Origin of the sequence: Streptomyces sp. NPDC101152 (assembly GCF_044768275.1) — a bacterium.
Taxonomy (GTDB): Bacteria; Actinomycetota; Actinomycetes; order Streptomycetales; family Streptomycetaceae; genus Streptomyces.
The window spans coordinates 57,672-114,302 of record NZ_JBIWPO010000015.1; the positions used below are offsets into that span (position 1 = coordinate 57,672).

Consider the following 56,631-nt stretch of genomic DNA (forward strand, 5'->3'; position numbering starts at 1 on the left):
CCGCCACCGTCGTTCCTGCCTCCCCAATCCATCGCGCGCCGACCGACTTCCGTGCGCGCCGTCCGACGCCGAAACCAATTGTGCCCACAGTCCGCCGCTATGCACGACACACGGTGGCGGACGATGGTTGTGCGCGTACCCCCGCGTCAGCGCCCCAGACGCCCGCGGACCATGCCGACCAGTGAGTTCAGTTCCTCGATGCGCATCTTGCGTGCGGCGACGAAGAAGATGCCGAGCAGAAGTGCTCCGCCGACCAGCAGTGACGCGAAGGAACCGACGACGCCCTGGCCGAGCGTGTGGCCGATCGCGTAGCAGGCGGCGCCACTGAGGACCGCCGCGGGCACCGAGGCGATGCAGAGCCTGGCGTACGTCCGCAGGACACGCACCCCGTCGAGGTCGCCGCCCAGCCGCTTGCGCAGCCGGTTCCAGGCGACACCGACACCGATCGCGTAGGCGAGACCGTAGGCGGCGGCCATACCCGCCACGGCCCATCGGCTCGGTAGCACGAGGTAACACAGCGCGGAGGCGCCCGCGTTGACCGCGGCCACGATGACCGTGTTGTAGAAGGGGGTCCGGGTGTCCTCGTACGCGTAGAAGGCGCGCAGGACGACGTACTGCACGGAGTAGGGGATCAGGCCGAGGGCGAAGGCCATGAGCATGAAGCCCATGTTGGTGGCTTCGCTGATGCCCGAGGAACCGAAGATCAGGGTGCACATCGGGATGCCGAGGGCCAGGAAGCCGAAGGAGATGGGGACGATCGCGACGGCGGTCGTCCGCAACCCCTGGGAGATGTCGTCGCGGACGGCGCCCGTGTCGTTCTCGGCGGCGGAGCGGGAGATCCGCGGGAGCAGGGCCGCCATCAGGGAGACCGTGATGATGGCCTGCGGCAGGCCCCAGATGAGCTGGGCGTTGGCGTAGGCGGCGAAGCCGGTGCCGTCGACCGGGGACTCCTTGCCGGCCGCGGTCGACAGCTGGGAGACGACGATCGCGCCCGCCTGGTTGGCGAGGACGAAGAGCACGGTCCACTTGGCGAGCGTGGCGGCCTTGCCGAGGCCGTGGCCCCTCCAGTCGAAGCGCAGCCGCAGCCGGAACCCGGTCTCGCGCAGGTAGGGGATCATCGCGAGGGCTTGGACCACCAGGCCGAGCAGCACGCCGAAGCCGAGCAGTCGCTGGCCCTCCGGCGGGATGTTCGTGACCTTCATGCCGGAGTGCGCTGCGGTGCCGTACACCCAGATGAACAGGCCGAGAGTGACGATGATGACGATGTTGTTGAGGACCGGGGTCCACATCATCGCGCCGAACTTGCCCCGCGCGTTGAGGATCTGGCCCATCACCACGTGGATGCCCATGAAGAAGATCGAGGGCAGGAAGTAGCGCACGAAGGTGATGCCGACCTGGTTGGCCGCCGGGTCGCTCGCGACCGGGTCGGACAGCAGGCGGATCAGAAGGGGCGCGGCCGCGATCGTGGCCGCGGTGAGCAGGGCCAGCGCCACCATCACGAGGGTCAGCAGCCGGTTGGCGAACGCCTCGCCGCCATCCTCGTCCTCCTTCATCGCCCGCACCAGCTGCGGCACGAAAACAGAGTTGAGGCCACCGCCTACGGTCAGGATGTAGATCATCGTCGGCAGCTGGTAGGCCACCTGGAAGGTGTCACCGAGCAGCCCGACGCCGAGCGCCGAGACGATCAACGCCGAGCGGACGAAGCCGGTGAGGCGGGACACCATGGTGCCGGCGGCCATGACGGCACTGGACTGCAGCAGTCCGGACGCGCGGCCGCCCTTCTTGGCGGCCGGAGACTGAGCAGTCTCCGGGGTGGGGGCCGGTGTGGCCACCAGGTTCATCGTCTGGTCGTCCATCGGAACCGCGGCCGCGGGGGCCTGCGCTCCCGGAGCCGTTGCCGGAGCCGGGACGGTGAACTGCTCGGACGCGGGGTGGGTGCCGCTCTGCTGCTGGTCCCGGAAGAGGTGGGCGAAGACGTCCGGCTCGCCGCGTTCCTCGCCGGCCCGCGTCACCAGGTCGTCGACGCCGACGTACTGGGTCGTGCGCGGGTCGTCGCCGTGGGGCAGCAGGTGCTGGGCGGGGCCGTCCGGCTCCGGCGCGGGCGTCTGTGCCCATACGTGCGGGTCGGGTGCGTACGGGGACTGGGGCGGCTGTGCGTACAGCGGCTGCTGCGGCTGGTACGTGCCGGGAGGCGGCGGGGGGTGCACTGCGCGGTCGTAGAGCGCCTCGGCGACCGGGTCCTGGGCCGCGAGGTCCTGCGCGCGGTAGGGGTCCCGGTCGTAGGCGTCCTGGAGGTACATGTCGGCCGGCGGCTGCGGCGGCACCTGGCCGGGCTCTGGCGGCGGGCCCTCGGGGTAGCCCGAGCTGCCCGCGGCCTGTCCGCGGTCATCCTCGTACGGCGCGTTCATGGTTACCCCACCTCATCGTCCCGGGCCCACCGGCCACGACATCCTCAACGGTCCACTCTCTCACCCGTGCCGGACGGGTCGGTGCTTTCCGCTGCGGTGTCCGGTGTCGGGTCACTCGGCTGCTCCGGCTCGTCTGCCCGGGCATCGGTGCCGGACTCCTCCTTGAGACGGTCGGCGGGGCCCTCCGGGTTCTCCGGCCGGTCGGGGCCCTGGTCCGTGCCGTTTTCGGGACCGGTGTCCTCGGCCTCACGGGCGGCCGCACGCTTGCGCTGGGTGTACATGCGGAAGCCGGCGAGGACGAGCAGGAGGAAGCCGCCGCCGATGACCAGCATCACGGTGGCGGTGAACTGTGTGACCTTGACGTCGAAGGAGACCGGGCCGCCGTACGCCTGACCGTCCTCCGTGTACAGCTGGGCCACCACCGTGGCCTGGCCGTTGGCCTTGGCTGACGTCGTGAACTTGACCGTCTGGCTGTGCCCGCCGTTGACCGTGATGGGCTGTTCGTCGTAGGCCTTGCCGCCGATCTGGAGGCGGGTGGGGCTCGTCGAGGTGAGGCGCAGCACCAGGTGGCCGACGCCCTGCACCAGGTTGTTCTGCACGGTGACGGGAATCGTGGCGCTGTGTCCGGACAGCTTGGTGTCGGACTTGTCGATCAGCTTGACCTGGCCGGTCAGGACGGAGAGATGGGATTCCACGCTGCTGCGGAAGTCCTGCGCGGCATCCGGGCGGACTCGCCAGGACGTGGACATCTCGCGGTTCATGGCTCGCCCGAAGGGCGTGACCACCCGGGACTCGTTGGTGAGGATCACTCGGAAGTTGTCGAGCCGGTCCTCGGTCCTCGCGATCTGCTCGAAGGCGGAACGTGGCAGCTCCTGCTTGCGCAGGGAGGACGGGTACGCGGAGGTCGACGGCACCTTCGTGGTGGCCTCGGGATCCGGCTTGGCCTTCGCGGCCGCCGTGAGCTTCTGGGACTGCGACCAGTTGCCGCCCTCGAGTGCCGTCACCGCGTCGGCCATCGCCTGCGCCTGGCGGGTCGTCGGCACGCGCTGCGGGGCGACGACGACGCTGCGTTGCCTGTCCGTCTGGCCGTTCAGTTCCAGGCTCTGGGCGAGAAACTCCTGAACGGCCAGCGTGGACGCGGAGGCCCTGGTCAGATCACCTTCGAAGGCCGTCGACAGACGGGCGTCGGCCACCACCGCCGTGGTGCCGCCCCCGATCGGCCGGGCCGCTGAGGGGGTGTACGTCAGGTTGCCGGTCTCCTGGAGGCTGTCGCTGCGGGCGATCACCTGATCGGCCCCCGCGGAGGTGGCGACCTTCACGATCGACGGGTCGACGGCACCGTCCACAGGCCAGGCGAAATCAGTGGTGGGCGTCACATGGAGCACCGTCTTCACCGTGGTCGCGGCGACGTCGGTGGCTTCGTTGAGATGGCTCAGGGAGCCGGTGACGCTCGTGCCGTTGTGGGCGAGGGAGGCCAGGTCGGGGTCGGCGAAGGGAAGAGCGACGACCTCGTTGTCCGCCACCGCCCGCTGCAACTCGGCGAGCCACTGCTTGGCGACCGCCTGGTGCGTGCCCACGGTGGTGGTGCCGTTTGCTGCCTGGATCCGGTAGCTGCCGGTCATCGCGTCGACAGAGGCCAGCAGGTCGGGGTCGATCACCCAGGTCACATCGAGGTCCTTGCCCAAGGAGAGCATCTCGTCCAGGCGGCCGCCCGGGGAGATCTCCTTGGCGAGGTCGTCGTTGAGGAAGACCGGGGTCTGCTGTTCGTTCGATCCCGTCTGCGCGGTCATGTGGACGTTGGAGATCAGCGGCCACAGGAACGTCGTCTTCGTCTTCGTGTTCGCGGCTTCGGGCTGCCACGGCAGGAAGGTCCGCTCGACGCCGAGCACCTGGTCCCACGGCTGTGCGGAGGACTGTCCGGACAGTGACACGGCGAACTGGTAGACGCCGTTGCCACCGAGAGACAGCTTGTCGACGGGCACCGAGATACTGAAGGGCTCGGGGACGCCCGGGGTGAGCTCGGCGAACTGCTCGACGTACTTGCCGCCGATCTCCGGGCCGATCGCTCCCTGGACGCTGTCGCTGTTCTGGGCGGTGTTGTCGATCGCGGAACGCGTACTCAGTTCGGGGCCCACCCGGACTCCCACGTGGGCGTCGGTGACCGCCTGCCGGCCGTTGTTCGTCACCGTGCCGGAGACCGTGACGGTGTCGCCGTCGGTGGGGACCTGGGGCGTCAGGGAGTCCAGGGAGACCGCCACCGAGCCCGGACCGGATGCGGCCTGCGAGGAGGTCCGGGCCCCTGCGTCCGCGGACCCCATGGCGGGCAACTGCAGCAGGCCGACGAGGAGCGGCACACCGGCCAGCAGGGCCCCGGAACGCCGCAGCCAGCGACGGGCAGGTGAGGGACACGTCCCCTGGAAGTCTGCCGCCTCGGCCACGCGCTCGCCCGTCCCTCGTCGTCGTCAGTGGTCGTCGCAATGTGCGTCCACGCATGGTAACGATGCGCGCTGAGGGGAAGTGCCGCGGACTGCTCCACAAGATCGGAACACAGGAGCGGCATGCCCGATTTGTGCCTTTATAAAGGCAGCGGGATTGTGCACGTTCAATGGAGGCGCTCTCGGTCGCCCAAGCCACGTACCCTCTTCTGTTGTGCCGAACGCCAACGAAGACAACGCCAGTGCCCTGAGCGAGGTGCCGCACAGCATGCCGAGTGAGCCGCTGTCGGTGGCCCCTGTAGCCGTCGACCTCGCCCGCCGATTCCAGGAGGCCGGGTTCTCACTCGCCCTGGTCGGCGGCTCGGTCCGGGACGCGCTGCTCGGCCGGCTCGGCAATGACCTCGACTTCACGACCGACGCGCGTCCGGAAGACATCCTCAAGATCGTCCGGCCGTGGGCGGACGCCGTGTGGGAGGTGGGCATCGCCTTCGGCACCGTGGGCGCTCAGAAGGAGGCCCGTGTCGGAGACGCTGTCAAACGCTTTCAGATCGAGGTGACGACCTACCGGTCGGAGGCTTACGACCGCTCCTCACGGAAGCCTGAGGTGTCGTACGGCGACTCGATCGAGGAGGACCTGGTCCGGCGTGACTTCACCGTGAACGCGATGGCGCTCGCGCTTCCGGAACAGAAATTCATTGATCCGCACGACGGGCGGGCGGACCTCGCAGCTCGCGTCCTGCGTACGCCGGGCACCCCGGAGGCCTCCTTCTCCGACGATCCGCTGCGGATGATGCGTGCTGCGCGTTTCGCGGCTCAGCTCGACTTCGAGGTGGCCCCGGAGGTCGTCGCGGCGATGAAGGAGATGGCGGGACGTATCGAGATCGTCTCTGCCGAGCGGGTACGGGACGAACTCAACAAACTGATCCTCTCCGACAATCCGCGCAAGGGCCTGACCCTGCTGGTCGACACCGGCCTCGCCGACCATGTCCTTCCCGAATTGCCGGCTCTGCGGCTGGAGAGCGACGAGCACCACCGGCACAAGGACGTCTACGAGCACACGCTGATCGTCCTGGAGCAGGCGATGGCACTGGAGGAGAACGGCCCCGACCTGATCCTGCGTCTCTCCGCTCTCCTGCACGACATCGGCAAACCGCGCACCCGTCGCTTCGAGAAGGACGGGAGGGTCTCGTTCCATCACCACGAGGTGGTCGGAGCGAAGATGACGAAGAAGCGGATGACGGAGCTCAAGTACTCCAACGAGCTGGTGAAGGACGTCTCGCGTCTGGTCGAACTTCACCTGCGCTTCCATGGCTACGGCACCGGTGAGTGGACGGACTCCGCGGTCCGCCGGTATGTCCGTGACGCCGGGCCACTCCTCGAGCGTCTGCACAAACTCACCCGCTCGGACTGCACGACACGGAACAGGCGCAAGGCAACAGCGCTCTCCCGGGCATACGACGGTCTGGAGGAGCGCATCGCCCAGCTCCAGGAACAGGAGGAACTGGACGCCATTCGCCCGGACCTCGACGGCAACCAGATCCAGGAGATCCTGGGCATCGGCCCTGGTCCTGCCATCGGCCGCGCGTACAAGCACATGCTGGAACTGCGGCTGGAGAACGGGCCGATGGAGCACGACGCGGCGGTGGCCGCGCTGAAGGAGTGGTGGACCGAGCAGTCGTGATCCGTGGAACGGCCGCATGTTTCACGTGAAACATGTCGCGCTGGGCGCGTAGGTGGGGCGGTGTTTCACGTGAAACACCGCCCTCTCGTCATCCTCTTGCTCTTTGACACTCAAACCGACTCCGTGGCCTCCGCGGGAGGACTGTCAGCGCCCAGGCGCGCCATGGCCCCCGCAGTCAAGCCATAGACAACAGCAACCGACAGGACCAACATGGCCGAACGGCCGTCCGGTGGAAGTATCACGGCCGCCACCGCGGCGGCGCCCACGAAAGCGATGTTGAACAGGACGTCGTAGACGGAGAAGATCCGCCCGCGGAAGCCGTCGTCCACAAAGGACTGCACGATCGTGTCAGTCGCGATCTTCGCCCCTTGAGTGGTCAGCCCCAGGACGAACGTCGCAACGAGCATGGGACCGACAGCGAACGGTAGTCCGAGGGGAGGCTCCAGGACGGCGGCCGAGGCAGCGCACACGATGATCCAGCGGCCGGGACCGAGCCTTCCAGCGGCCCAGGGGGTCACGACGGCCGCCGCGAAGAATCCGGCGGCGGACGTCCCCAACGCAAGTCCCAGCAGCCGCAGCCCGTCGTCCGGGTTGGAAGAGAACGTGTAGCGGCACAGCATCAGCAGCATGACCAGCAGGACGCCATAGCAGAACCGCATGATCGTCATAGTGAGAAGCGCCCACCCGGCTTCACGGCGTGCCGGCGCGGCCAGATGTCGCACACCGGCCGCCAGGGAGCGTGCCGTACCTGCGACCGCTGTCGTGAGGCGGGGCTGCCCCGACTCGGCTTCCGGGCCGAGCAGTTCCGGAGCGAGACGGAGGGAGGCGAGCGCCGCGCACAGGTACAGGACGGCGCCGAGCAGCACCACGGCCGCGTCGGAGTCGGCCACCACCAGCCGCACCAGGAAGGCGAGGCCACCACCGGCGGTCGCGGCGAGTGTCCCTGCTGTCGGAGAGAGGGAGTTGGCCATTACGAGACGCTCGTCGTCGACGACACGAGGCAGCGCTGCGGACAGGCCCGCGAGGACGAAGCGGTTGACGGCGGTGACGCAGAGCGCCGAGACGTAGAAGAGCCAGTCGGGAACGTGGCTGAGAATCAGTACGGCCGTCGCCGAGGCCATCAGGGCGCGCAGCAGATTGCCGTGGAGGAGGACCTGGCGGCGGCGCCAGCGGTCCAGGAGGACGCCGGCGAAGGGGCCGACCACGGAGTACGGGAGTAGCAGCACCGCCATCGCGGAGGCGACCGTGGCGGCCGAGGTCTGCTTCTCCGGAGAGAACACCACGTAGGCGGCGAGCGCTATCTGGTAGACGCCGTCGGCGCCCTGGGAAAGCAGTCGAACGGCGAGCAGACGTCGGAAGTTCCGGAAGTGGAGCAGGACGCGCAGGTCACGGACGACGGCCATGGGGCACAGCCTCACATACGGGGTGGGTCCCCGGGTCATGGAACCCGGGGACCCACAGAGCCCTGGCAGGAGCGTTTTCAGCGAGCCGGTCGGCTAGCGCTCGACCTCACCCTTGATGAACTTCTCGACGTTCTCGCGGGCCTCGTCGTCGAAGTACTGGACCGGCGGGGACTTCATGAAGTAGCTGGAGGCCGACAGGATGGGACCACCGATCCCGCGGTCCTTGGCGATCTTCGCCGCACGCAGGGCGTCGATGATGACGCCGGCGGAGTTCGGGGAGTCCCAGACCTCGAGCTTGTACTCCAGGTTCAGGGGGACGTCACCGAACGCGCGGCCCTCGAGGCGGACGTAGGCCCACTTGCGGTCGTCGAGCCAGGCAACGTAGTCCGACGGACCGATGTGGACGTTCTTCTCGCCCAGGTCCCGGTCGGGGATCTGGGAGGTGACGGCCTGGGTCTTGGAGATCTTCTTGGACTCGAGGCGGTCGCGCTCGAGCATGTTCTTGAAGTCCATGTTGCCGCCGACGTTCAGCTGCATCGTGCGGTCCAGGATGACGCCGCGGTCCTCGAACAGCTTCGCCATGACGCGGTGTGTGATAGTCGCGCCGACCTGGGACTTGATGTCGTCACCGACGATGGGGACGCCCGCCTCGGTGAACTTGTCCGCCCACTCCTTGGTGCCGGCGATGAAGACCGGGAGGGCGTTGACGAAGGCGACCCGCGCGTCGATGGCGCACTGGGCGTAGAACTTCGCCGCGTCCTCGGAACCGACGGGCAGGTAGCAGACCAGGACGTCGACCTGCTTGTCCTTGAGGACCTGGACGACGTCGACCGGCTCCTCGGCGGACTCCTCGATGGTGAGACGGTAGTACTTGCCGAGACCGTCGAGGGTGTGGCCGCGCTGGACCGTGACGCCGGTGTGCGGCACATCGGCGATCTTGATGGTGTTGTTCTCCGAGGCGCCGATCGCGTCCGCGAGGTCGAGGCCGACCTTCTTGGCGTCGACGTCGAACGCGGCGACGAACTCGACGTCGCTGACGTGGTAGTCACCGAACTGCACGTGCATCAGGCCGGGGACCTTCGACGCCGGGTCGGCGTCCTTGTAGTACTCGACTCCCTGCACCAGCGACGCGGCGCAGTTGCCCACGCCGACGATGGCTACGCGAACCGAACCCATTCCGGTTGCTCCCTGTGTGTACGAGTGAGGCCCTGACCGGGCGCTCACGTGGCGGTGTCGTCGGGCGTATCCGGCCCGGGGGTGTCCCCGAGCCGGGGCAGGACGCCCGGCGCTCCAGATGTGGTGTCGTGCCGACTGGGCCCCCCGGAGGCTGGGCCCTTGAGGTCCCGTCCGGCTCGCTCGCTCTCGATGAGCTCGTTCAGCCAGCGCACTTCGCGCTCCACGGACTCCATCCCGTGGCGCTGGAGCTCGAGCGTGTAGTCGTCGAGGCGCTCCCGGGTGCGGGCGAAGGAGACACGCATCTTCTCCAGACGCTCCTCCAGCCGGCTGCGGCGGCCTTCCAGCACGCGCATGCGTACGTCGCGCGACGTCTGTCCGAAGAAGGCGAAACGGGCGGCGAAGTGCTCGTCCTCGTACGCGTCGGGGCCTGTCTGCGAAAGCAGCTCCTCGAAGTGCTCCTTGCCCTCCGCCGTCAGCCTGTAGACGATCTTGGCGCGACGCCCTGCGAGTGGTGCGGCGAGGGCGTCCTCAGGAGCGTTCCCCGACTCCTCGATCAACCAGCCGTTGGCGACCAGCGTCTTGAGGCAGGGATACAGCGTCCCGTAGCTGAACGCGCGGAACACCCCCAGTGACGTGTTGAGCCGCTTGCGCAGCTCATAACCGTGCATGGGGGACTCGCGGAGCAGGCCGAGGACGGCGAACTCGAGGATCCCGGACCGCCGGCTCATCCCCTCGCCTCCTCGTCTCTATCTCGCTCCGATGTATCGACTCGATACATCAAGACGATAGAACGGCCTTCCGGATGGGACAAGTGGGGAGACGGTGAACGGGATCACACCACTTATTCATTCGAGGCAAGTTGTCTGATTTGGTGCGAAGTTCGGGGGTCGGCGGGTTTTGACGGTGCGTAGTCTGTGCGCCATGCACACCACCGGGAACCGAGTGACGCAAGGGGGCGTCCTCGTCCGAGGTGCCGTACGGGTGAATGCGGGATCGACCACATCCGTACTTCGGGGGGACCGGAAACCAGCCGCCGTTTCCAGGCGCGCAAGGGTGCGCCTGCCCGAGGAGTAGTCGTTCGATGAGCGAGCACCGTCGCAAACCGCCGCAGCCGCAGGGAGGCGGACGTGCCGCGGCCCGACGCGGCCAGTCCGGCTCGTCCTCCGGCCGCCGCGCGGCACCGCGGGGCGCCACCGGGTCTCCAGCCGATTACGGCCTGGGCCAGGGGTCGACTGACGAGGAGCGGTCGTACAGTGGCCGCGCCGAAGCCCGCCGCGCGGCACAGAGAACTGGAGGAGGCCGCCGCAGAGCGGCCGAGCCGGCCCGCGCAGGTCGACGCGGCGCGCCCCCACCCGGTCGGGGACGGCCGGCCGGCCCCGTCAAGAAGCGGATCATCGACTACCCCCGTGCCGGAAGGTACGGCGTGGCGCGCTGGGTCCCGTCCTGGAAACTCATCACCGGACTCTTCATCGGGTTCTTCGGCACGTTGGTGGCTGCCGCCGGCATCGCCTACGCCATGGTGGGTGTTCCCGACCTCGCGAAGACGGCGACGGCCCAGAACAACGTCTTCTACTGGTCCGACGGCAGCGAGATGGTCGCCACGGGTGGCGAGACCAACCGGCAGATCGTCAACCTCTCGCAGATCCCCAAGGAGATGCAGTACGCCGTCATCTCCCAGGAGAACAAGACCTTCTACACCGACAGCGGCATCGACCCGAAGGGCATCGCCCGCGCCGTGTTCAACATGGCCCGGGGCGGTGAGACCCAGGGCGGCTCGACCATCACCCAGCAGTACGTGAAGAACGCGATGCTGAACGACCAGTCGCAGACGATCTCCCGCAAGCTCAAGGAGATCTTCGTCTCGATCAAGGTCGGCACCACGGTCTCGAAGGACGAGATCATGGCCGGGTACCTGAACTCCGCCTACTACGGCCGTGGGGCATACGGAATCCAGGCGGCCGCACGCGCTTACTTCAACAAGGACGCCGTCGATCTGGACCCGGGTGAGTGCGCCTTCCTGGCCGCGATGCTGAAGGGCGCCACGTACTACGACCCCGCGGGCGCGACGTCCTTCGACCCGGCGGCCACTCCCCAGGCCAACCAGAAACGCGCCTTGGCGCAGATGCAGGACACCCTGAACAAGATGGTCCAGTACGGCCATCTGAGCGCTGCGGACCGGGCCAGGTACACCCAGCTCCCCGCCTGGCAGAACCCGCGCTCCAACAACAAGCTGAGCGGCCAGGTCGGCTACCTCGTGGACCTCGCCAAGGCGTACCTGATCAACAACACCAAGATCTCCGCCGACGACCTCCAGAAGGGCGGCTACTCGATCTACACGACCTTCGACAAGAAGAAGGTCAAGGAGCTCGAGACCGCGGTCACGAACGTCCAGAAGGCCAACATCAAGCCCAAGGAACGCCCCAACACAGACACGCACGTCCAGTTCGGCGGCGCTTCGGTCGACCCGGCGACCGGTGCCATCAAAGCCATCTACGGTGGTGAGGACGCGACCAAGCACTTCACCGACAACGCCGACCAGACCGGTGCCCAGGTCGGTTCGACCTTCAAGCCGTTCGTGCTCGCGGCGGCGATGCAATGGGGTGTGCGCGACAAGAGCCTCGGTGCGGAGCAGGCACAGGACGAGCGGACCCAGGTCTCCCCGAAGAGCCTGTACAGCGGCAAGAACAAGCTGAAGATCAAGGACTACGACGGGACGATCTGGAAGAACGAGAAGGGAGAGGAGTGGCTGCAGACCAACGACGGCAACGAGTCGTACGGCAATCCGCCCGACTACCAGATCGACCTGCGCGAGGCGATGCGTGAATCGGTGAACTCCGCCTATGTGCAGCTCGGCATGGACGTCGGCCTGGACAAGGTCAAGGAGGCGGCCATTGCAGCCGGCCTCAAGACGAACAGCCTGGCCGGCACCAGCTTCCCGTCCTTCTCCATCGGTATCTCCGACCCGAGCGCGATCCGCATGGCCGGCGCGTACGCCACCTTCGCGGCCAGCGGCCAGCAGCGTGATCCGTTCTCGGTCACCAAGGTCACCAGCAAGGACGGCACGGTCTTCACGCACACGGACACGCCCAAGGAGGCCTTCACGCCGGCCGTCGCCAACAACGTCACCGACGTGCTGCGGACCGTGGTCGACAAGGGCACGGGTACCGCCGCGCAGCTGCCCGGCCGGCAGGTCGCCGGCAAGACCGGTACCACCGACGGCAACAAGTCCGCCTGGTTCATCGGCTACACCCCGCAGCTGTCCACGTCGATCACGATGTTCCGCTACAACGACGACGAGACCCAGAAGAACCGCACATTCCTCGAGATGTACGGAACGGGTGGCCAGAAGAAGATCCACGGCGCTTCGTTCCCGGCTGAGATCTGGCACGACTACATGGCAGAGGCCTTGCAGGGCACGCAGTCGAAGGACTTCCCGACACCTGATCCCATCGGCCAGGTCGTCAACGACGTGCCGAGCCCGAGCCCCACACCGACGGCCAGCAACACCCCGAAGTCGAGCCCCACGCCGAGCCCGACGCCCAGCCAGACGCTGACCAGCCCGAGTCCCTCACCGAGCCAGACCTGCCGCTTCAGCTGGCAGTGCACCACCGGCGGAACGAACACGGGTGGCACTGACGGTGGGGTGACCTCCTCGCCGACGGCGACGGACACCTCGGGGACCGGCAACACCAGAGGTAATGGCAATGGAGGCCTCTTCGGGGGCCCGGGAGGCTGACCGCCAAAACGCCCAGCCGGGGTGTTTCACGTGAAACAAGCACAAGTTTCACGTGAAACAGGGGCCGCCGCGCCTGAGAGGGTGGGGCGGCCCTCGGCGTATTCCCAGACATGTACGGCAGGATGTGCGACATGCCCAGCGCAGAATCGACGCAAGCGAACGTGCACGGATCGGATCCGGTACGGCCGACCAAGGAGGACAAGGTCGCCGCGTCCGGCAGCGAGCTGATCGGCGGTCCCCTCGGGCGGCGTGCCTTGCTCGGGACGTCCTGGTGGACGCCCGTCCGGGTCGTCGCGCTCGTCGCGATCGGCATGTTCGCTCTTGGGATGATCCAGAAGGCCCCCTGCTACAACAGTGCCTGGTTCTTCGGGGCCAGCTCCCAGTACACGAAGGCCTGTTACTCGGACATCCCCCACCTCTACCAGGGACGCGGTTTCGCGGACGGGCTCGTGCCGTACTTCGACAAGCTCCCCGGTGATATGCCCTACCTCGAATACCCGGTGCTGACCGGCGTGTTCATGGAGGTGGCGGCCTGGCTCACACCCGGCAGCGGAAGCATCCAGGACCAGGAGCAGTGGTACTGGATGGTCAACGCCGGAATGCTCATGGTCTGCGCGGCGATCATCGCGGTCTGCGTCGCCCGGACCCATGGGCGCCGGCCCTGGGACGGTCTGCTGGTCGCCCTGGCACCCGCCTTCGCGTTGACCGCCACCATCAACTGGGACCTGCTGGCGGTCGCTCTGACGGCCGCGGCGATGCTGATGTGGTCCCGGAGTCGCCCCCTCGCCTTCGGGGTCCTCCTGGGGCTTGCCACGGCCGCGAAGCTCTATCCTGTGTTCCTTCTGGGGCCGCTGTTCCTGCTGTGCTGGCGGGCAGGGAAATGGCGGGACTTCGGCAAGGCGTTGGGAGGCACGGTCGTCGCCTGGCTCGTCGTGAATCTCCCGGTGATGTACTTCGCCTGGGACGGCTTCGTGCAGTTCTACAAGTTCAGCCACGACCGGGGCGTCGACTTCGGGTCGTTCTGGTTGATCATGGCCCAGAACTCAACGGATCCGCTGACCACTGCCACGGTCAACAACCTGGCACTGGCGCTGGTGGTGCTGTGCTGCGTGGGCCTCGCCGTGCTCACGGTGACCGCACCCCGTCGCCCGCGCTTCGCGCAACTCGCGTTCTTGATCGTCGCCGCGTTCATTGTCACCAACAAGGTCTACTCGCCGCAGTACGTCCTGTGGCTGGTCCCACTCGCCGTTCTGGCCCGGCCCAAGTGGCGGGACTTCCTGATCTGGCAGGCCTGCGAGGTCGTGTACTACCTGGGCATCTGGATGTACCTCGCCTACACGACCAGTGGGGACGCCCACAAGGGCCTGCCGCAGGTCGGCTACCAGTGGGCCATCGCTGTACATCTGCTGGGGACGCTGTACCTGTGCGCCGTGGTCGTACGCGACATCCTCATGCCTGAGCGGGACCCGGTGCGCCGGTCTGGGGACGACGATCCGTCAGGCGGTGTCCTGGACGGTGCGGAGGACGTCTTCGTCGTCGGCGCCGCGGCTCGTCCGCCCCGGCCCGCGGCCTACCTCGAAGGGCCTCCGGTGGAGTGGGGCGGCCATGGAACGCCACCCTCCAGGGGCAGTTCGCTCTGAGCGAACGGGATGTGTGAGATCCACACCTGAGGCCGTACACGGAAGCCCGTGTACGGCCTCAGGTCCGTCTGTCCCCGGATCGCTCAGCGGTCGACGATCCGGTCGAACTGCGTGGTGGTGTGGCGCAGATGCGCCACCAGTTCCTCGCCCACCTTCGGCTCGGGCGCGTCGGAGGGCACGAACAGGATGGAGACCTGCATGTGCGGTGGCTCAGCGAACCAGCGCTGCTTGCCGCCCCAGACGAACGGAGAAAGGTTCCGGTTCACGGTGGCGAGACCGGCCCTGGCGACGCCCTTGGCGCGCGGCATGACGCCGTGCAGGGCCTTCGGGGCCTCCAGGCCCACCCCGTGCGACGTACCGCCGGCCACGACGACCAGGAATCCGTCCGAGGCCGCCTTCTGCTGGCGGTAGCCGAAACGGTCCCCCTTGGTGACGCGGGTGACGTCCAGGACCGCTCCGCGGTACTCGGTGGCCTCGTGGTCACCCAGCCACAGCCGGGTGCCGATACGGGCACGGAAGCGGGTCTGGGGGAACTGCTGCTGCAGCCGGTGGAGTTCCTCGGCCTTGAGGTGGCTGACGAACATCGTGTGCAGCGGCAGCCGGGCGGCGCGCAGGTGGTCCATCCAGCCGATGACCTCCTCGACGGCGTCCGAGCCGTCGGTGCGGTCCAGCGGCAGATGGATGGCGAAGCCTTCCAGCCGGACGTTCTCTATGGCGGCGTGCAGCTGCGGCAGTTCCTGGGCGCTGATGCCGTGCCGCTTCATCGAGGACATCACCTCGATGACCACACGGGCGCCCACGAGGCCGTAGACGCCGTCCACCGACGACACCGAGCGGATGACCCGGTCGGGCAGCGGGACGGGCTCCTCGCCCCGCCGATAGGGCGTGAGCACCAGGAGGTCACCGCCGAAGTAGTCCTTGATGCGGGCGGCCTCGTACGTGGTGCCGACGGCGAGGATGTCGGAGCCCAGCCGCGTGGCCTCCTCCGCCAGCCGCTCGTGCCCGAACCCGTAGCCGTTGCCCTTGCAGACCGGGACCAGGCCCGGGAACTGCTCCTGCACGTGCTTGTGGTGCGCCCGCCAGCGCGCGGTGTCGACGTAGAGCGTGAGCGCCATGGCCGGACCTGGAACCTTTCTGGTCGCTGCGGTGTGTCGGAGGTGTGGAAGCTATTGAAGCGAAGGACGCGACGTCAGCGGCGCGACATGTAGATGTCGAGCGCCTTGTGGAGCAGCTTGTTCAGCGGGAAGTCCCACTCGCCGAGGTACTCGGCCGCCTGGCCGCCCGTGCCCACCTTGAACTGGATCAGGCCGAAGAGGTGATCGGTCTCGTCCAGCGAGTCGGAGATGCCGCGCAGGTCGTAGACGGTCGCGCCGAGCGCGTAGGCGTCGCGCAGCATCCGCCACTGCATCGCGTTCGAGGGCCTGACCTCACGGCCGATGTTGTCGGAGGCGCCGTAGGAGTACCAGACGTGCCCGCCGACGATCAGCATGGTCGCCGCCGACAGGTTCACCCCGTTGTGCCGGGCGAAGTACAGCCGCATCCGGTTCGGGTCCTCGGTGTTGAGTGCCGTCCACATACGCTGGAAGTACGACAGCGGGCGGGGCCGGAAGTGGTCGCGGACGGCCGTGATCTCGTACAGCCGCTGCCATTCCTCGAGGTCCTGGTAGCCGCCCTGGACGACGTCGACGCCGGCCTTCTCGGCCTTCTTGATGTTGCGCCGCCACAGCTGGTTGAAGTTCTTGTGGACCTCTTCCAAGGAGCGGTTGGCCAACGGCACCTGGAAGACATAACGGGGCTGAACATCACCGAAGCCGGCCCCGCCGTCCTCACCCTGCTGCCAGCCCATCCGACGCAGCTTGTCGGCGACCTCGAAGGCGCGCGGCTCGATGAAGTCTGCCTCGATGTCGCGCAGCCGCTTCACGTCCGGGTTCTGGATGCCCTGCTTGATGGAGTTCGCTTCCCAGCGCCGGATGATCACCGGCGGTCCCATCTTCACCGAGAAGGCGCCCTGGTGCTTGAGGTGCGCGAGCATCGGTTCCAGCCACTCGGTCAGATTCGGCGCGAACCAGTTGATGACCGGTCCCTCGGGCAGATAGGCCAAGTAGCGCTTGATCTTGGGCAGTTGCCGGTAGAGGACGAGTCCCGCACCGACGAGCTCGCCGGTCCTCTCGTCGAACCAGCCGAGGCTCTCGGAACGCCACTCCGCCTTGACGTCCGCCCAGGCCGGAACCTGCATGTGGCTCGCCGACGGCAGGCTCTGGATGTACGCCAGATGCTGCTCGCGACTGATCGTCCTCAGGGTCAGGCTCATTCGGGGCGCTCCTCGGGCTGGTGTGTCCCCATGGGGTCAGGGGCTCCGGCTCTCGCGCCGAAGCCTACTGCGCCTTGCGAGCGCCCCGGCTGGACGTACGGAACCCGCGCCCCGGCCTATGGGCCGCCGAGGCGTTCCGTCATGCTTTGTATCGAGTTGAAGAGGGAACGGTGTCCCAGGCGTCAGCTGATGACCCCGCCGAAGAGGCCTCCGTGCGCCATGCCGAGGAAGAAGCCGACCGCCGAGGCGCCGAGGCCCAGGATGAGGCCGAAGCGTTCGCGGGTCGTCTCCGAGATCCACTGCCCGTAGGCGCCGGTGAAGATCCCCACCAGGCCGGCCCAGGAGCTGAGCAGGTGCAGGTTGTGGAAGAAGCCGGTCACGAACGCGATCACACCGAGCACCAGGGTCACCGCGAGCAGCGTGTCCTGGAGCGGGTGGGGCTTTCCGTCCGTGGCGAAAAGGCCTCCGGCGGTGTTGGGTCGCAATGCCTGTGCCATGGGGCACCTCCTGCGAAAGGCGGCGCATCGTAGCGCCATACACACCCGATGTGTACAGACTGACGGTCCCACGGGCCGGATTTCAACCGGAAGCCGCTGTGCGGGTAGTCTGTACCGTCTGCATGGGTGTCTGCCCAGGCCCGGTCGGGTAAACCGCGAGGTCACCCCCGATTGTCAGTGGCGGCCGATACCTTTGCCTACGCATCACAACCCTCCTGCCACGGAACGACCGTGGCCGCTGAGTCCGAAGGAGGTGGGTTCCACATGCGTCACTACGAGGTGATGGTCATCCTCGACCCCGATCTGGAGGAGCGCGCTGTCGCCCCCCTGATCGAGAACTTCCTCTCCGTCGTCCGCGAGGGCAACGGCAAGGTCGAGAAGGTCGACACCTGGGGCCGTCGTCGTCTCTCGTACGAGATCAAGAAGAAGCCCGAGGGCATCTACTCGGTCATCGACCTGCAGGCCGAGCCTGCGGTCGTCAAGGAGCTCGACCGCCAGATGAACCTGAACGAGTCGGTCCTCCGGACCAAGGTCCTCCGTCCCGAGACCCACTGAGCTCTCCCGCTCAGCTGATCTCGGGATTCGAGTAGCAGCACAAGCAGCCAGCAGCAAACCCGCCGAGAGGTTCCCCATGGCAGGCGAGACCGTCATCACGGTCGTCGGCAATCTTGTCGATGACCCCGAGCTGCGCTTCACCCCTTCCGGTGCGGCGGTCGCGAAGTTCCGTGTCGCGTCCACTCCCCGCACCTTCGACCGTCAGACGAACGAGTGGAAGGACGGCGAGAGCCTGTTCCTCACCTGCTCGGTCTGGCGGCAGGCGGCGGAGAACGTCGCCGAGTCGCTCCAGCGAGGCATGCGCGTCATCGTGCAGGGCCGGCTGAAGCAGCGGTCCTACGAGGACCGTGAGGGCGTCAAGCGCACGGTCTACGAGCTGGACGTCGAGGAAGTCGGCGCCAGTCTGCGGAACGCCACGGCCAAGGTCACCAAGACCGCCGGCGGTGCCGGACGCGGTGGCCAGGGCGGTTACGGCGGCGGTGGCGGCCAGGGTGGCGGCGGCTGGGGCGGTGGCCCCGGTGGCGGCCAGCAGGGCGGCGGCGCTCCTGCCGACGACCCCTGGGCGACCGGCGCTCCCGCCGGTGGCAATCAGGGTGGCGGTGGCGGCGGCTGGGGTGGAAACTCCGGCGGCGGTGGCGGCGGCTACTCGGACGAGCCCCCCTTCTAGGCCTCGGGCCGGAGGGCGGGTCGTACCCCAACTTCTTGATCACACAGGAGAAACACCATGGCGAAGCCGCCTGTGCGCAAGCCGAAGAAGAAGGTCTGCGCTTTCTGTAAGGACAAGGTCACGTACGTGGACTACAAGGACACGAACATGCTGCGGAAGTTCATTTCCGACCGCGGCAAGATCCGTGCCCGCCGCGTGACCGGCAACTGCACGCAGCACCAGCGTGACGTCGCCACGGCCGTCAAGAACAGCCGTGAGATGGCGCTGCTGCCCTACACGTCCACCGCGCGCTAAGGGAAGGGTGACCGACTCATGAAGATCATCCTCACCCACGAGGTCTCCGGTCTCGGTGCCGCGGGCGACGTCGTTGACGTCAAGGACGGTTACGCTCGCAACTACCTGATCCCGCGGAAGTTCGCTATCCGTTGGACCAAGGGTGGCGAGAAGGACGTCGAGCAGATCCGTCGTGCTCGCAAGATCCACGAGATCCAGACCATCGAGCAGGCCAACCAGGTGAAGGCCCAGCTCGAGGGCGTGAAGGTCCGTCTGGCCGTCCGCTCCGGCGACGCCGGTCGTCTCTTCGGTTCCGTCACCCCTGCCGACATCGCCTCGGCGATCAAGGCTTCCGGTGGCCCCGAGGTCGACAAGCGCCGCATCGAGCTGGCCGCCCCGATCAAGACCCTGGGCGCCCACGAGACGTCCGTACGTCTGCACCCCGAGGTTGCCGCCAAGGTCAACATCGAGGTCGTCGCGGCGTAACGCTGCGCTCGGCTTGAACGGCTGAGAGAGGGGCCACCCCACAGGGGTGGCCCCTCTTCGGTGCTACCCCTCCCTCGGGACAGGCTCCGGGATGTTTCACGTGAAACCGGGGCGGTGGGAGTCCGGGGGCGGGTTTACCGGCTCGCGCCCGTCACCAGCCAGCGGCCCGAGCGGGCCCGTAGCCACAGGGTCAGCATGCGTACGGTCATCATCAGCGTCATGGCGGCCCACAGGGCCGTCAGGCCACCATCGAGCGAAGGCACGAGCAGAGCGACCGGCGTGAAGACCGCGAGGGTGGCTAGCATCGCTCCTGCCAGATAGGGGCCGTCCCCCGCGCCCATCAGCACGCCGTCGAGGACGAAGACGATGCCGCAGACAGGCTGGGAGAGTGCGACGATCACCAGGGCGGGCAGGGCGGTGTCCCTGACCAGGGAGTCACTGGTGAACAGCGGTAGGAACACCGGCCTTGTGATCACGACGAGAGCACCGAGGACGACGCCGACCGCGATTCCCCACTCCACCATGCGACGGCAGGCCTGACGGGCTCCCTCTGCGTCGTCTGCACCGAGATAACGTCCGATGACGGCCTGCCCGGCTATCGCGATGGCGTCGAGAGCGAAGGCCAGAAGACTCCACAGGGAGAGGATGATCTGGTGGGCCGCCATGTCCGCGTCGCCGAGCCGGGCGGCGACAGCAGTGGCGATCATCAGGATGGCCCGGAGGGACAGAGTACGGACCAGCAAGGGCACCCCTGCCCGGGCCGAAGTCCTGATCCCGGCGAGGTCGGGACGCAGCGAAGCACCCTGCCTGTGGGCGCCGTGGACGACCACGACGAGGTACACCGCTGCCATGCCCCACTGCGCGATGACGGTTCCCCAGGCGGAACCTGCGATGCCGAGGCCGACGCCATAGACGAGACCTGCGTTGAGGGCGGCGTTGGCGACGAAGCCGGCCACGGCCACATAGAGCGGTGTCCTGGTGTCCTGCAGACCACGGAGCACTCCGGTGGCGGCGAGGACGACGAGCATGGCCGGGATCCCGAGGGCGGAAATGCGCAGATAGGTGGTCGCGTAGGGGGCCGCCGTGTTCGAGGCACCGAAGAGGTCCACGAGGACGCGCGCCGTGGGCAGGACGACGGCAATGACGGCTGCGCCCAACAGGAACGCGAGCCAGATGCCGTCCATGCCCTGACGGATGGCGGCCTGGAGGTCGCCGGCGCCGACCCGTCGGGCGACCGCCGCCGTGGTGGCGTACGCGAGGAAGACGAAGATGCTGACTGCGGTCGTGAGGAGTGCCGAGGCGACGCCTAGACCCGCTAGTTGTGCGGTGCCGAGGTGGCCGACGATCGCGCTGTCGGCCATGACGAAAAGGGGCTCGGCGACGAGTGCGCCGAAGGCCGGGACGGCCAGCGCGACGATCTCTCGGTCGTGCCGGCGCCGGGCGGCCCTGGGAGTCGCGGGAGCCTGTGTCATGTGCATCAATCTAATCGTCCACAGGTAAGAGATGCAATGCTCTTCTGGTCCTTACGGGTTGTGCAGGGGTGAGCTCTTTTGTGCGCCGTTCGAACCGATCTTGGCCCGAGCGGGGAAGTTTTTCTTCTGCACAGCCGGTGGACGGGAAAGACGCAGGTCAGTGGGAGATTCGCGGACGGTGTCGTCGCTTGTTCACAGGGCTGTCCACCGCGTCGTGCACAGGTTTCGAGGAGTTCTCCACAGCATCCGGGCCGTCGTCCACATGGCCTGTGGATAACCAGATTGGCTGACGGTGCCCGCAGGCCTACCGTGGTCCGGCGCCCACTCCCCTCGTCGGCCGGGAAACCACCCCAAAACCGACGCGCCACAAGCGGAGTTGGGCCTCTCATTTGTCAGTGCCGTGCCGTAGAAATAAGGGCACGGCTAGGTCCGCCCCGGCGGACGGGAGGAGGTGGCTCGGTGAGCATTTCCGAGCCCTTGGACGACCCGTGGGCCGACAGCGGTCCCAGTGATCGTCTGCCCGCCTCCCGTCGCCGTGGCGATGGCGGCCGGGGCCGGGACGAGCAGCACGACAGAGGCCGGGACAGCGGTGAATGGGACGGCGCCGGCACGTCCTTCGAGCGGGTTCCGCCCCAGGATCTCGACGCCGAGCAGTCCGTCCTGGGCGGCATGCTGCTGTCCAAGGACGCCATCGCCGACGTCGTCGAGATCCTCAAGGGGCACGACTTCTACAAGCCGGCCCACGAGACGATCTTCCAGTCGATCCTCGACGTCTATGCCAAGGGTGAGCCGGCCGACCCCATCACCATCGCCGCCGACCTCACGAGGCGCGGTGAGATCAACAAGGTCGGTGGCGCCTCCTATCTGCACACCCTCGTCCAGACCGTGCCGACGGCGGCCAACGCCGAGTACTACGCGGAGATCGTCCACGAGCGCGCCGTACTGCGCCGCCTGGTGGAGGCGGGCACCCGCATCACGCAGATGGGGTACGCCGCGGACGATGACGTCGATGAGATCGTCAACCGCGCCCAGGCCGAGATCTACGCGGTCACCGAGCAGCGCACCAGCGAGGACTACCTGCCCCTCGGCGACATCATGGAGGGCGCGCTCGACGAAATCGAGGCCATCGGTTCGCGCAGCGGGGAGATGACCGGTGTGCCGACGGGTTTCACCGATCTCGACTCACTCACCAACGGGTTGCATCCCGGCCAGATGATCGTCATCGCGGCCCGTCCCGCCATGGGCAAGTCCACACTCGCCCTGGACTTCGCCCGGGCCGCGTCGATCAAGCACAATCTGCCGAGCGTCATCTTCTCCCTCGAAATGGGACGCAACGAGATCGCGATGCGTCTGCTGTCCGCCGAGGCACGCGTGGCCCTGCACCACATGCGCTCAGGCACGATGACGGACGAGGACTGGACCCGGCTGGCCCGCCGCATGCCCGAGGTGTCGTCCGCACCGCTCTACATCGACGACTCCCCGAACCTGTCGATGATGGAGATCCGTGCGAAGTGCCGTCGGCTGAAGCAGCGCAGCGACATCAAGCTGGTGATCATCGACTATCTGCAGCTGATGCAGTCCGGTGGCTCCAAGCGCTCCGAGAGCCGACAACAGGAGGTCTCGGACATGTCGCGTAACCTCAAGCTCCTGGCCAAGGAGCTGGAAGTCCCGGTGATCGCTCTCTCTCAGCTCAACCGTGGCCCGGAGCAGCGCACGGACAAGAAGCCGATGGTGTCCGACCTGCGTGAGTCCGGTTCCATCGAGCAGGACGCCGACATGGTGATCCTGCTGCACCGCGAGGACGCCTACGAGAAGGAGTCCCCGCGGGCCGGCGAAGCGGACATCATCGTGGGCAAGCACCGTAACGGCCCGACGGCGACGATCACGGTGGCCTTCCAAGGCCACTACTCGCGCTTCGTCGACATGGCGCAGACCTGAGCATCCGAGTGGCGGGAGGCTGCTCAGCGCCTCGTCTCGTACCTGGTCGCCACCACGCCGCCGGGAAACGTCCGGGTCTCCACCAGGTCCAGGTACAACCAGCTGTCCACCGCGGTGAAGAACGGAGTGCCGCCGCCCACCAGGACCGGATGGGCGGCGATCACGTACTCGTCGATCAACCCGGCGCGCATGGCCGCCCCGGCGAGCGTCGCACCGCCGATGTTCATCGGCCCGCCGTCCTCGTCCTTGAGACGGGTGATCTCGGCGATCGCGTCGCCGGTGACCAGGCGGGTGTTCCAGTCGACCTTGTCGATCGTCGAGGAGAACACCACCTTCGGCGTGTCCCGCCAGTTCCGCGCGAACTCGATCTCCGCCGGGGTGGCGCCCGGCTGCTGGTCGCCGGTCGGCCAGTAGGAGCTCATCGTCTCCCACAGCTTACGTCCGTACAGAGACAGGTCACTCGCCTGCTCGTGGTCGAGCCACCACTGGAACAGCTCGGGGCTCGGCGGGCCGCTCCAGCCGATGTCGTCGCCGGGCGCGGCGATGTAGCCGTCCAGGGTCAGGTTCATGGCGTAGATCAGTTTTCGCATGGCCCAGCCTTTCGTCCGTGGGTGTCCGGTGTGTTGACCAGGGTGGCGCGGGAAACTCATCGGCGCGCGATCTGGACCGGCCGGTAGCCCTCCTGCTACGCGCCCGGGGGATATGAGCTCGACTTCCCAACTCCTCGCGGGGTGGACTGGGGGGCATGACGACTTCTCAGGAAGAGCTCCTTCCCGGCACCCGACGGGCGTTGCTGCACCGCGTCGCCGTCGCGCAGTCCGAAGGGCGCGCGCCGTCGCTGGTCGCCGCGGTGGTGCGGGGCGGACGGATCGTGTGGCACGGGGCCCGGACCTCGGTGCAGGGCCACGGGCCGGACGAGAACGTGCAGTACCGCATCGGTTCGATCACCAAGACGTTCACGGCCGTTCTGGTCCTGCGGCTTCGCGACGAGGGCGCCCTCGACCTCGGTGATCCGCTGGAGAAACACCTGCCGGGCACGGGTGTGGGGGAGGCCACCGTCGCCGATCTGCTCGCCCACACCGGTGGACTGGCGGCCGAGTCGCCGGCCCCGTGGTGGGAGCGCACCCCGGGGTCGCTGCGTCCCGAACTCTCCGACGTACTGGGCGAGCAGCCGCTACTCCATCCAACGGGACGCCGATTCCACTACTCCAACCCCGGCTACACCGTTCTGGGAGCGCTCGTCGAGAAGCTGCGCGGGGCCCCTTGGGAGGAGGTGCTGCAACGGGAAGTACTCGACCCCCTGGGCCTCGACCGTACGAGCGCCCGCCCGAAGATGCCCCACGCGGGTGGATGGGCCGTGCAGCCCTGGGCCGACGTCCTGCTGCCCGAACCCACCGAGGACCTGGGACGGATGGCACCAGCCGGTCAACTCTGGTCGACCGCCCACGACTTGGCCCGATTCGCCGTCTTCCTCGCTCAAGGGGACGATCGGGTCCTGAGCGCCGAGACCCTGCGGGAGATGCGCAGACCCGCGGCGCCGGTCGAAGCGGCTGACGTGGCCGACGGAGCCTCGTACGGGCTGGGGTTGCAGATCCAGCACCGGGACGGTCGGCTGCTCTTCGGACATTCAGGCTCGCTGCCCGGCTTTCTCGCGAACCTCACCATCAGCGTGGAGGACGACGTCGCTGCCGTGGTGTTGGCCAACTGCACCTCGGGCCCGCTGCTGTCCACCGTGGGCTCCGACCTCGTACGGCTCGTCGCCGTGGCCGAACCGCGCATCCCTGAGCCATGGCGTCCGCTGCCTGAAGTCGACCCAGTCGTACTGGAGTTGGCGGGCCCGTGGTACTGGGGGACACACGCGTTCGCGCTACGTCTGACACCCGACGGCGGTCTCTCGCTGGAGCCACTGTCGGGCGTAGGCCGCCGCTCACGTTTCAGGAGGAACGGCGACGGTACCTGGACCGGGCTTGAGGGCTACTACGCCGGGGAGCTCCTGAAGGCCGTACGGCGTCCTGACGGGACCGTGAGCTATCTGGACCTGGGCTCGTTCGTGTTCACCCGTCAGCCGTACGGCGAGGAGGCTCCCGTGCCGGGTGGTGTGGACCCCGACGGGTGGCGGGGGATCGGTCAGACACCGAAGCCGTGAAGGATGTCCTGTTTCACGTGAAACAGGACGCCATCATGGATTTCACAGCTGGAGCTTGAAGCCGAGGTGGGAGGCCGTGAAACCGAGATGTTCGTAGAAGCGATGGGCGTCGGTCCGAGTTTTGTCCGAGGTGAGCTGTACCAGCCGGCAGCCCTGGCGCCGGGATTCCTCGATGGCCCACTCGATGAGCCGGGTGCCAAGGCCGCTTCCGCGCTCATTCGCCTGGATTCGAACGGCCTCGATGATCGACCGAAGGGAACCATGTCGCGACAGCCCAGGGATGATGGTGAGCTGCAGCGTTCCGACCACCCGGCCTTCACGGACGGCGACGATCAGGTGTTGGTTGGGATCGGCCGCCAGGCGCTCCCATGCTGCCAGGTACGGGGCCAGGTCGTCCAGTGTCTCGCGCTGGGCGCCGAGCGGGTCGTCGGCGAGCATCGCAACGATCGCGGGCACGTCGGCCGCTGTGGCGGCCCGCATTTCAAGATCTCCCATGGCGAGCACCCTACGCACTGGCCCGGCATGCGGACGTTCCCAGCAGGCTCTCAGCTCGCCGCTACCGTGACGGGTGCGAACCTGCGGGTCCAGTCGCCGGGCAGCTCGGTGATGCCGTGGGTCATGACCGCGCTGACCGCGACCGGCGCCAGACCACGCTGCTTCACCCACGCCAGCAGTTCTTCATGGCGTACGTCGATGTCGGTGCGCAAGGGTCGGTCGGTGTGGGCGGCGAGAGCGGTGATGAGGGACTTCGCCGTCCCGGTGTCGCGGGCGATCAGCGGACCGACGACATGGGTGTCCATGTTCGGCCAGGCAGCCGCGTACCCGACGAGCCGGCCGTTCTCCTCGGCGACGCACAGGCGGTCGGCGAATGCGGGAAGCCGGGTGATGATGTGCGTGCGGTCGGACCCGAACACCTCCTCGTCAAGTCGGAGGATGGCGGTGAGGTCCTCGGCGGTGGCTGCCCGTGTGGCGGCCTCCGACTCCGGATCGCCGGACCTGAAGTGCCCGCGCAGCATCTCGGTGTGGCCGGTGACCTTGAATCCGAGTTCCTCGTAGAGCGGGCGGCCGTACGGAGTCGCATGCAGTGTCAGGGGGGTGGTGCCTGACGCGGAGACGACGTACCGCATCAGGTGCCGTCCGATGCCCTGGCGAGCGTGACGCTCGGCGACCAGCACCATGCCGATGGCCGCGAAGTCGGGACGGTCCTGCGGTCCGTACTCCGTGACGACGCAGGCGCTGAGGAGCCCACCGGAGGGGGCGTCGATGCCATATCCCTGTCCCGACGTGAGGAGGAAACCCCACTTGTGCTCCTCCCGGGGCCACCCCCGATCCTCCGACAGGTCGGCGCAGGCGGTCAGATCACGAGGCGTCAGACGGCGAATGGGGAGAGCGGCGGGGGAAGGAGTCGACACGCAGGTCAGGCTTTCCGACGGGGGCACTCGCCGTCCACTTGTTTCCGGTGAGAAGTGAGAGCTTTTGGCCATGTCGTGAGTAAGGGCTCAGCACACCGACAGGTGCCGGATGTTTCACGTGAAACACGGCCTGTAGGTCGGCGCACTAGTCTCCGCTCCCATGGCCAGACTTCACCTCTTCGACCTCGATGGCACGTTGCTGCGTGGCACTTCGTCGCCCGTGGAGATCTCACGGCAGCTGGGGCTGGAAGCCGAAGCGGTGGCACTCGACACCGCGATCTCGGCTGGGCTGATGGATCCTCCGGAGTATGCGACGCGTGTCCACGCCCTGTGGGCAGACCTCACCGAGGCGCATGTGACAGCGGCTTTCGACGGAGCCCCGTGGCTGGAGCGGATCCGCGATGTCTGGTCGGAGATACGGGAACGAGGCGATTACTGCGCCGTGGTGTCGCTCTCGCCTTCCTTCTTCGTGGAACGTCTCCTCGACTGGGGCGCGCATGCGGCCTACGGGTCACGCTTTCCCGCTGTGCCCTTCACCCAGCCCGTGGATCCGGCCGGAGTTCTCAACGCTGCGGCCAAAGTCCAGATCGCCATCCGCTTGTGCCAGGAGTTCCGAGTGACCACGGCCGACTGCGTGGCCTACGGGGACTCGCAGTCGGACAGGGATCTGTTCGGTGCGGTGCCGGTCTCCGTAGCGGTCAATGCGGACCGTCATCTGTCGAGTCTCGCCACACACTCGTACCGGGGCGGGGATCTGTGGGAAGCCTACGAACTGGTCCGCAACGCCGACATGTGATGGGACTCAGCCCAGGTCGGGGGCGTGCATGGCCCGTACGCCCTCGATGTTGCCGTCGAGATAGTGCCGCAGGGACAGCGGGACGAGATGGACGGAGGCGATGCCGACCCGGGTGAACGGTACCCGCACGATCTCGTACTCGCCTGTCGGCTCCTCCACCTCGGGTCCATGGCGTAGCGATGTGTCCATGGACTCCAGCCGGCAGACGAAGAAGTGCTGCACCTTCACGCCGGTCGCGCCGCCGTCCTCGCCGATGTGTTCGACCGTGTCGACGAAACACGGCACCACATCGGTGATCTTGGCGCCGAGCTCCTCGTACACCTCACGGTGCAGGGCGTCGACAACGGTCGTGTCACCGGGCTCGACCCCGCCACCGGGAGTGACCCAGTAGGGATCGACACCGGGCTTGGTGCGTTTGATCAGGATCAGGTCGTCGCCGTCCAGAAGGACGGCACGGGCGGTGCGCTTGACCACGGGTCGGACGGTCATGGGTGGAATGTGGCCAGGATCCTTCCACGTGAAACATCGCATGACGTCACCGGCCGAGCTCAGCCCGTGATGGCCGTGAAAAACCTGGTCAGCACCAGTCGGCGGCAGCCTGCAGGAGCCATTCGTGTGTCCGGGCGATGTGCGGCATGGAGAGGGTACCGGTACGGACTACCAGGAAGTACGTCCGCAAGGGCGGCACCGCGGGATCGTGCAGCGCGACCACGTCCCCGCGCTCCATGGCGGCCGTACACAGATACCGGGGCAGTACGGCAAGGCCGGCTCCCGCGACGGCGCAGGCGAGAACCGCGCGTAGATCCGGAACGATGACCGTGCCCGGACCGGCCGGCCGCGAGTCGAAGACGGACGCCCAGTAGCGGGAGACGAAGGGCAACGACTCGTGCACCTCGATCACCGGGACGTCCTTGAAGGCGGGTGCCCCCTTGCGATGCGGCCCGGTGTCGATCTGCCCGGCTCGGGCCGGGGAAGCGACGAGCACGTGCTCCTCGTCGCAGAGCGTGGTCGCCGTGAGCAGCGCGCCCCGCGGACGGGCCGTACTGATGGCCAGATCATGATGCCCGGCGGCCAGTCCCTCCAGGGTCTCCTCCGCGTTCCCGAAGGAGGCCCGCAGGGCGAAGCCCTGGCCGTCCTCGCCGGTCAGCTCCGTGAGGGCGGGCAGCACCCTTTCGGCCGTGAACTCCGGGGGGCCGGCGAGATGCAGGGTCCTTAAGGAGGACTCGTCGTCGAGACCGGTCTCGGCGATCTCCACCAGGGCGTCGAGATGAGGGGCGGCCTTGTGCGCGAGTTCGTCGCCGATGGACGTCGGTGTCACGCCGCGGGCCTGTCGTAGGAACAGAGGGCGGCCCAGCTGCCGCTCGAGTGTGCGGATCTGCGAGGTCACGGCCGGCTGCGACAGGCCGAGCAGGGCGGCGGCACGGGTGAAGGAACCGGCCCGGTGCACCGTGACGAATGTGCGCAGCAAGGCCAGATCCATGGCGCGTCCTCCCCTTGTCCCTGCCCTTCTCCCGACCCCAGGCAGGGCCCAACTATAAATATGTCGATAGGTTTCTGTCGCTACTGTGATTGGACACTGACACAGAGTCAACTAGCCTTGTTCGCGCGGTTCTTCGCGCGCGGAACCGAGGACGGTCCGAGCCACGAGGGGGGAGGCTCGGACCGTCCGCTGTGCTGGCCGACTCGGCCAGGGCGTCCCGTAAAGCAGGCTGCGAAGCCGTCACCGTGCAGACTCGTCCAGGGCGCGGAGTACATCGGCCACCAGGTCCTCGGGATCCTCGGCTCCGACGGAGAAGCGAATGAAACCCTCCGGCACGGGATCCCCGCCCCAGCGCCCGCGCCGCTCGGCAGTGGAGCGCACCCCACCGAAGCTCGTCGCGTCGTCCACCAGCCGCAGCGTCTCGAGGAAGCGCTCGGCACGCGCGCGCGTGGGCAACGTGAAGGACACGACGCTCCCGTAGCGACGCATCTGCCTGGCAGCGACCTCGTGAGCGGGGTCGCCGGGCAGGCCGGGGTAACGCAGACCGCCCACCTCGGACCGCTTCCGTAGCGCCTCGGCGACCATGAGGGCGGTCGCGCACTGCCGGTCGACGCGCAGTTGGAGGGTGGCGATCGAACGGTGTGCGAGCCACGCCTCCATCGGCCCCGGGATGGCGCCGACGATCTTCCGCCAGCGGCGCACGGCCGACATGGCGTCGGCGTCACGGCCGACGACGTAACCGAGCAGCACGTCCCCGTGCCCGGTCAGCTGCTTGGTGCCGCTGGCCACGGCGAAGTCGGCACCGAGTTCCAGCGGCCGCTGTCCCAGCGGCGTCGCAAGGGTGTTGTCGACGGCCACGAGCGCTCCACGCGCGTGTGCCGCTTCCGCGAGGCGTCGGATGTCGCATACGTCGAGGCCCGGGTTGGACGGTGTCTCGAGCCACAGAAGTTTCGCCCCGTCGAGCACGTCGAGCTGGGCGTCCCAGCCGGTCGGTGCCGTGCGCACCTCGATGCCGTAGGCCTCCAACTGCTCGCGTAGCAGGGGCAGCGCCTGGTAGCCGTCGCTGGGCAGGACGACAGTGTCTCCAGCGCGTACCTGGGAGAACAGAACCGCTGAGGTCGCGGCCATGCCCGAGGCGAACGCCAGTGCCTGGACGCCCTGCTGCCCGGGTGCCTCCAGCTCGCCGATGGCGCGCTCCAGCAGGTTCCAGGTGGGGTTCTCGTCACGGCCGTAGGTGTACGGGCCGCTGACGTCGCCCGGCAGGTGGTAGTGAGCGGCGAACACCGGCCCGGGCAGGGTCGGTTCGTTCTTGACCACCTCAGGCAGCCCCGCCCGTACCGCGCGCGTCCCCTCACCGTCGCCCACGGACGTACCCGAATCGTTCATGCTGCTCGTCCCTCCACCTGCTCGGCTACCGCGGTGAGCAGGCCCTCGCTCGCCGCCTCCACCATCTCAAGGCACACCACGAAACCGTCCATGCCCCCGTAGTACGGGTCCGGCACGTCGAGATCGGCGCCCGCGACGGAGTCGTAGGAACGAAGGAGCCGCACCTTCGCCGCGTCCTCCTGAGTGGGCGCGAGGCGGCGCAAGGCCTTGAGGTGGCCGGAGTCGAGGGCGATGACGACGTCGAGGCGGGAGAACCAGGACGGCTGGAACCGGCGTGCGGTGTGAGTGCTGTCGTACCCGTTCTCCTCCAGGACGGAGACGGTGCGCGGGTCGGCGCCGTCGCCCTCGTGCCAGCCGTCGGTGCCGGCGCTGTCGACCTCGACCAGGCCGTCGAGCCCGGCCTCCCGCACGCGGGTGCGGAAGACCGACTCGGCCATCGGGGAGCGGCAGATGTTGCCCGTGCAAACGAAGCAGACGCGATAGGTCATCGCGCGGTCAGTCCTCGTCCGGCAGGACGACGTGCAGCGCCCACGAGACGATCGAGATGATCAGGCCGCCCAGGACCGCGGTCCAGAAGCCCTCGACGTGGAAGCTCAGGTTGAGCTTGTCGGCCACCCACGAGGTCAGCAGCAGCATCAGCGCGTTGACGACCAGGGTGAACAGGCCGAGGGTCAGGATGACCAGCGGAAAGGACAGCACCTTCACTATCGGCTTGACCAGGAAGTTCACCAGGCCGAAGATCAACGCGACGCCGATCAGGGTGCCGGCCTTCTTGCCCGTGCTGTCACCGGTGAGGGTGATCTTGTCGAGCAGCCAGACGGCGACCGCCAGGGCACCCGCGTTGGCGATCGTCTTGACTACGAAATTCTTCATGTGTCTGATCGTGGCAGACGAGATCGGCCACGAGCAGCGGGACGAGGACGGCAAGAACGATGAAGGCATTCCGGCTGGACGAACTGGAGGCGGAGCGCGCCGCCAACGACGGCGCCTACCTGCAGTTCCTGCGGGAACGGAACATGTCGGTCGGGCTGTATGCGCTGAACGCAGGCGGGCAAGATCCACAGAAGCCGCACAACCAGGACGAGGTCTACTTCGTTGTGAGCGGCCGCGCCTCGATCACCGTGGGGCTGGAGACGACCGAGGTGGCACGTGGCAGCGTCGTGTACGTGCCGGCCGGTGTCGCCCACAAGTTCCACCACATCAGCGAGGACCTGCGGGTGCTCGTGGTCTTCTCTCCGCCCGAAAGCTGAGCCGTCGCCTCAGGGTTCCCTAGGGGTTCGATCAGGGGAGGACAAGGGCTGCGGGGCCCCCGCCGAGGCCCTTGCCGGCCCTAGCATCGAAGCAGGACAAGAGAAGGATCCGGCTTCGGAAGACCGGCTCATCTACGGGACCCGGCACCAGCGACGGGCGGAGAGGTAAGGACGAGAACAATGGGAGAGATCTTCGGCGGACTGCCCTGGTGGGTGAAGTGGATCGCGGTGCCGGTCATCGCCCTCGTCGTGTTCGGCGGGTTGATAGCCACCGTCGTCGGCTTCGTCATCGGACTGCTGTTCAAGGCGCTGGTCTTCGTGGCGCTGGTCGGCGGACTGATCTACGTCGTACGGAAGTTCACGTCGAGCTCCTCCTCGCGCAGCGACTGGTGAGGGCCCCGGGACACCGGTGACCGGTAACAGGATTCACCGGTTCCCTCGGGCGAGGGAAGTTTCCCGGGCGGGCCGTACCGAGGTGGCGGCGGGCGGTTAGAGTCCGGAACTCCCGCGGGAAGGCCCGCGGGTGGCGTACACCCCCTCCCGTGTTCCCCGCACGGGCTGCCCCCTCGCGCTTCGGGAGTGACCCTTGGCCACGGTAGACACCGCAGTCACCGTCCCTCACGCACCCCCCACCTCGACCCGGACCGCCGCCCCGCCGACCCCGGCAGGCATGCGGCCCCCCAGACAGCCGGGCCGCTCCACACAGGAGCGAGTGGCGGCACCCCACGTCGCCGCGCAGCCCCAGTCCGCGACGCTCATCGGATCCGTGCAGCGAGCGATGCGCCTCCTGGAGTGCGTCGCCGGCCATGAGCACGGAGCTCCCGCCAAACAACTGGCCCGAGAGACCGGTCTCGCCCTCCCCACCGCGTACCACCTGCTGCGCACGCTGGTGCACGAGGGCTATCTGCGCCGAGACAAGGGGCTGTTCTTCCTCGGCGACGCGGCCGAGCGGCTGGGCAGCAGCGGGGCACAGGAGAAACGTCGCAGCACGATCGTCGACGCGCTCGCCCGCTGGCGCGACGCGATCGGTGTGCCCGTGTACTACGCCGTGTACCGGGATGGGGAGATCGAGGTCATGTGCGTCTCCGACACCCCGGGCAATCCCGCGGTGGAGGAGTGGGCCGACTTTCGCGAGACGGGACACGCGCACGCGATCGGGCAGTGCCTGCTGTCCCAGCTGGACGAGGAGACCCGTCGCGATCACCTCGACCGCTACCCGGTGCAGTCCATCACCCCGTACACGGTGCGGGACACGAACGCGCTGCTGCGGCGGCTCGAGCGGACGGGGCGCATGGAGCCGGTCATGGAGCGGCAGGAGTACGCGCTGGGGACGGTGTGCGCCGCGGTCCCGATCACGGTGGGCACGACGGCCGTGACGATGGCCATCTCGCTGCCGGTCCATCAGGCCGATCGGCTGGCGGCCGCGGCACAGCAGTTGCAGAGCGAGATCGCACGTCTGCTCGGGTCGTTGGCGATCTCTATCAGTATCTGAAAACTCACTCCTTGTGATCTGTCGCTCACTTTCAGCAAGATGCCTGCAGTGTCAGGGGATCATTCCCGGCCATTCGGCTTCATATGACGGGGTAGGCGATGCGCGAGTCCGTACAGGCAGAGGTCATGATGAGCTTTCTCGTCTCCGAGGAGCTCTCCTTCCGGATCCCGGTGGAGCTGCGCTACGAGACCTGTGATCCCTATGCCGTCCGGCTGACCTTCCATCTGCCGGGAGACGACCCGGTGACCTGGGCGTTCGGCCGGGAGCTGTTGATCGACGGCGTGGGCAGGCCGTGCGGAGAGGGCGATGTGCGCGTCGCGCCCGCTGAGGAGGACTCGCTGGGCGAGGTCCTCATCCGACTCAAGGTGGGCAGCGACCAGGCACTGTTCCGCTCGTCGACCCCGCCGCTCATCGCGTTCCTGGACCGCACCGACAAGCTGGTGCCGCTCGGCCAGGAGGGCGCCCTCGGCGACTTCGACGCCCACCTCGACGAGGCGCTGGACCGCATCCTGGCGGAGGAACAGAGCGCGGGGTGAGCGGCATGGCGGAGAGCCGGCCAACCCGACCGCAGTAACGCTTCTTCAGTAGGGGCGACCGAGGCGACCCGGAAGCGCCCGCCCCCCGGGTGTCCGCTGCGGCTCGCCCTCAGTGCTTTCGACGTCGGCCCTTGCCCGTGCGGGCGGGAGCCGGTGCGCTGCCGGCCGCTGCCATCGACCTCGGCGTGGCCGTCCCCGGCCCCGGTCGGTCGGCCGAGACCACCAGGGCCGCGAGCAGGGTCGTCACCGGCACCGAGGCGACCAGGCCGATCGAGCCGACCAGCGTGCGGACGATCTCCTCCGCCACCAGTTCGCTGTTGGCGACGGTGCCCACACTGCTCTGGGCGATCGAGAAGAGCAGCAGCAAGGGCAGCGCGGCGCCGGCGTAGGCGAGGACCAAGGTGTTGACGACGGACGCGATATGGTCGCGCCCGATGCGGATGCCCGCGCGGTACAGGCCGCGCCACCCGGTCGAAGGGTTGGCCTCGTGCAGCTCCCACACCGCCGAGGTCTGGGTGACCGTCACGTCGTCCAGGACGCCGAGCGATCCGATGATGACACCGGCCAGCAGCAATCCGCTCATGTCGATCGACGGATACAGGCCATGGATCAGGCCGGTGTTGTCGTCGGTGTTGCCGGTGAGTGCCGCCCACCCGATGAACAGCGAGCCGAGGAAGCCGATCAGCACCAGCGAGATCAGCGTGCCGAGCACCGCGACTGACGTACGGGCCGACAGGCCGTGGCACATGTAGAGGGCGATCAGCATGATGGCACTCGACCCGATCACCGCCACGAGCAGTGGGTTCGAGCCCTGAAGGATCGCCGGCAGGATGAAGAAGTTCAGAATCAGGAAACTGACGGCCAGCGCAACCAGGGCCATGACGCCCCGCAGCCGCCCTACGACCACGACGGCGAGCGCGAAGATGCCGGCGAGCAGTGCCATCGGGAAGCGCCGGTTCACGTCGGCCACCGAGTACTGCAGGTCCCTTGGCGCCGAGGGCTCGTAGGCGGCCACGACCTTCTCGCCCTCGTGCAGTTGGCGAGGCTGGTCGGGCTGCACGATCTCGGTGAACGTACGGCCCTTGTCCTTGCCGGTGTCGACCCGGACCGTCGCCTTCTTGCAGGTGCCGTTCGCCTGCTGCGGGGAGGAACCCCCGGCGGCGGACGGGTCGCCGATCGAGCTGCCGCCCGAGGCGTTCACCGACTTGCAGCTCACGCTCACGACCTGGGTGACCGTCGCCTGCTGAGTCTGTCGGTCGAAGCCCACCCCGCTGCGCTTGTGGCCTGGGGCGCCCCCGGGCCACATCACGACGAGCCCGACCAGCACCGCCGCCGTGAAGGGAACGAGGATGGCGGCGATGACCTTGCGCAGGTGCTTGGAGACAGGGGCCGCGGGACCGTGACTGTGCCCGTGCCCTCCCGGGGGTCCGGTCACATGCCCAGGCCCGTCGCCGGCGCCGTGGAGGTGCTCGTGGCCGCCGTCGGCACCATGGCCGTTGCCGTATCCGGAGCGGTGCCCGTGGGGCGGCTCCGGTGGTGGGTACGGGGGCTGGTGTGTCGTGGTCACCGCCAGATCATCGCAAGAACGGCAGAGGCCCACTGTTCACCGCGCCACATATGACGCTAGCGTGGAGGCACCTTTGCACACGCGGGAGCTCGGAGCACCGGGCTGAGAGGGCGCTGACCTCCGTCCCAGCGATGTTTCACGTGGAACATGACCGAGGTCGAGTGATGTTCCCCACGAAACGTCGACAGACGGAAGCCGCTGCGTCGACCGCCGAACCTGTTACCGGGTAATGCCGGCGTAGGGAGTAGGTCTCATGACCAACAAGGACGTACGCACGCCTGCCTCCAGCCAGGACGAACAGCTTGTTCCGGGCGAAACGCCCCGGAGTGAGCAGTCCCAGGAGGCCGGGAAGTCCATCGGCTGGCACAAGGCGTATGTCGGGGGCTCACGTCCCGATCTGCGCGTGCCGGTCCGCCAGGTGCACCTCACCAATGGGCAGTCGGTCACGCTGTACGACACCTCGGGCCCGTACACCGATCCCCTCATCGACACCGACGTGCGCAGGGGGCTCGCACCCCTGCGCGAGAACTGGATCATCGCCCGCGGTGACACCGAGGAGTACGCGGGCCGGCCCGTCCGTCCGGAGGACGACGGGATCAAGCACACCGCGCCGCGCGGCGGTCTGCGCAACCTCGACGCCGTCTTCCCCGGCCGTCCGCGCCAACCGCGCCGCAGCCGCGACGGCCGGGCGGTCACGCAGCTGGCCTATGCGCGCCGTGGGGAGATCACACCCGAGATGGAGTTCGTGGCCGTCCGGGAGAACGTCTCACCGGAAGTCGTGCGAGCGGAGATAGCGGCGGGGCGGGCGGTCCTGCCCGCGAACGTCAACCACCCGGAGATCGAGCCGATGATCATCGGCAAGCGGTTCCTGGTGAAGGTCAACGCGAACATCGGCAACTCGGCGGTCACCTCCTCCATCGAGGAGGAGGTCGAGAAGATGACCTGGGCGACGCGTTGGGGCGCCGACACGGTCATGGACCTGTCCACCGGCCGCAACATCCACACCACGCGTGAGTGGGTGCTGCGCAACTCCCCCGTGCCCATCGGCACCGTGCCGCTCTACCAGGCCCTGGAGAAGGTCGACGGCCGGGCGGAGGAACTGACCTGGGAGATCTACAAGGACACGGTCATCGAGCAGGCCGAGCAGGGTGTGGACTACATGACGGTCCACGCGGGCGTGCGCCTGCCGTACGTCCCGCTCACCGCCAACCGTAAGACGGGCATCGTCTCGCGCGGCGGCTCGATCATGGCGGCCTGGTGCCTGGCGCACCACAAGGAGTCGTTCCTCTACGAGAACTTCGAGGACCTGTGCGAGATCCTCGCCGCCTACGACGTCACGTACTCCCTCGGCGACGGGCTTCGCCCCGGCTCGATCGCGGACGCCAACGACGAGGCGCAGTTCGCGGAGTTGCGCACCCTCGGGGAACTCAACACCATCGCCAAGCGTTTCAACGTACAGACCATGATCGAGGGCCCGGGACACGTCCCGATGCACAAGATCAAGGAGAACATCGACCTTCAGCAGGAGATCTGTGATGAAGCTCCGTTCTATACGCTCGGCCCGCTGACGACGGACGTCGCACCGGCGTACGACCACATCACCTCCGGCATCGGCGCCGCGATGATCGCCTGGTGGGGCACGGCGATGCTCTGCTACGTCACGCCCAAGGAGCACCTCGGCCTGCCCAACCGCGACGACGTCAAGACCGGCGTCATCACCTACAAGATCGCCGCCCACGCGGCCGACCTCGCCAAGGGCCACCCGGGAGCACAGGAGTGGGACGACGCCCTGTCCGACGCCCGCTTCGAGTTCCGGTGGGAGGACCAGTTCAATCTCGCCCTCGACCCGGACACGGCCCGTGAGTTCCACGACGAGACCCTGCCGGCGGAGCCGGCCAAGACGGCCCACTTCTGCTCGATGTGCGGTCCGAAATTCTGTTCGATGAAGATATCTCAAGACATTCGCCGTGAGCACGGTGGAAGTCGCGAGGAGGTCGAGCAGGGTATGGCGCAGAAGGCGAAGGAATTCGCTGCGGCCGGCAACCGGGTGTATCTGCCGATCGCGGACTGACGGTGGTTCCGGAGTGTGCCGGAGCTCTCGGTGCGGGCTTCGGCGCACGGTCGGTCATCTCGTTCTCCACGCCTCCAGGTGTTCGAGCACGTAGGCGGTGAGTTCGGGTGGCTGGAGGCCGAGGGCTGTCACGGCGGGGGCGCGCAGCGGGACCCGGACCGGTTCGAAGGCACCTGTGTCGGGAGTGGCGAACTCAGGGCCGTCGCGGCGGTCCAGGCGCATCTCCAGCAGGTCGGCGACGAAGTAGTGCTGCGTGACGGTGACCGCCCCGCCCGGTTCGGTGACCGTCAGGAGTTCGGTGAGGGGGCCGATCGTGGCGCCGATCTCCTCCATCGCCTCGCGGCGCAGCGCCGCTTCGAGGTCGGCGTCCGCGGGTTCGACGCTGCCGCCGACAGTCGTCCAGTACGGCTCGCCACCCGGCCACCCGCGACGCAGGAGGACGAGGTGATCGCCGTCGAGCAGGAGCACGCGCACCTTGTGACGGACCTTCACCTTCACGACTCCCGCCCACGGGTCACCCACAACGGCGTGTTCGGCTTGCGCTCCCCCGCGGGCGGTGCGGTGGAAGGCGCAAGCCGACCGTCACTCCGGCTGATGTTCCGGGCCTCCGAAATCCGGGCTGGTGTAGTCCGGGCTGGTGAAGCTCGGCCGGTGGCCGGGTGCCGGGCCGTCGTCCGGGCTGCTGAAGCCGGGCCGGTCGTAGCCGAGGTGCGGCATGCGGCTCGGTGCCGGCGGTGCGGGCTCGTGCCGGACCGCCGCGGTGCCCGGGTCGGCCAGTGCCTCGCGCAGAAACGGCAGGATTCCGCGCTCCAGCAGCGCCTGACGCCAGGAGTCCCTGGCCCGGGCCACCTCCGCGCTCAACTCGCCGTACGGACCCGACTCCAGCTGGGGGCTGTTGCGCAGGGCGGTGAGCAGCAGCCCGACCGCGGCGACGAGGATCGCGGCCGCGGTCATGGCGCCGAAGACCCAACCCGCCGTCAGCAGGGTTTTGCCGAAAGCCTGTTTGGGGGCGACCGACCTGATGATGTAGCCGACCAGCAGGAAGATCGCCGCGGCCGTTCCGGCGAGGACGGGGGTGAGGACGGCGGCGACGGCGACGGCGCCCGCGCCGGCCGGCTCGGTGGCCTCGCCGAGGGGGGTGGCGAGCCCCATCGCGCCCGTGTCCGGCTCCGAGGGGCCGGATGTGCGGGTCGACGCAGGGGTGGACGGCGTCGGCTGACGCAGTTCCTCGCGAACCTTCACGTAGTGCTGGTACTCGGTCGCCGCGGCCGCCGTGATGAGTGCGGTGGCGTTCAGCGCCATGGTGCGCAGCTGTTCGGGGTTGAGCCGCTGTCCCACAGCGGCCAGTTCCGGGCGGTGTGGTGCGGAGCGCAGCGCCTCATCGAGGACCCGCTCGTACTCCTGGCGGTCCTCGCTCAGCAGGTGCTGCGGAACGCTGTTCATGTGCATCCCCCGATGCTCCGTAGGGCTTGGGGCTCGCATGCCAACGAGCCGTCGGGCAGAAACGGAGGGGAGCCTGCTACGGATAAGCCGATGGTAGAGCGGGTACGGCACGCGGTGACAGGGGGTTTGCGGAAATTGGGTCCTGGCCAGCGCCGTTCTTCGCGATTCCTCCGTGAGGCCTCGCCTGCCCGGTGAACCTTCAGATATCCAGCGGAAGTTGCTGGACCAGCAGCTTTCCGGCCATGGTCACTCCGCCGTCCATCGCGATGGCCAGGCCTTCCGCGTAGACGTGCGGTCCCTCGACCACGGGCCCCGAGCTGTCCTCTCCCTCCTCGGAGCCGACCTCGCCCAGCAGATAGGGGATCGGGCTGTGACCGTGAACGATCCGGGTGCCGCCGTACGTATCCAGGAGGGAGCGTACGGCGTCTGCACCACCTTCGTCGCGGAAGGAGAAGCGCTTGGTGAACTTGCGGAACAGGTCCCAGCACTCGTCGGCGTCGTTGCGCGTGAGTGTCTCGCGCACCGTGTCGTTGACCGCCTCGATCGAGTCGCCGTAGTCGAGGTAGGCGGTGGTGTCCGAGTGGACGAGCAGATAGCCGTCGACCGCCTCGACCGCGTCCAGGCGGGCCATCCACTGCAGGTGGTGGTCCTGGAGGCGGTCCATGTCGCTCTTCTGGCCGCCGTTGAGCAGCCAGGCCGCCTGGAAAGTGGCGGTACCCGCGCCGGAGTTGACGGGGGTGTCGCCGAACCGCTTGGCGCCCAGCAGCAGCAGTTCGTGGTTGCCCATGAGCGCCTTGCAGTAGCCTCCGGCCGCTGCCGCCTCGGCGGACAGCCGCATCACCAGGTCGATGACGCCGATGCCGTCGGGGCCGCGGTCGGTGAAGTCGCCCAGGAACCACAGCCGGGCGGTGCCCGCGCACCAGTTCCCCGCAGCGTCGATCAGGCCCTGTTCCTGGAGGGCGGCCACCAGTTCGTCGAGGTAGCCGTGCACGTCTCCGACGACGTAGAGCGGACCCGCGCCGTCCGCCTGTTGCGGGACGACCGCCGACGCCGGGTCGACGGAGGCCGTCTGCAGCGTGTCACCGCGGTCGATGACCGGCAGATCGCGCTCGGTGGGTGTGTACCCGTCGGGATACGTGTTCTCCTGCAGCGGTGCGACGTCGCCGGGAAGCGTGCTGTGGCCGTACGGACCGGTCTCGTGGACGTACGCGGGTACCCGGAAGTCGCGCAACGTCGCCGTCCGCTCCACCTCGGGTCCCTGACCGGCCCCCTGAGTCATCAGACCCCTCCACCATCGCGCCGCATCTGCACCGCTTCGGACTGCCTGGTCGCAGCGGCCCGCGGTGTCGTGGGCCCATCATAGGAATGCGGATCGCGCCATGTGATGACCCAGGGGTGGTGAATCGGAGCAAGAGTCCAGTTCACCGCGGCTTTCGCCCCGATTGGGCAGGGCTTGGACCGCTGCTGACAGCGCTTGTTTCACTCCTCTTCGGGCGAACGCGGCGGGCTGACCGTCGTGCGCGACGGACGTCGTTCGGACGAGGTGCGCACGATCAGCTCCGTCGGTATCACCTGCTCGACCGGCTGGTCCGACTCGACCCCCTCGATCGCGTCGATGAGCAGCTGCACCACGGCCGTGCCGATCCGGCGCGGCTTCAGTGAGAGTGTGGTGATGGGCGGCTCGGTGCTGGCGTAGACGGTCGATTCGCTGCAGCAGACCAGAAGCAGGTCGTCCGGTACGCGCAGGCCGTAGCGGCGGGCGGCAGCCAGCAGGTCGGTGCCGTTCGGGTCGAACAGTCCGTAGACGGCGTCCGGCCGGTCGGGTCGGGCGAGCAGACGGTCGGCGGCGACGGCGCCGGCGCACGGGTCGTGCGCCGGGTAAGCCTCGTACACCGGGTCCTGGCCGACGCGTTCGCACCAGCGCAGGTACGCCGTCGTCGACAGGTGGGTGTACGTGTCCGTCGACGTCCCTGTCAGCAGGCCGATGCGGCGGGCGCCGGCGTCGGCCAGATGGTCGAGGATGCCCAGCACGGCGGCCTCGTGGTCGTTGTCGACCCACGCGGTGACCGGCAGCGAGCCGGCCGGCCGGCCGTCGGAGACGACCGGTAAACCCTGCCGGACCAGTTCGCTGACCACCGGGTCCTGGTCGGAGGGGTCGATGACGACCGTGCCGTCCAGGGCGACGTTCGACCACACGTCGTGGCGCGAGGTCGCCGGCAGGATCACCAGCGCGTAGCCGCGGGCGAGCGCGGCCGAGGTGGCGGCCCGCGCCATCTCGGCGAAGTACGCGAACTCGGTGAAGGTGAAAGGTTCATCCCCGTACGTCGTCACGGTCAGACCGATGAGTCCCGACTTGCCGGTACGGAGGGTTCGGGCCGCCGCGGAGGGGCGATAGCCCAGCCGGTCGGCGACTTCGCGGACGTGGCGTCGGGTGGCGTCCGGGAGCCTGCCCTTGCCGTTCAGGGCATCGGAGACGGTCGTGATGGAGACTCCGGCGGCGGCGGCGACGTCTCTGATGCCCGCCCGGCCCGGCCGACTGCCTCGACGTGAGGTTTCCGCGCGGCTCACCTGGTGCTTTCCTGCTGCTGTCATGGCGAGCCGATAGTAGGGCTCATGCGGTGGGGTAGGGCGGACGCATATGCACGCGTTGACAGGCACGTTTCTGCATGGTCATTTAGGGTCAACTGCCTTTGAAAGTGAGTCAGTTGACCGATCCAATGGCACTACGTGACTTGTCGGCACGCATGAGCCTGCCAACTTCCCGATGTCTCGAAGAGGTCTCAACTCACCTGCACGGGTGATGCGCGCCAGGGCGTGAGCCACCGGCGCATAGATATATGTGCCAGCGCCCCCGGTCTCCCTTCGCAATTCGTCTGCCTTCGTACGACAATGCCCTTGATGCCTGCCGGGGCGGCTGGGGCACGCACCCCCTGCGGCGGGTCCGTCCTCGCCTGTACGCAGCGCGGCCGAATCCTCATAAGGTATGGAGTATTGGAAGCCGGCGACGCGGACGGGTCGTCGGTGGTCGCGAGGAGGACTGCGGTGAGCGAGACGAGCCCCAAGCTGCGCGCGGAACTGGAGGGGATCCCCACCTACAAGCCGGGCAAGCCCGCCGCGGCCGGAGGCCCGGCGGCCTACAAGCTGTCCTCCAACGAGAACCCGTATCCGCCGCTGCCCGGGGTGATGGAGTCCGTGACCGCCGCGGCCTCGTCCTTCAATCGCTACCCCGACATGGCCTGCACAGGCCTGATGAACGAACTGTCCGACCGATTCGGCGTCCCGCTCTCCCACCTGGCCACCGGAACAGGCTCGGTCGGCGTCGCCCAGCAGCTGATCCAGTCGACCGCCGGCCCCGGCGACGAGGTCGTCTATGCCTGGCGCTCCTTCGAGGCGTACCCGATCATCACCCAGATCAGCGGTGCGACCTCGGTCCAGGTGCCGCTGACTCCGGGTGATGTGCACGACCTGGACGCCATGGCGGACGCCATCACCGACCGCACACGTCTCGTCTTCGTCTGCAACCCCAACAACCCCACGGGCACGGTCGTGCGCCGGGCCGAGCTCGAGCGTTTCCTCGACCGGGTACCGGGAGACGCGCTCGTCGTGCTGGACGAGGCCTACCGCGAGTTCATCCGTGATCCCGAGGTCCCGGACGGCGTGGAGATCTACCGCGAGCGGCCGAACGTCTGCGTGCTGCGTACGTTCTCCAAGGCGTACGGTCTCGCCGGGCTGCGGGTCGGCTTCGCCATCGCCCAGGAGCCGGTGGCGGCGGCACTGCGCAAGACGGCGGTGCCGTTCGGGGTCAGCCAGCTCGCCCAGGAGGCGGCGATCGCCTCGCTGCGCGCCGAGGACGAACTGCTCGGGCGGGTCGGTTCGCTGGTGTGCGAGCGCACCCGTGTGGTCGACACGCTGCGGGCCCAGGGCTGGGCGGTGCCCGAGACCCAGGCCAACTTCGTGTGGCTGCGGCTGGGGGAGCGGACGGTCGCTTTCGCCGAGGACTGTGAGCGGCACGGCGTGGTGGTCCGTCCGTTCGCGGGCGAGGGGGTGCGGGTGACGATCGGGGAGACCGAGGCGAACGACGTCTTCCTGAAGGTGGCGGAGGGCTTCCGCAAGGAGCTGTGACAGTCGTCGAGGACTGCGGGGCGCCTTGGTTTCACGTGGAACCAAGGCGCCCCGAATGCTATGGGCCGACCGGTCCTGTCCCTATGTGACCTATCGGACCCACTGAGGGACCCCCCGCCCACTCCGCGTCGAAGTTCCATGCGTCATAATTGCTTGTGAATGTGAACGCTTTCACAAGCGGTAGTGTAAGGAGCGGCGACGTGGACCTGGCTTTGGGGCCGGAGACCCTGGCGCGATGGCAGTTCGGCATCACCACCGTCTATCACTTCCTCTTTGTCCCCCTGACGATCTCCCTGGCCGCCCTCACGGCCGGTCTCCAGACCGCCTGGGTACGGACGGAGAAGGAGAAGTACCTCAGGGCGACGAAGTTCTGGGGCAAGCTCTTCCTGATCAACATCGCGATGGGTGTGGTCACCGGCATAGTGCAGGAGTTCCAGTTCGGCATGAACTGGTCCGACTACTCGCGCTTCGTCGGCGACATCTTCGGCGCTCCGCTCGCCTTCGAGGCGCTGATCGCTTTCTTCTTCGAGTCGACCTTCATCGGTCTGTGGATCTTCGGCTGGGACAAGCTGCCCAGGAAGATCCACCTGGCCTGCATCTGGATGGTCTCGATCGGCACGATCCTGTCGGCGTACTTCATCCTCGCTGCGAACTCCTGGATGCAGCACCCGGTCGGCTACCGGATCAACAAGGCCAAGGGACGTGCCGAACTCACCGACTTCTGGGCCGTCCTCACCCAGAACACCGCGCTGGCCCAGGCCTTCCACACGCTGTCCGCCTCCTTCCTGACCGGCGGCGCGTTCATCGTCGGCATCGCCGCCTTCCACCTGTTCCGCAAGAAGCACGTCTCCGTGATGAAGACCTCGCTGCGGCTGGGCCTGGTCACGGTCGTCATCGCCGGCCTGCTCACCGCGATCAGCGGTGACACCCTCGGCAAGGTCATGTTCAAGCAGCAGCCGATGAAGATGGCCGCGGCGGAGGCGCTGTGGGACGGCCAGGACTCCGCGCCGTTCTCGATCTTCGCCTACGGCGACGTCAGCAAGGGCCACAACTCGGTCGAGCTGTCCGTTCCCGGCCTGCTGTCCTTCCTCGCCGACGGCAACTTCAACTCCTACGTCCCCGGTATCAACGACACCAACAAGGCCGAGCAGGCCAAGTACGGCCCCGGCGACTACCGGCCCGTCATCCCCGTCACCTTCTGGGCGTTCCGCTGGATGATCGGCTTCGGAATGGCGTCCTTCACGATCGGACTGGCCGGGCTGTGGCTGACCCGCAAGAAGTTCATGCTGCCCCAGCATCTGAGGGTGGGCGAGGACGAGGTGCCGCATCTGGTCCTGTTCAGGAACAAGGCGCTCAACCCGAAGCTCAGCAGGCTCTGCTGGCTGGTGGCCGTCTGGACCCTGGGCTTCCCCCTGATCGCCAACTCCTGGGGCTGGATCTTCACCGAAATGGGCCGGCAGCCGTGGGTCGTCTACGGCGTCCTGCAGACCCGTCACGCGGTCTCCCCCGGGGTCTCCCAGGCCGAGGTCCTCACCTCGATGATCACCTTCACCGCGTTGTACGCCATCCTCGCCGTCGTCGAGGTCAAGCTGCTGGCGAAGTACGTCAAGGCCGGACCGCCCGAGCTCACCGAGGCCGACCTCAACCCGCCCACGAAGATCGGCGGCGACTCCCGTGACGCCGACAAGCCGATGGCCTTCTCGTACTAGGCCCAGGGAGATCGAGTCATGCAACTACACGACGTCTGGTTCGTCCTCATCGCCGTCCTGTGGACCGGCTACTTCTTCCTCGAGGGCTTCGACTTCGGGGTCGGCATCCTCACAAAGCTGCTCGCCCGCGACCGGCCCGAGAAGCGGGTGCTGATCAACACCATCGGTCCCGTCTGGGACGGCAACGAGGTGTGGCTGCTCACGGCCGGGGGTGCGACCTTCGCCGCCTTCCCCGAGTGGTACGCCACCCTCTTCTCCGGCTTCTACCTGCCCCTGCTGGTCATTCTGGTCTGTCTGATCGTGCGCGGAGTCGCCTTCGAGTACCGCGCCAAGCGGCCCGAGGAGAACTGGCAGCGCAACTGGGAGACCGCGATCTTCTGGACCTCGCTGCTCCCGGCGTTCCTGTGGGGTGTGGCCTTCGGCAACATCGTGCGGGGTGTGAAGATCGACAAGAACTTCGAATACGTCGGCAACGTCTGGGACCTGCTCAACCCGTACGCCCTGCTCGGCGGCCTGGTCACCCTGACCCTGTTCACCTTCCACGGGACGGTGTTCACGGCGCTGAAGACGGTCGGCGACATCCGGGAGCGGGCCCGCAGGCTGGCACTGAAGGTGGGGCTGGCCACCGCCGTGGTCGCGCTGGTCTTCCTGCTGTGGACCCAGGTCGACAGCGGTGACGGAAAGAGTCTGGTCGCGCTCGTCGTGGCCGTGGCTGCCCTGGTCGCGGCGCTGGTGGCGAACCAGGCCGGGCGCGAGGGGTGGTCGTTCGCGCTGTCCGGGGTCACCATCGTGGCCGCTGTGGCGATGCTCTTCCTCTCGCTCTTCCCCAACGTCATGCCGTCCTCGCTCAACGGGGAGTGGAGCCTGACGGTCACCAACGCCTCCTCGAGTCCCTACACCCTCAAGATCATGACCTGGTGCGCGGCGATCGCCACACCGGTCGTTCTGCTCTACCAGGGGTGGACCTACTGGGTGTTCCGCAAGCGGATCGGTACGCAGCACATCGCGGAGGCCGCGCACTGATTCCGGTTTGGGGCATGTTTCACGTGAAACATGCCCCTTGAGAAGAGGGTGTGTTTCACGTGAAACCGATCGACCCACGCCTGCTCCGATATGCCCGCGCCACCCGCCTCTTCATGGTCGCGGTGGTCGGTCTGGGTGCCGTCGGAGCGGCGCTGGTCATCGCTCAGGCCATGCTCATCGCCGAGGTGGTGGTGGGCACCTTCCAGCACCGGATGTCGGTCACGGAACTCGGCACTCCCCTGGTGCTGCTGGCGGCCGTCGCGTGCGGCCGGGCGCTGGTGTCCTGGCTCACGGAACTCGCCGCACACCGGGCGAGTGCAGCGGTGAAGTCCGAATTGCGGTTGCGACTGTTGGGACGTGCCGTCGCGTTGGGTCCGGGATGGCTGAGCGGACAGCGGACCGGCTCCCTCGTCGCCCTGGCCACCCGTGGCGTCGATGCCCTCGACGACTACTTCTCCCGATATCTGCCGCAGTTGGGCCTGGCGGTGGTCGTGCCCGTGGCGGTGCTGGCCAGGATCGTCACCGAGGACTGGGTCTCGGCGGCGATCATCGTCGGCACACTGCCCCTCATCCCGGTCTTCATGATGCTGATCGGCTGGGCCACCCAGGCCCGGATGGACAGTCAGTGGCGGCTGCTGTCACGGCTGTCCGGACACTTCCTGGACGTCGTGGCGGGGCTGCCGACACTGAAGGTGTTCGGGCGGGCCAAGGCGCAGGCCGAGTCGATCAAACGCATCACCGGGGAGTACCGGCAGGCCACGATGCGGACCCTGCGGATCGCCTTCATCTCGTCCTTCGCTCTGGAGCTGCTCTCCACGCTCTCGGTGGCGCTGGTCGCCGTGACGATCGGCATGCGGCTGGTCCACGGCGAGATGGACCTGTATATCGGGCTCGTCATCCTGGTGCTCGCACCCGAGGCGTATCTGCCGCTGCGGCAGGTCGGAACGCAGTATCACGCGGCGGCCGAGGGGCTCGCCGCGGCCGAGGAGATCTTCGCCGTCCTGGAGACACCCCTTCCGGTGTCGGGCACGACAGCGGTGCCCACCGGTGCCGTGGCGTTCGAGGACGTTTCGGTGCGCTATCCGGGCCGGGCGGAGGCCGCCGTGTCGGACGTGTCCTTCGAGGTCCGGCCCGGAGAGACGGTCGCGCTGGTCGGACCGAGCGGTGCGGGCAAGTCGACCCTTCTGAACGTGCTGCTGGGGTTCGTGCCGGCCGCTGAGGGCCGGGTGCGGATCGGTGGGGCCGAGCTCAGCGAGGTCGATATGGAGCAGTGGCGGTCGCGGGTCGCCTGGGTGCCGCAGCGACCGCACCTGTTCGCCGGGACCATCGCCGAGAACGTACGGCTGGCCCGTCCCGACGCCGACGATGGCGCAGTCCGGCGGGCGCTGGCGGATGCCGGGGCGCTGGACTTCGTGGACGCCCTTCCCGCCGGTGCGGAGAGCGTCCTCGGTGAGGACGGCGCCGGGCTGTCGGCCGGTCAGCGGCAGCGGCTGGCCCTGGCCCGGGCTTTCCTCGCGGACCGGCCGGTGCTGCTCCTGGATGAGCCGACGGCCGCGCTGGACGGGGCGACCGAGGCCGAGATCGTGGCCGCCGTACGGCGGCTGGCGGTCGGACGCACGGTGCTGCTCGTGGTGCATCGGCCGGCACTGCTGGGGGTGGCGGACCGGGTGGTGCGGTTGGGGGAGCCGGCGGTGTCCACTCCTGGGATGGTTCGGAGGCCTGCGGGACCAGGGGCCGAGCAACCAGCGGTAGCTGACATAGCACTGGACGACCAAGGAATCACGCAGCCCACCAGGACCACAGGCAGCGCCCTCACCCGCGTCCGCTCCCTCGCCGGCCCCCGCCGCAGTCGGCTCGCCCTCGCCCTGCTGCTGGGCGCTCTGGCTCTCGGCAGTGCCGTCGGGCTCATGGCGACATCCGGGTGGCTCATCTCGCGCGCTTCACAGCATCCCCCCGTGCTGTATCTGATGGTCGCGGTGACGGCGACCCGGGCGTTCGGCATCGGGCGGGCCGTGTTCCGGTACGCCGAACGGCTGGTGTCCCACGACGCGGTGCTGCGGATGCTCGCCGACACCAGGGTCGCGGTCTACCGCCGCCTGGAGCGGCTCGCGCCCGCCGGACTGCGCAGCACCCGCCGCGGCGACCTGCTGTCGCGTCTCGTCGCCGACGTGGACGCACTGCAGGACTACTGGCTGCGCTGGCTGCTGCCCGCCGGCGCCGCGGTGATCGTCTCGGCCGCCTCCGTCGTCTTCACGGCCTGGCTGCTGCCCGAGGCCGGTGCCGCCCTCGCCGTCGGGCTGCTGGCGGCCGGTGTCGGTGTCCCCCTGGTGACGGCCGCCGTGGCCCGGCGTGCGGAACGCCGGCTCGCCCCTGCCCGAGGAGTGCTGTCGACCCGCGTGACCGACCTGCTCACGGGCACCGCCGAGTTGACGGTCGCCGGTGCCCTGCCCGTCCGCACCGCCGATGTGCGACGGGCGGACGGAGCGCTCACCCGGATCGCGTCCCGGGCGGCCACCGCCACCGCACTCGGCGGCGGCCTCACCGCGTTGATCTCGGGCCTGACCGTCGTCGCCGCCGCCCTCGCGGGCGCCCAGGGCGTCGCCGACGGCCGGCTGAGCGGCGTGGCGATGGCTGTCGTCGTCCTCACCCCGCTGGCCGCCTTCGAAGCCGTACTGGGGCTGCCGTCGGCGGTCCAGTACCGGCAGCGGGTCCGTAGGAGCGCGGAGCGGGTCTACGAGGTCCTGGACGCACCGGAGCCGGTGCGTGAGCCGGCACGGCCCCGGCAGGCGCCCGCCTCCCCCTTCCCGGTCGCCCTCAGGGGTGTGTCGGCCCGGTACGCGGGCCAGGAGCGGGACGCCCTCGCGGGCCTCGACCTCACCCTCGACGAGGGGCGCCGCATCGCGGTGGTCGGGCCGTCCGGCTCCGGCAAGACGACCCTGGCTCAGGTGTTGTTGCGGTTCCTGGACGCGGACGCCGGCTCGTACACGCTGGCCGGCGTGGACGCCTGCGCCCTCGACGGCGACGACGTGCGCAAGTTCGTCGGGCTCTGTGCGCAGGACGCGCACCTCTTCGACAGCTCGGTGCGCGAGAACCTGCTGCTGGCGAGGAAGAACGCCACCGAGGCGGAGCTGCGCGACGCCCTGCGGCGGGCGCGGCTGCTGGCCTGGGCCGACGGTCTGCCGGACGGGCTCGACACGCTGGTCGGGGAGCACGGGGCGCGGCTGTCCGGCGGGCAGCGGCAGCGGCTCGCGCTGGCCCGAGCGCTGCTCGCCGGCTTCCCGGTGCTGGTCCTGGACGAGCCCGCCGAGCATCTGGACCTGTCGACCGCCGACGCGCTCACCGCCGATCTGCTGGCCGCCACCGAGGGCCGTACGACGCTGCTCATCACGCACCGGCTCGTCGGGCTGGAGGCGGTGGACGAGGTCGTCGTCCTGGAGGAGGGGCGAGTGGTGCAGCGTGGGACCTATGCGGAGCTGTCCGCCGTGCCGGGGCCGTTGCTGTCGATGGTGGAGCGGGAAGCGGAGACGGAGTCGCTGGTCGGCGCGGGGTAGGACCAGACAAGGACGGGACCACGGCGGTGGTGTACGTGGTCCACCAGGTCGGAGTCGGCCGGCCTACACCCGCTCCGCCAGCATCCGCTCGATCACGACCGCCACTCCGTCGTCGTTGTTGGCGACCGTCCGGCCCGACGCGGCGGCGAGCACGTCCGGGTGGGCGTTGCCCATCGCGTACGACTGGCCCGCCCAGGTCAGCATCTCGACGTCGTTCGGCATGTCCCCGAAGGCGACGACCTCCTCGTGCGAGATGCCGCGCTCCGCACAGCACAGGGCGAGTGTGCTGGCCTTGGAGACCCCCGGGCCGCTGAGCTCGAGCAGGGCGCTGGGGCTGGAACGGGTGACGTTGGCGCGGTCGGCGATGGCGAGACGGGCCAGGGTGAGAAAGGCGTCCGGGTCGAGCGTGGGGTGGTACGCGAGGATCTTGAGGACGGGTTCTCGAGCGCCTGGCCCGTCCGGCGCGAGCAGTTCCTCGGCCGGGGCGAGGTTGTCCGGGATCTCCATGTGCAGCTTGGGATAGTCCGGCTCCTGGTAGAAGCCGTATGTCTGCTCGACCGCGTACACCGTGCCCGGTGCCGCCTGGCGCAGCAGCAGCGCGGCGTCCAGCGCGTTCTGCCGCGCCAGTTCCCGTGTCTTCACGAACCGGTGGGCGCCGGGGCCGCCGTGCAGGTCGACCACGGCGGCGCCGTTGCCGCAGATCGCCAGGCCGTGGCCGTGGACGTGGTCGCTGACGACGTCCATCCAGCGGGCGGGGCGGCCGGTGACGAAGAAGACCTCGATGCCCGCCTCCTCGGCGGCGGCGAGGGCGGCGACCGTCCGGGGGGAGACCGAGTGGTCGTCGCGCAGCAGGGTGCCGTCGAGATCGGTGGCTATGAGCCGCGGCGGTACGGCGGCGGCCGGGGTCTCGGGCTGTCGAGTCGCTGAGGTCACCCGGCCATTCTTCCGCATATGCCCACACGGCTGTGCGGGCGTGCGCACAGCCGGGGCACGGATGACACCTTGACGGGTCAGCCGAGCTGTGCGGCCGCCTCCATGGCAATCTGCTCGAAGACCTTCTGGTCGCAGGCGAAGACCGTGCCGGGGATGGGCCAGTGGATCACGATCTCGGTGAAGCCGAGTTCCCGGTGGCGGCCCGCGAAGTCCACGAACGCGTCCAGCGACTCCAGCGGACGGGCACGGTCCGGGGTGAATCCGGTGAGCAGGATCTTGTCCAGCTCAGTACCGTCCCGGCCGATCGCCGCACAGGCGTCGGCCAGCTTCTCGGCCTGTCCGCGAATGGCCTGAACCGACTGTTCAGGAGTGCCGTTCTCGTACAGCTTGGGGTCACCGGTGGTCACCCACGCCTGCCCGTGCTGTGCGGCGAGCCTGAGTCCGCGTGGTCCCGTGGCGGCGATCGCGAAGGGCAGCCGGGGGCGCTGGACACAGCCGGGGATGTTGCGCGCCTGGTGCGCCGAGTAGAAGTCGCCCTGGTACGACACCTCGTCCTCGGTCAGCAGCCGGTCCAGCAGCGGCACGAACTCGGCGAAACGGTCGGCCCGCTCGCGCGGTGTCCACGGTTCCCGGCCGAGCGCGGTGGCGTCGAAGCCGCTGCCGCCCGCGCCGACGCCGAGGGTGATCCGGCCGCCGGAGATGTCGTCGAGGGAGATCAGCTCCTTGGCGAGGGTCACCGGGTGCCGGAAGTTCGGCGAGGTCACCAGGGTGCCGAGACGCATGCGCTCGGTCACCACGGCGGCGGCGGTCAGTGTCGGTACGGCACCGAACCAGGGGCCGTCTCGGAACGGGACACGCCAGGACAGGTGGTCGTAGGTGTACGCCGTGTGGAACCCGAGTTGCTCGGCCCGCTGCCATGCCGAACGGCCGCCCTCATGCCAGCGGTGGTGCGGGAGGATCACGGTGCTCAGACGCAGACTCATGCGTCGAGCCTATGCGGCCGAACGGGTTTCACGTGAAACACGACGCTCAGTGGTTCTCCGGGAACCGCAGGTACTGCGGCGGCACGGCCTTCGTGAGCCACACTCCGTTCTCGCTGACGTGGAAGAGGTGGCCGTCCCGGTGCATCGCGCCCGCGTCCACGGCGAGCACGACGGGTCGGCCTCGGCGGGCGCCGACGCGGGTGGCCGTCTCGCGGTCGGGTGAGAGATGCACGTCGTGTCGGTTCATCGGGCGCAGCCCCTCGGTGCGGATCGCGTCCAGGCTGCGGGCCACCGTGCCGTGGTAGAGGTACGGCGGCGGGGCAGCCGGCGCGAGGCCCAGGTCGACGTCGACGCTGTGGCCCTGGCTGGCGCGGATCCGTGTGCCCTCGATCGCGAAGCGCTTCTTGTCGTTGACGGCCACCACATGGTCCAGTTCTTCGCGGGTGAAACGGAACCCGTGTGCGGCGGCCGCATCGATCAGCACGTCAATCTCGACCCAGCCGGCCTCGTCCAGGGTCAGCCCGATCCGCTCGGGCTGGTGACGCAGGTGCTTGGAGAGATACTTCGACACCTTGACGGTGCGTCTTTCTTCCATCCACTCAGCATGGCGGGAGAGACGCGGATCACGCAGATTATTTTCTCCCGGAGGTTTGGTCCACAACCAACTGTAGTTATCCACAGGGTATTTGGCGGTTCTGTGGACAACTCCGCGACATGTCAGACCCTTCGGTCAAGATCGCTCGGGGGGCCTCCCCCTTGGCGTGAGCGCATCCAACTCCCGCCCGCCCGCCTCCCGTTCACTCACCAACCCCACGAACTGTCCCACCGGTACCTCCCCAACCATCTCCTCGACCGCCCGAATCGTCTCCTCGACCAAGGACACGGAGCGTGACAGTCGTGGCAGGGGGGCGGTCGCCGACCTCACAGCGGTGGCTGCAGCCGCGCGATCGCCCGCAACGCGCGTGGGGCGAGGCGGGACAGGATGTGGGCACCCCTCGCCTCGGGGGTGACCGGTACGACGGCCCGGTTGTGCACGACCGCCTCGAGGATGGCGTCGGCGACCTTCTCCGGTGGGTAGTTCCTGAGGCCGTACAGCCGGGCCGTCCTCTTCTGGCGCCGCTTCTCCTCCTCGGCGTCCACACCCGCGAAACGCGCGGTGGAGGTGATGTTGGTATTGACGAAGCCGGGGCATATCGCGCTCACGCCGATTCCCTGACCGGCCAGTTCGGCGCGCAGGCACTCGCTGAGCATCAGCACGGCGGCCTTGGAGGTGCTGTAGGCGGGCAGCGCCCTGGAGGGCAGGTAGGCCGCCGCCGACGCGGTGTTGACGATGTGGCCGCCCTGTCCGCGCTCGGCCATCTGCCTCCCGAAGAGCCGGCAGCCGTGGATGACGCCCCACAGGTTGACGTCGAGGACCTTCCTCCAGTCCTCCGGGGCGGTGTCGAAGAAGGAGCCGCCCAGGCCGATCCCCGCGTTGTTGACCAGGACGTCCACGACGCCGTACTCGGCGGCGACCTTGTCGGCGAGCTTCTTCATGGCCTGCTCGTCGGAGACGTCGACCGTCTCCGCCCAGGCCTCGGACGCGCCGGTCAGCCGAGACTGCTCGGCGGTGCGTACTGCGGCCTCAGCGTCCCGGTCGACGGCGATCACGCGTGCGCCCGCCTCGGCGAAGGCCAACGCGGTGGCCCGGCCGATGCCGCTGCCCGCGCCGGTGACCAGCACGAGCTGCCCGCCGAACCTGTCGGCGTACTTGCCGGTGGCCGCCACCTGGCTCTTGCCCTCCTCGGTGGCCGTGACGAACTCGGTGATCCAGGCGGCCAGTTGGTCGGGGCGGGTGCGCGGGATCCAGTGCTTGGCCGGCACGGTGCGGCGGGTCAGCCGGGGGACCCACTGCTCGAGTCCGTCGTAGAGCCGTTCCGACAGGAAGGCGTCCCCCAGGGGCGTGATGAGCTGCACGGGCACGTGCGCGTGGGCGTCGGGGCGTGGCCTGCGCAGCCTTTCGCGGACGTTGTCCCGGTACAGCCACGCTCCGTGTGCCGCGTCCTGGGGCAGCGAGGAGGACGGGTAGTCGCCGCGGGGCACCTTCTCCAACCGTTCCAGCAGACGGGGCCAGTGTCGGCCGAGGGGACCGCGCCAGGCCAGTTCGGGCAGTGCGGGCGTGTGCAGCAGGTAGACGTACCAGGACTTGGCGCCCTGGCCGAGCAGTTGGCCGACCCGGCGTGGGGTGGGCCGCTTCAGGCGGCTGCCGATCCAGTGGCCGAAGTGATCAAGGGACGGCCCGGACATCGAGGTGAAGGAGGCGATGCGCCCCTCGGTTCGCGGGACGGTGACGAACTCCCAGGACTGGACCGAGCCCCAGTCGTGTCCCACGAGATGCACCGGGCGGTCCGGGCTGACGGCGTCGATCACCGCGAGGAAGTCGTCGGTCAGCTTCTCCAAGGTGAAGCCGCCGCGCAGGGGCCGCGGTGCCGTGGACCGGCCGTGCCCCCGGACGTCGTACAGCACGACATGGAAGCGGGCGGCCAGGCGTGCCGCGACCTCGGACCACACTTCCTTGCTGTCCGGGTAGCCGTGCACGAGGACGACCGTCGGCTGCCGGGAATCCCCCAGCTCGGCGACGCACAGCTCGACCCCGCGGGTCCGCACCCTGCGCTCGCGCGCGCCCTTGAGCCCCGTCACTCGTCCTCCGCCCAGCGCCGCAGGTGCGGCAGATCGTCGTCCAGCCAGAAGGATCGTGCCTCGGGGTCCTTCGAGTCGCAGCCACGCCCGCTACATCCAGGGGCGGCCCCTCGCTCGGTCACCCCCTCCCGCAACCGGGCGGCCACCGCCGCGGCGCACTCGTCGGCGAGGCGGTGCGCCCGCCTGAACCTCCGTAGTTCCGCGGGGAGTTCACCCGCCCATGTCGTCGTCATGATGACACCGCCCCGCCTCTCCACTTCGACTGCGGTACGCGACCGTAACGTGACATCGGTGAATGTGACAGTTGTTAGAGGATGCGTCAGCAGGAGGGTTTCCGGCTGTGGATAACTCTGCGTAGCTCTCAGGTAGGGCTATCCCCTACGGACCCGTACGTCTTGAGTCTGAGGCGAGGACAGCTCTCGGGTCTGACGACCGCGTGTGGTTCGCGCCATTAACGTCGAAGGCGTGACTGTGATCGCGACCGAAAGCCTGAGCAAGCGGTTCCCCCGGGTGACCGCGCTTGACCGGCTCTCCGTCGACGTCGGGCCCGGGGTGACCGGACTCGTCGGAGCCAACGGAGCCGGCAAGTCCACCATGATCAAGATCCTGCTGGGTCTGTCCCCCGCCTCCGAGGGCCGAGCCGAAGTGCTCGGGCTCGACGTCGCGACCAAGGGTGCCGCCATCCGCGAGCGCGTCGGCTACATGCCGGAGCACGACTGCCTGCCGCCGGACGTCTCGGCGACCGAGTTCGTCGTGCACATGGCCCGCATGTCCGGGCTGCCGCCCACGGCCGCCCGCGAGCGCACCGCCGACACCCTCCGCCACGTCGGCCTGTACGAGGAGCGCTACCGCCCCATCGGCGGCTACTCGACCGGTATGAAACAGCGCGTGAAGCTGGCGCAGGCCCTGGTCCACGACCCGCAGCTGGTCTTCCTCGACGAGCCCACCAACGGCCTGGACCCGGTCGGACGTGACGAGATGCTCGGCCTCATCCGACGCATCTACACGGACTTCGGCATCTCGGTCCTGGTCACCTCCCACCTGCTGGGCGAGCTCGAACGCACCTGCGACCACGTCGTCATCATCGACGGCGGCAAGCTGCTGCGCTCCAGCTCCACCACGGACTTCACCCAGACCACGACCACCCTCGCCGTCGAGGTCACCGACTCCGACGAGCACCCGGACGGCACGCGCGCGATGCGCGAGGCGCTGCAGGCCCGCGGGGTGGCCGTCGAGGCGGGCAGCGGCCTGCCAGGCGCGGGCCACGTCCTGCTGCTGACCGCGCAGGGCGAGGAGACGTACGACCTGGTCCGTGACGTCGTCGCCGACCTCGGCCTCGGCCTGGTGCGCATGGAGCAGCGCAGGCACCACATCTCCGAGGTCTTCACCACCGAGGACGAGCAGCGGAAGGAGGCGGCCGTCCATGGCGGTTGAGCAGCCCCTGTCGGCATCCGTCGCGCCCCCGGGTGACCAGACCCGCATCCACAACATCGGCTACCGCAACTACGACGGCCCCCGCCTCGGCCGCTCGTACGCCACCCGCTCGCTCTACTCGCAGTCCCTGCGCGGCGCCTACGGCCTCGGACGCTCCATCAAGTCCAAGGTGCTGCCCATGCTGCTGTTCGTGGTGATGTGCGTGCCCGCGGCCATCATGGTCGCCGTCGCGGTCGCCACCAAGGCCAAGGCACTGCCCGTCGACTACACCCGCTACGCGATCATCATGCAGGCCGTGATCAGCCTGTACGTCGCCTCGCAGGCACCCCAGTCCGTCTCGCGCGACCTGCGCTTCAAGACCGTCCCGCTGTACTTCTCGCGGCCGATCGAGACCGCCGACTACGTCCGGGCGAAGTTCGCGGCGCTGGCCTCGGCGCTGTTCGTCCTCACCGCGGCCCCGCTGATCGTGCTCTACGTGGGCGCGCTGCTGGCCAAACTCGACTTCGTCCACCAGACCAAGGGATTCGCGCAGGGACTCGTGTCCGTGGCACTGCTCTCACTGCTCTTCGCCGGCATCGGACTGGTCATCGCCTCGGTGACGCCGCGGCGTGGCTTCGGCATCGCGGCCGTCATCGCCGTCCTGACCATCTCCTACGGCGCCGTGTCCACGCTGCAGGCCATCGCCAACGCGCAGAACACCGACGGAGCCATCCCGTGGATCGGCCTGTTCTCGCCCGTCACGCTCATCGACGGGGTCCAGTCCGCCTTCCTCGGCGCGAGCTCGGCGTTCCCCGGCGCGGTCGGCCCGACCAACGGCGAGGGCGCGGTCTACGTCCTGGTCGTCCTCGGCCTGATCGCCGCCTGCTACGGCCTCCTGCTGCGCCGCTACAAGAAGGTGGGACTGTGACCACGCTCTCCATCGACCACGTCTCCCGTTGGTTCGGCAACGTGGTCGCCGTCAACGACATCACCATGACCGTCGGCCCCGGCGTCACCGGCCTGCTCGGTCCGAACGGGGCCGGGAAGTCGACTCTCATCAACATGATGGCCGGCTTCCTCTCCCCCTCCACCGGCACCGTCACCCTCGACGGACAGCAGGTGTGGCGCAACGAGGAGATCTACAAGCACATCGGCATCGTTCCCGAGCGTGAGGCGATGTACGACTTCCTCACCGGCCGCGAATTCGTCGTCGCCAACGCGGAGTTGCACGGCCTCGGTGCCAAGGCCGCGGCGCGCGCCCTGGCCACGGTCGAGATGGAGTACGCGCAGGACCGCAAGATCTCCACCTACTCCAAGGGCATGCGCCAGCGGGTGAAGATGGCGTCCGCCCTGGTCCACGACCCCTCGCTGCTTCTCCTGGACGAGCCCTTCAACGGCATGGACCCGCGCCAGCGCATGCAGCTCATGGACCTGCTCAGGCGCATGGGCGACGAGGGCCGCACGGTCCTGTTCTCGTCCCACATCCTCGAAGAGGTCGAGCAGCTCGCCTGGCACATCGAGGTGGTCGTGGCCGGACGGCACGCGGCCAGCGGCGACTTCCGCAAGATCCGCCGCCTGATGACCGACCGCCCGCACCGCTACCTGGTGCGCTCCAGCGACGACCGGGCCCTCGCGGCCGCGCTGATCGCCGATCCGTCGACGTCCGGCATCGAGGTCGACCTCGCGGAGGGGGCGTTGCGCATCCAGGCCGTCGACTTCGGGCGGTTCACGGCCCTGCTGCCCCGGGTCGCCCGCGACCATGGCATCCGGCTGCTGGCGGTCTCGCCGTCCGACGAGTCCCTCGAGTCCGTCTTCTCGTACCTGGTCGCGGCGTAGGAGGCCGAAGATGTACGACCCCACAGTCGCCCGGCTCACCTATCGAGCCCTGCTCGGCCGCCGCCGAGCCCTCATCCTGGGGGCCCTGCCCCTGCTGCTCATCGTCATCTCCGTCGTCGTCCGCG

The 56,631-nt window shown here is 68.4% G+C and carries 50 protein-coding genes and 1 riboswitch (2 of these 51 running past the window's edge); of the genes, 23 read left to right on the top strand and 27 right to left on the bottom strand.

Going from position 1 to position 56,631, the window contains the following annotated elements; all coding sequences use genetic code 11:
- The 3 genes from ACIRVK_RS21065 to ACIRVK_RS21075 all read right to left on the bottom strand — a co-directional run.
- Positions 1-7: the 5' portion of a serine/threonine protein kinase gene (locus ACIRVK_RS21065; RefSeq protein WP_404249156.1), read on the bottom strand. Its footprint begins 1,712 nt before the window's first position; 7 of the gene's 1,719 nt are visible here — the first part of the coding sequence; it begins with the start codon at positions 5-7; the stop codon falls past the left edge of the window.
- Between the two features lie 139 nt (positions 8-146).
- The gene (murJ, locus tag ACIRVK_RS21070) at positions 147-2,408 is read right to left on the bottom strand and encodes a murein biosynthesis integral membrane protein MurJ (RefSeq protein WP_404249158.1); all 2,262 of its coding nucleotides are present in this window, start codon (positions 2,406-2,408) and stop codon (positions 147-149) included.
- A 44-nt stretch (positions 2,409-2,452) separates the two neighbouring features.
- The gene (locus ACIRVK_RS21075) at positions 2,453-4,846 is read right to left on the bottom strand and encodes a DUF6049 family protein (RefSeq protein WP_404249160.1); all 2,394 of its coding nucleotides are present in this window, start codon (positions 4,844-4,846) and stop codon (positions 2,453-2,455) included.
- A 211-nt stretch (positions 4,847-5,057) separates the two neighbouring features.
- Here ACIRVK_RS21075 and ACIRVK_RS21080 point away from each other — a divergent pair, with 211 nt between their 5' ends.
- Entirely contained in the window at positions 5,058-6,524 is a 1,467-nt protein-coding gene (locus ACIRVK_RS21080) for a CCA tRNA nucleotidyltransferase (RefSeq protein ID WP_404249162.1), read from the top strand.
- Between the two features lie 110 nt (positions 6,525-6,634).
- Here ACIRVK_RS21080 and ACIRVK_RS21085 read toward each other — a convergent pair whose 3' ends face one another.
- From ACIRVK_RS21085 to ACIRVK_RS21095, 3 genes are all read right to left on the bottom strand, one after another.
- Positions 6,635-7,927, bottom strand: a complete 1,293-nt coding sequence (locus ACIRVK_RS21085; protein WP_404249164.1) for an MFS transporter — start codon at positions 7,925-7,927, stop codon at positions 6,635-6,637.
- Positions 7,928-8,020: 93 nt separating this feature from the next.
- The gene (locus ACIRVK_RS21090; protein ID WP_404249166.1) at positions 8,021-9,103 is read right to left on the bottom strand and encodes an inositol-3-phosphate synthase; all 1,083 of its coding nucleotides are present in this window, start codon (positions 9,101-9,103) and stop codon (positions 8,021-8,023) included.
- 44 nt (positions 9,104-9,147) lie between these two features.
- On the bottom strand, positions 9,148-9,831 hold the full coding sequence (locus tag ACIRVK_RS21095; RefSeq protein WP_404249168.1) for a helix-turn-helix transcriptional regulator: 684 nt from the start codon (positions 9,829-9,831) through the stop codon (positions 9,148-9,150).
- A gap of 353 nt (positions 9,832-10,184) precedes the next feature.
- Between ACIRVK_RS21095 and ACIRVK_RS21100 the strand changes: the two genes are divergently transcribed.
- Complete coding sequence (locus ACIRVK_RS21100) at positions 10,185-12,839, top strand: transglycosylase domain-containing protein (RefSeq protein ID WP_404249170.1); 2,655 nt, start codon at positions 10,185-10,187, stop codon at positions 12,837-12,839.
- A gap of 131 nt (positions 12,840-12,970) precedes the next feature.
- Positions 12,971-14,479 (top strand): glycosyltransferase family 87 protein, encoded by a 1,509-nt coding sequence (locus tag ACIRVK_RS21105; RefSeq protein ID WP_404249172.1) that lies wholly within the window; start codon positions 12,971-12,973, stop codon positions 14,477-14,479.
- Positions 14,480-14,562: 83 nt separating this feature from the next.
- Here the strand turns inward: ACIRVK_RS21105 and ACIRVK_RS21110 are convergent, their stop codons facing one another.
- From ACIRVK_RS21110 to ACIRVK_RS21120, 3 genes are all read right to left on the bottom strand, one after another.
- Positions 14,563-15,594 (bottom strand): alanine racemase, encoded by a 1,032-nt coding sequence (locus ACIRVK_RS21110; RefSeq protein ID WP_404249173.1) that lies wholly within the window; start codon positions 15,592-15,594, stop codon positions 14,563-14,565.
- Between the two features lie 74 nt (positions 15,595-15,668).
- Positions 15,669-16,790, bottom strand: a complete 1,122-nt coding sequence (gene femX, locus ACIRVK_RS21115; RefSeq protein ID WP_404249175.1) for a peptidoglycan bridge formation glycyltransferase FemX — start codon at positions 16,788-16,790, stop codon at positions 15,669-15,671.
- A gap of 182 nt (positions 16,791-16,972) precedes the next feature.
- The gene (locus tag ACIRVK_RS21120) at positions 16,973-17,287 is read right to left on the bottom strand and encodes a hypothetical protein (RefSeq protein WP_404249177.1); all 315 of its coding nucleotides are present in this window, start codon (positions 17,285-17,287) and stop codon (positions 16,973-16,975) included.
- A gap of 264 nt (positions 17,288-17,551) precedes the next feature.
- Between ACIRVK_RS21120 and rpsF the strand changes: the two genes are divergently transcribed.
- The 4 genes from rpsF (at position 17,552) to rplI (ending at position 19,268) form a co-directional block, all read left to right on the top strand.
- The gene (gene rpsF, locus ACIRVK_RS21125; RefSeq protein ID WP_005482942.1) at positions 17,552-17,842 is read left to right on the top strand and encodes a 30S ribosomal protein S6; all 291 of its coding nucleotides are present in this window, start codon (positions 17,552-17,554) and stop codon (positions 17,840-17,842) included.
- 76 nt (positions 17,843-17,918) lie between these two features.
- On the top strand, positions 17,919-18,509 hold the full coding sequence (locus ACIRVK_RS21130) for a single-stranded DNA-binding protein (RefSeq protein WP_404249179.1): 591 nt from the start codon (positions 17,919-17,921) through the stop codon (positions 18,507-18,509).
- A 57-nt stretch (positions 18,510-18,566) separates the two neighbouring features.
- On the top strand, positions 18,567-18,803 hold the full coding sequence (rpsR, locus tag ACIRVK_RS21135; protein WP_003949403.1) for a 30S ribosomal protein S18: 237 nt from the start codon (positions 18,567-18,569) through the stop codon (positions 18,801-18,803).
- A gap of 18 nt (positions 18,804-18,821) precedes the next feature.
- Positions 18,822-19,268: a 50S ribosomal protein L9 gene (gene rplI, locus ACIRVK_RS21140; protein WP_389072879.1), complete on the top strand. Its 447-nt coding sequence runs from the start codon at positions 18,822-18,824 to the stop codon at positions 19,266-19,268.
- Positions 19,269-19,402: 134 nt separating this feature from the next.
- On the opposite strand, the gene ACIRVK_RS21145 is transcribed toward rplI, so the two are convergent.
- Complete coding sequence (locus ACIRVK_RS21145) at positions 19,403-20,740, bottom strand: MATE family efflux transporter (RefSeq protein WP_404249181.1); 1,338 nt, start codon at positions 20,738-20,740, stop codon at positions 19,403-19,405.
- Between the two features lie 459 nt (positions 20,741-21,199).
- On the opposite strand from ACIRVK_RS21145, the gene dnaB reads away from it, so the two are divergent.
- Positions 21,200-22,678 carry a replicative DNA helicase gene (gene dnaB / locus ACIRVK_RS21150; protein ID WP_404249183.1) on the top strand — a complete coding sequence of 493 codons (1,479 nt, stop codon included), beginning with the start codon at positions 21,200-21,202 and terminating at the stop codon, positions 22,676-22,678.
- Between the two features lie 23 nt (positions 22,679-22,701).
- Here the strand turns inward: dnaB and ACIRVK_RS21155 are convergent, their stop codons facing one another.
- Positions 22,702-23,268, bottom strand: a complete 567-nt coding sequence (locus ACIRVK_RS21155) for a dihydrofolate reductase family protein (protein WP_404249185.1) — start codon at positions 23,266-23,268, stop codon at positions 22,702-22,704.
- Between the two features lie 155 nt (positions 23,269-23,423).
- Here ACIRVK_RS21155 and ACIRVK_RS21160 point away from each other — a divergent pair, with 155 nt between their 5' ends.
- Positions 23,424-24,824: a serine hydrolase domain-containing protein gene (locus tag ACIRVK_RS21160; RefSeq protein WP_404249187.1), complete on the top strand. Its 1,401-nt coding sequence runs from the start codon at positions 23,424-23,426 to the stop codon at positions 24,822-24,824.
- Positions 24,825-24,866: 42 nt separating this feature from the next.
- Here the strand turns inward: ACIRVK_RS21160 and ACIRVK_RS21165 are convergent, their stop codons facing one another.
- Both ACIRVK_RS21165 and ACIRVK_RS21170 read right to left on the bottom strand, forming a co-directional pair.
- Entirely contained in the window at positions 24,867-25,319 is a 453-nt protein-coding gene (locus ACIRVK_RS21165) for a GNAT family N-acetyltransferase (RefSeq protein ID WP_404249188.1), read from the bottom strand.
- Between the two features lie 50 nt (positions 25,320-25,369).
- Complete coding sequence (locus tag ACIRVK_RS21170; protein WP_404249189.1) at positions 25,370-26,236, bottom strand: GNAT family N-acetyltransferase; 867 nt, start codon at positions 26,234-26,236, stop codon at positions 25,370-25,372.
- Positions 26,237-26,396: 160 nt separating this feature from the next.
- Here ACIRVK_RS21170 and ACIRVK_RS21175 point away from each other — a divergent pair, with 160 nt between their 5' ends.
- Complete coding sequence (locus ACIRVK_RS21175) at positions 26,397-27,032, top strand: HAD family hydrolase (RefSeq protein WP_404249191.1); 636 nt, start codon at positions 26,397-26,399, stop codon at positions 27,030-27,032.
- Between the two features lie 6 nt (positions 27,033-27,038).
- Here the strand turns inward: ACIRVK_RS21175 and ACIRVK_RS21180 are convergent, their stop codons facing one another.
- The 5 genes from ACIRVK_RS21180 to ACIRVK_RS21200 all read right to left on the bottom strand — a co-directional run bounded on the left by ACIRVK_RS21180 (position 27,039) and on the right by ACIRVK_RS21200 (position 30,771).
- Positions 27,039-27,521: an NUDIX domain-containing protein gene (locus tag ACIRVK_RS21180; protein WP_404249193.1), complete on the bottom strand. Its 483-nt coding sequence runs from the start codon at positions 27,519-27,521 to the stop codon at positions 27,039-27,041.
- Positions 27,522-27,609: 88 nt separating this feature from the next.
- Positions 27,610-28,512 (bottom strand): LysR family transcriptional regulator, encoded by a 903-nt coding sequence (locus ACIRVK_RS21185; RefSeq protein ID WP_404249195.1) that lies wholly within the window; start codon positions 28,510-28,512, stop codon positions 27,610-27,612.
- Between the two features lie 240 nt (positions 28,513-28,752).
- Positions 28,753-29,898, bottom strand: coding sequence for a cystathionine gamma-lyase (locus ACIRVK_RS21190; protein ID WP_404249197.1), 1,146 nt, complete (start codon positions 29,896-29,898; stop codon positions 28,753-28,755).
- Entirely contained in the window at positions 29,895-30,386 is a 492-nt protein-coding gene (locus ACIRVK_RS21195; RefSeq protein WP_404249199.1) for a low molecular weight protein-tyrosine-phosphatase, read from the bottom strand. Before ACIRVK_RS21195 ends, ACIRVK_RS21190 begins: the two co-directional genes overlap by 4 nt.
- A gap of 7 nt (positions 30,387-30,393) precedes the next feature.
- Positions 30,394-30,771, bottom strand: a complete 378-nt coding sequence (locus ACIRVK_RS21200) for a phage holin family protein (protein ID WP_404249201.1) — start codon at positions 30,769-30,771, stop codon at positions 30,394-30,396.
- 59 nt (positions 30,772-30,830) lie between these two features.
- Between ACIRVK_RS21200 and ACIRVK_RS21205 the strand changes: the two genes are divergently transcribed.
- The 4 genes from ACIRVK_RS21205 (at position 30,831) to ACIRVK_RS21220 (ending at position 33,176) form a co-directional block, all read left to right on the top strand.
- Positions 30,831-31,148 (top strand): cupin domain-containing protein, encoded by a 318-nt coding sequence (locus tag ACIRVK_RS21205; protein WP_404249203.1) that lies wholly within the window; start codon positions 30,831-30,833, stop codon positions 31,146-31,148.
- A 180-nt stretch (positions 31,149-31,328) separates the two neighbouring features.
- Positions 31,329-31,541, top strand: a complete 213-nt coding sequence (locus ACIRVK_RS21210) for a DUF5326 family protein (RefSeq protein ID WP_404249205.1) — start codon at positions 31,329-31,331, stop codon at positions 31,539-31,541.
- Positions 31,542-31,914: 373 nt separating this feature from the next.
- The gene (locus ACIRVK_RS21215; RefSeq protein WP_404249362.1) at positions 31,915-32,640 is read left to right on the top strand and encodes an IclR family transcriptional regulator; all 726 of its coding nucleotides are present in this window, start codon (positions 31,915-31,917) and stop codon (positions 32,638-32,640) included.
- 98 nt (positions 32,641-32,738) lie between these two features.
- Positions 32,739-33,176 carry an SsgA family sporulation/cell division regulator gene (locus ACIRVK_RS21220; protein WP_404249207.1) on the top strand — a complete coding sequence of 146 codons (438 nt, stop codon included), beginning with the start codon at positions 32,739-32,741 and terminating at the stop codon, positions 33,174-33,176.
- Between the two features lie 109 nt (positions 33,177-33,285).
- Here ACIRVK_RS21220 and ACIRVK_RS21225 read toward each other — a convergent pair whose 3' ends face one another.
- Positions 33,286-34,743, bottom strand: coding sequence for a YibE/F family protein (locus ACIRVK_RS21225; RefSeq protein WP_404249209.1), 1,458 nt, complete (start codon positions 34,741-34,743; stop codon positions 33,286-33,288).
- Positions 34,744-34,814: 71 nt separating this feature from the next.
- Positions 34,815-35,004: riboswitch (TPP riboswitch) on the top strand.
- Between ACIRVK_RS21225 and thiC the strand changes: the two genes are divergently transcribed.
- A complete protein-coding gene (gene thiC, locus ACIRVK_RS21230; RefSeq protein ID WP_404249211.1) occupies positions 34,997-36,814 on the top strand; it encodes a phosphomethylpyrimidine synthase ThiC in 1,818 nt (605 codons plus the stop codon). (Overlaps the previous riboswitch by 8 nt.)
- Before the next feature lie 54 nt (positions 36,815-36,868).
- On the opposite strand, the gene ACIRVK_RS21235 is transcribed toward thiC, so the two are convergent.
- The 4 genes from ACIRVK_RS21235 to ACIRVK_RS21250 all read right to left on the bottom strand — a co-directional run bounded on the left by ACIRVK_RS21235 (position 36,869) and on the right by ACIRVK_RS21250 (position 40,849).
- Positions 36,869-37,306, bottom strand: a complete 438-nt coding sequence (locus ACIRVK_RS21235; protein WP_404249213.1) for an NUDIX domain-containing protein — start codon at positions 37,304-37,306, stop codon at positions 36,869-36,871.
- Between the two features lie 90 nt (positions 37,307-37,396).
- A complete protein-coding gene (locus tag ACIRVK_RS21240) occupies positions 37,397-38,263 on the bottom strand; it encodes a hypothetical protein (RefSeq protein ID WP_404249215.1) in 867 nt (288 codons plus the stop codon).
- Positions 38,264-38,456: 193 nt separating this feature from the next.
- A complete protein-coding gene (locus ACIRVK_RS21245) occupies positions 38,457-39,536 on the bottom strand; it encodes a metallophosphoesterase (protein ID WP_404249217.1) in 1,080 nt (359 codons plus the stop codon).
- A 200-nt stretch (positions 39,537-39,736) separates the two neighbouring features.
- Positions 39,737-40,849 carry a LacI family DNA-binding transcriptional regulator gene (locus ACIRVK_RS21250; RefSeq protein WP_404249219.1) on the bottom strand — a complete coding sequence of 371 codons (1,113 nt, stop codon included), beginning with the start codon at positions 40,847-40,849 and terminating at the stop codon, positions 39,737-39,739.
- Positions 40,850-41,299: 450 nt separating this feature from the next.
- Here ACIRVK_RS21250 and hisC point away from each other — a divergent pair, with 450 nt between their 5' ends.
- From hisC to cydD, 4 genes are all read left to right on the top strand, one after another.
- Entirely contained in the window at positions 41,300-42,379 is a 1,080-nt protein-coding gene (gene hisC / locus ACIRVK_RS21255; RefSeq protein WP_404249221.1) for a histidinol-phosphate transaminase, read from the top strand.
- Between the two features lie 200 nt (positions 42,380-42,579).
- A complete protein-coding gene (locus ACIRVK_RS21260; protein WP_404249223.1) occupies positions 42,580-44,088 on the top strand; it encodes a cytochrome ubiquinol oxidase subunit I in 1,509 nt (502 codons plus the stop codon).
- Positions 44,089-44,106: 18 nt separating this feature from the next.
- The gene (gene cydB, locus ACIRVK_RS21265; RefSeq protein ID WP_404249225.1) at positions 44,107-45,111 is read left to right on the top strand and encodes a cytochrome d ubiquinol oxidase subunit II; all 1,005 of its coding nucleotides are present in this window, start codon (positions 44,107-44,109) and stop codon (positions 45,109-45,111) included.
- 59 nt (positions 45,112-45,170) lie between these two features.
- Positions 45,171-48,662: a thiol reductant ABC exporter subunit CydD gene (cydD, locus tag ACIRVK_RS21270; RefSeq protein ID WP_404249227.1), complete on the top strand. Its 3,492-nt coding sequence runs from the start codon at positions 45,171-45,173 to the stop codon at positions 48,660-48,662.
- Between the two features lie 63 nt (positions 48,663-48,725).
- On the opposite strand, the gene ACIRVK_RS21275 is transcribed toward cydD, so the two are convergent.
- From ACIRVK_RS21275 to ACIRVK_RS21290, 4 genes are all read right to left on the bottom strand, one after another.
- On the bottom strand, positions 48,726-49,613 hold the full coding sequence (locus ACIRVK_RS21275; protein ID WP_404249229.1) for an HAD-IIB family hydrolase: 888 nt from the start codon (positions 49,611-49,613) through the stop codon (positions 48,726-48,728).
- 59 nt (positions 49,614-49,672) lie between these two features.
- On the bottom strand, positions 49,673-50,578 hold the full coding sequence (locus tag ACIRVK_RS21280; protein WP_404249231.1) for an LLM class flavin-dependent oxidoreductase: 906 nt from the start codon (positions 50,576-50,578) through the stop codon (positions 49,673-49,675).
- A gap of 46 nt (positions 50,579-50,624) precedes the next feature.
- Positions 50,625-51,173, bottom strand: a complete 549-nt coding sequence (locus tag ACIRVK_RS21285; protein ID WP_404249232.1) for an RNA 2'-phosphotransferase — start codon at positions 51,171-51,173, stop codon at positions 50,625-50,627.
- 326 nt (positions 51,174-51,499) lie between these two features.
- The gene (locus tag ACIRVK_RS21290; protein WP_404249234.1) at positions 51,500-53,257 is read right to left on the bottom strand and encodes an SDR family oxidoreductase; all 1,758 of its coding nucleotides are present in this window, start codon (positions 53,255-53,257) and stop codon (positions 51,500-51,502) included.
- A 471-nt stretch (positions 53,258-53,728) separates the two neighbouring features.
- Here ACIRVK_RS21290 and ACIRVK_RS21295 point away from each other — a divergent pair, with 471 nt between their 5' ends.
- The 4 genes in view from ACIRVK_RS21295 to ACIRVK_RS21310 are tightly spaced (at most 10 nt apart) and all read left to right on the top strand, a layout consistent with a single transcriptional unit that may run on beyond the window.
- Positions 53,729-54,691 (top strand): ABC transporter ATP-binding protein, encoded by a 963-nt coding sequence (locus tag ACIRVK_RS21295; protein ID WP_404249364.1) that lies wholly within the window; start codon positions 53,729-53,731, stop codon positions 54,689-54,691.
- On the top strand, positions 54,681-55,598 hold the full coding sequence (locus ACIRVK_RS21300; RefSeq protein ID WP_404249235.1) for an ABC transporter permease: 918 nt from the start codon (positions 54,681-54,683) through the stop codon (positions 55,596-55,598). Before ACIRVK_RS21295 ends, ACIRVK_RS21300 begins: the two co-directional genes overlap by 11 nt.
- On the top strand, positions 55,595-56,506 hold the full coding sequence (locus ACIRVK_RS21305) for an ABC transporter ATP-binding protein (protein ID WP_404249237.1): 912 nt from the start codon (positions 55,595-55,597) through the stop codon (positions 56,504-56,506). Before ACIRVK_RS21300 ends, ACIRVK_RS21305 begins: the two co-directional genes overlap by 4 nt.
- 10 nt (positions 56,507-56,516) lie before the next feature.
- Positions 56,517-56,631 carry the 5' portion of an ABC transporter permease subunit gene (locus tag ACIRVK_RS21310; RefSeq protein WP_404249239.1) on the top strand. Its footprint extends 605 nt past the window's final position, so only the first 115 of its 720 coding nucleotides appear in the window; it begins with the start codon at positions 56,517-56,519; its stop codon lies beyond the right edge, outside the window.

What these genes read in the sequence shown, in the direction of transcription:
- femX (WP_404249175.1), bottom strand. Translation starts at nt 16,790, where the DNA reads ATGAGCCTGACCCTGAGGACGATCAGTCGCGAGCAGCATCTGGCGTAC.
- ACIRVK_RS21300 (WP_404249235.1), top strand. Translation starts at nt 54,681, where the DNA reads ATGGCGGTTGAGCAGCCCCTGTCGGCATCCGTCGCGCCCCCGGGTGAC.
- ACIRVK_RS21155 (WP_404249185.1), bottom strand. Translation starts at nt 23,268, where the DNA reads ATGCGAAAACTGATCTACGCCATGAACCTGACCCTGGACGGCTACATC.
- ACIRVK_RS21190 (WP_404249197.1), bottom strand. Translation starts at nt 29,898, where the DNA reads ATGAACGATTCGGGTACGTCCGTGGGCGACGGTGAGGGGACGCGCGCG.
- ACIRVK_RS21240 (WP_404249215.1), bottom strand. Translation starts at nt 38,263, where the DNA reads ATGCACATGAACAGCGTTCCGCAGCACCTGCTGAGCGAGGACCGCCAG.
- ACIRVK_RS21245 (WP_404249217.1), bottom strand. Translation starts at nt 39,536, where the DNA reads ATGACTCAGGGGGCCGGTCAGGGACCCGAGGTGGAGCGGACGGCGACG.
- ACIRVK_RS21165 (WP_404249188.1), bottom strand. Translation starts at nt 25,319, where the DNA reads ATGGGAGATCTTGAAATGCGGGCCGCCACAGCGGCCGACGTGCCCGCG.
- ACIRVK_RS21250 (WP_404249219.1), bottom strand. Translation starts at nt 40,849, where the DNA reads ATGACAGCAGCAGGAAAGCACCAGGTGAGCCGCGCGGAAACCTCACGT.
- ACIRVK_RS21175 (WP_404249191.1), top strand. Translation starts at nt 26,397, where the DNA reads ATGGCCAGACTTCACCTCTTCGACCTCGATGGCACGTTGCTGCGTGGC.
- ACIRVK_RS21085 (WP_404249164.1), bottom strand. Translation starts at nt 7,927, where the DNA reads ATGGCCGTCGTCCGTGACCTGCGCGTCCTGCTCCACTTCCGGAACTTC.
- ACIRVK_RS21205 (WP_404249203.1), top strand. Translation starts at nt 30,831, where the DNA reads ATGAAGGCATTCCGGCTGGACGAACTGGAGGCGGAGCGCGCCGCCAAC.
- ACIRVK_RS21130 (WP_404249179.1), top strand. Translation starts at nt 17,919, where the DNA reads ATGGCAGGCGAGACCGTCATCACGGTCGTCGGCAATCTTGTCGATGAC.
- ACIRVK_RS21210 (WP_404249205.1), top strand. Translation starts at nt 31,329, where the DNA reads ATGGGAGAGATCTTCGGCGGACTGCCCTGGTGGGTGAAGTGGATCGCG.
- ACIRVK_RS21185 (WP_404249195.1), bottom strand. Translation starts at nt 28,512, where the DNA reads ATGGATCTGGCCTTGCTGCGCACATTCGTCACGGTGCACCGGGCCGGT.
- cydB (WP_404249225.1), top strand. Translation starts at nt 44,107, where the DNA reads ATGCAACTACACGACGTCTGGTTCGTCCTCATCGCCGTCCTGTGGACC.
- ACIRVK_RS21160 (WP_404249187.1), top strand. Translation starts at nt 23,424, where the DNA reads ATGACGACTTCTCAGGAAGAGCTCCTTCCCGGCACCCGACGGGCGTTG.
- ACIRVK_RS21145 (WP_404249181.1), bottom strand. Translation starts at nt 20,740, where the DNA reads ATGACACAGGCTCCCGCGACTCCCAGGGCCGCCCGGCGCCGGCACGAC.
- thiC (WP_404249211.1), top strand. Translation starts at nt 34,997, where the DNA reads ATGACCAACAAGGACGTACGCACGCCTGCCTCCAGCCAGGACGAACAG.
- ACIRVK_RS21095 (WP_404249168.1), bottom strand. Translation starts at nt 9,831, where the DNA reads ATGAGCCGGCGGTCCGGGATCCTCGAGTTCGCCGTCCTCGGCCTGCTC.
- ACIRVK_RS21285 (WP_404249232.1), bottom strand. Translation starts at nt 51,173, where the DNA reads ATGGAAGAAAGACGCACCGTCAAGGTGTCGAAGTATCTCTCCAAGCAC.
- ACIRVK_RS21220 (WP_404249207.1), top strand. Translation starts at nt 32,739, where the DNA reads ATGCGCGAGTCCGTACAGGCAGAGGTCATGATGAGCTTTCTCGTCTCC.
- ACIRVK_RS21110 (WP_404249173.1), bottom strand. Translation starts at nt 15,594, where the DNA reads ATGGCGCTCACGCTCTACGTCGACACCGCGCGCTGGCGGGCGCACCAC.
- ACIRVK_RS21280 (WP_404249231.1), bottom strand. Translation starts at nt 50,578, where the DNA reads ATGAGTCTGCGTCTGAGCACCGTGATCCTCCCGCACCACCGCTGGCAT.
- ACIRVK_RS21200 (WP_404249201.1), bottom strand. Translation starts at nt 30,771, where the DNA reads ATGAAGAATTTCGTAGTCAAGACGATCGCCAACGCGGGTGCCCTGGCG.
- ACIRVK_RS21275 (WP_404249229.1), bottom strand. Translation starts at nt 49,613, where the DNA reads ATGCGGAAGAATGGCCGGGTGACCTCAGCGACTCGACAGCCCGAGACC.
- ACIRVK_RS21100 (WP_404249170.1), top strand. Translation starts at nt 10,185, where the DNA reads ATGAGCGAGCACCGTCGCAAACCGCCGCAGCCGCAGGGAGGCGGACGT.
- rplI (WP_389072879.1), top strand. Translation starts at nt 18,822, where the DNA reads ATGAAGATCATCCTCACCCACGAGGTCTCCGGTCTCGGTGCCGCGGGC.
- ACIRVK_RS21195 (WP_404249199.1), bottom strand. Translation starts at nt 30,386, where the DNA reads ATGACCTATCGCGTCTGCTTCGTTTGCACGGGCAACATCTGCCGCTCC.
- ACIRVK_RS21180 (WP_404249193.1), bottom strand. Translation starts at nt 27,521, where the DNA reads ATGACCGTCCGACCCGTGGTCAAGCGCACCGCCCGTGCCGTCCTTCTG.
- murJ (WP_404249158.1), bottom strand. Translation starts at nt 2,408, where the DNA reads ATGAACGCGCCGTACGAGGATGACCGCGGACAGGCCGCGGGCAGCTCG.
- ACIRVK_RS21105 (WP_404249172.1), top strand. Translation starts at nt 12,971, where the DNA reads ATGCCCAGCGCAGAATCGACGCAAGCGAACGTGCACGGATCGGATCCG.
- rpsF (WP_005482942.1), top strand. Translation starts at nt 17,552, where the DNA reads ATGCGTCACTACGAGGTGATGGTCATCCTCGACCCCGATCTGGAGGAG.
- rpsR (WP_003949403.1), top strand. Translation starts at nt 18,567, where the DNA reads ATGGCGAAGCCGCCTGTGCGCAAGCCGAAGAAGAAGGTCTGCGCTTTC.
- ACIRVK_RS21120 (WP_404249177.1), bottom strand. Translation starts at nt 17,287, where the DNA reads ATGGCACAGGCATTGCGACCCAACACCGCCGGAGGCCTTTTCGCCACG.
- ACIRVK_RS21090 (WP_404249166.1), bottom strand. Translation starts at nt 9,103, where the DNA reads ATGGGTTCGGTTCGCGTAGCCATCGTCGGCGTGGGCAACTGCGCCGCG.